53 protein-coding genes, 1 other RNA gene and 1 pseudogene (1 of these 55 cut by a window edge) are annotated in these 56,821 nt (G+C 59.2%); 11 read left to right on the forward strand and 44 right to left on the reverse strand.

All coding sequences use genetic code 11. From position 1 onward, the window contains the following. The 10 genes and pseudogenes from K419_RS0104550 to K419_RS0104595 all read right to left on the reverse strand — a co-directional run. A pseudogene (locus K419_RS0104550) lies at positions 1-328 on the reverse strand (transposase); the annotation flags it as partial. A gap of 269 nt (positions 329-597) precedes the next feature. Further along, complete coding sequence (locus K419_RS0104555) at positions 598-1,032, reverse strand: hypothetical protein (protein ID WP_026840545.1); 435 nt, start codon at positions 1,030-1,032, stop codon at positions 598-600. A gap of 447 nt (positions 1,033-1,479) precedes the next feature. Next, positions 1,480-1,923, reverse strand: a complete 444-nt coding sequence (locus tag K419_RS0104560) for a DUF2442 domain-containing protein (protein WP_026840546.1) — start codon at positions 1,921-1,923, stop codon at positions 1,480-1,482. 675 nt (positions 1,924-2,598) lie between these two features. Continuing rightward, positions 2,599-3,201 (reverse strand): phosphatase PAP2 family protein, encoded by a 603-nt coding sequence (locus K419_RS0104565; RefSeq protein ID WP_026840547.1) that lies wholly within the window; start codon positions 3,199-3,201, stop codon positions 2,599-2,601. Positions 3,202-3,297: 96 nt separating this feature from the next. After that, on the reverse strand, positions 3,298-4,209 hold the full coding sequence (locus K419_RS0104570; RefSeq protein WP_026840548.1) for a polysaccharide deacetylase family protein: 912 nt from the start codon (positions 4,207-4,209) through the stop codon (positions 3,298-3,300). Between the two features lie 24 nt (positions 4,210-4,233). Beyond that, on the reverse strand, positions 4,234-5,145 hold the full coding sequence (locus K419_RS0104575) for a formyltransferase (protein WP_026840549.1): 912 nt from the start codon (positions 5,143-5,145) through the stop codon (positions 4,234-4,236). Then, complete coding sequence (locus tag K419_RS0104580) at positions 5,135-6,073, reverse strand: glycosyltransferase (protein ID WP_026840550.1); 939 nt, start codon at positions 6,071-6,073, stop codon at positions 5,135-5,137. Before K419_RS0104580 ends, K419_RS0104575 begins: the two co-directional genes overlap by 11 nt. Continuing rightward, positions 6,070-7,233 carry a DegT/DnrJ/EryC1/StrS family aminotransferase gene (locus tag K419_RS0104585; protein ID WP_026840551.1) on the reverse strand — a complete coding sequence of 388 codons (1,164 nt, stop codon included), beginning with the start codon at positions 7,231-7,233 and terminating at the stop codon, positions 6,070-6,072. Before K419_RS0104585 ends, K419_RS0104580 begins: the two co-directional genes overlap by 4 nt. Positions 7,234-7,248: 15 nt before the next feature. Further along, positions 7,249-8,289: a bifunctional UDP-4-keto-pentose/UDP-xylose synthase gene (locus tag K419_RS21585; protein ID WP_051292870.1), complete on the reverse strand. Its 1,041-nt coding sequence runs from the start codon at positions 8,287-8,289 to the stop codon at positions 7,249-7,251. 61 nt (positions 8,290-8,350) lie between these two features. Then, positions 8,351-10,012 (reverse strand): phospholipid carrier-dependent glycosyltransferase, encoded by a 1,662-nt coding sequence (locus tag K419_RS0104595; protein ID WP_026840552.1) that lies wholly within the window; start codon positions 10,010-10,012, stop codon positions 8,351-8,353. A 595-nt stretch (positions 10,013-10,607) separates the two neighbouring features. Between K419_RS0104595 and smpB the strand changes: the two genes are divergently transcribed. From smpB to K419_RS0104630, 7 genes are all read left to right on the forward strand, one after another. Further along, on the forward strand, positions 10,608-11,081 hold the full coding sequence (gene smpB, locus K419_RS0104605) for an SsrA-binding protein SmpB (protein ID WP_026840553.1): 474 nt from the start codon (positions 10,608-10,610) through the stop codon (positions 11,079-11,081). 93 nt (positions 11,082-11,174) lie between these two features. Continuing rightward, positions 11,175-11,526, forward strand: a transfer-messenger RNA (tmRNA) gene (ssrA, locus tag K419_RS23015). A gap of 451 nt (positions 11,527-11,977) precedes the next feature. Next, positions 11,978-13,432, forward strand: coding sequence for an efflux transporter outer membrane subunit (locus K419_RS0104610; RefSeq protein ID WP_026840554.1), 1,455 nt, complete (start codon positions 11,978-11,980; stop codon positions 13,430-13,432). A gap of 18 nt (positions 13,433-13,450) precedes the next feature. Beyond that, entirely contained in the window at positions 13,451-14,584 is a 1,134-nt protein-coding gene (locus tag K419_RS0104615; protein WP_026840555.1) for an HlyD family secretion protein, read from the forward strand. A 15-nt stretch (positions 14,585-14,599) separates the two neighbouring features. Next, entirely contained in the window at positions 14,600-16,153 is a 1,554-nt protein-coding gene (locus K419_RS0104620) for a DHA2 family efflux MFS transporter permease subunit (protein ID WP_026840556.1), read from the forward strand. Positions 16,154-16,231: 78 nt separating this feature from the next. Further along, a complete protein-coding gene (locus K419_RS0104625) occupies positions 16,232-16,681 on the forward strand; it encodes a universal stress protein (RefSeq protein WP_026840557.1) in 450 nt (149 codons plus the stop codon). A gap of 486 nt (positions 16,682-17,167) precedes the next feature. Then, positions 17,168-17,782: a TetR/AcrR family transcriptional regulator gene (locus K419_RS0104630; RefSeq protein WP_026840558.1), complete on the forward strand. Its 615-nt coding sequence runs from the start codon at positions 17,168-17,170 to the stop codon at positions 17,780-17,782. 158 nt (positions 17,783-17,940) lie between these two features. On the opposite strand, the gene K419_RS0104635 is transcribed toward K419_RS0104630, so the two are convergent. The 7 genes from K419_RS0104635 to K419_RS21595 form a co-directional block, all read right to left on the reverse strand. After that, a complete protein-coding gene (locus K419_RS0104635) occupies positions 17,941-19,185 on the reverse strand; it encodes an amidohydrolase family protein (RefSeq protein WP_026840559.1) in 1,245 nt (414 codons plus the stop codon). A gap of 433 nt (positions 19,186-19,618) precedes the next feature. Further along, positions 19,619-20,023, reverse strand: coding sequence for an aspartate 1-decarboxylase (gene panD / locus K419_RS0104640; protein WP_012531443.1), 405 nt, complete (start codon positions 20,021-20,023; stop codon positions 19,619-19,621). Between the two features lie 5 nt (positions 20,024-20,028). Further along, a complete protein-coding gene (panC, locus tag K419_RS0104645; protein ID WP_026840560.1) occupies positions 20,029-20,868 on the reverse strand; it encodes a pantoate--beta-alanine ligase in 840 nt (279 codons plus the stop codon). Continuing rightward, positions 20,865-21,668, reverse strand: a complete 804-nt coding sequence (gene panB / locus K419_RS0104650) for a 3-methyl-2-oxobutanoate hydroxymethyltransferase (protein ID WP_026840561.1) — start codon at positions 21,666-21,668, stop codon at positions 20,865-20,867. The genes panC and panB overlap by 4 nt, the downstream gene beginning before the upstream one ends. Before the next feature lie 343 nt (positions 21,669-22,011). Then, the gene (locus K419_RS0104655) at positions 22,012-24,003 is read right to left on the reverse strand and encodes a methyl-accepting chemotaxis protein (protein WP_026840562.1); all 1,992 of its coding nucleotides are present in this window, start codon (positions 24,001-24,003) and stop codon (positions 22,012-22,014) included. 115 nt (positions 24,004-24,118) lie between these two features. Beyond that, on the reverse strand, positions 24,119-25,204 hold the full coding sequence (locus tag K419_RS0104660) for a 6-phosphofructokinase (protein ID WP_026840563.1): 1,086 nt from the start codon (positions 25,202-25,204) through the stop codon (positions 24,119-24,121). 123 nt (positions 25,205-25,327) lie between these two features. Beyond that, on the reverse strand, positions 25,328-25,981 hold the full coding sequence (locus K419_RS21595; RefSeq protein ID WP_084154114.1) for a peroxiredoxin-like family protein: 654 nt from the start codon (positions 25,979-25,981) through the stop codon (positions 25,328-25,330). Positions 25,982-26,165: 184 nt separating this feature from the next. Here K419_RS21595 and K419_RS0104670 point away from each other — a divergent pair, with 184 nt between their 5' ends. From K419_RS0104670 to K419_RS0104680, 3 genes are all read left to right on the forward strand, one after another. Beyond that, positions 26,166-26,390 (forward strand): hypothetical protein, encoded by a 225-nt coding sequence (locus K419_RS0104670; RefSeq protein WP_026840564.1) that lies wholly within the window; start codon positions 26,166-26,168, stop codon positions 26,388-26,390. A gap of 87 nt (positions 26,391-26,477) precedes the next feature. After that, positions 26,478-26,936 carry a hypothetical protein gene (locus K419_RS21600; RefSeq protein ID WP_051292874.1) on the forward strand — a complete coding sequence of 153 codons (459 nt, stop codon included), beginning with the start codon at positions 26,478-26,480 and terminating at the stop codon, positions 26,934-26,936. A 2-nt stretch (positions 26,937-26,938) separates the two neighbouring features. Further along, positions 26,939-27,490 carry a hemerythrin domain-containing protein gene (locus K419_RS0104680; protein WP_026840565.1) on the forward strand — a complete coding sequence of 184 codons (552 nt, stop codon included), beginning with the start codon at positions 26,939-26,941 and terminating at the stop codon, positions 27,488-27,490. Between the two features lie 381 nt (positions 27,491-27,871). On the opposite strand, the gene K419_RS0104685 is transcribed toward K419_RS0104680, so the two are convergent. From K419_RS0104685 to K419_RS0104720, 8 genes are all read right to left on the reverse strand, one after another. Continuing rightward, positions 27,872-29,182, reverse strand: a complete 1,311-nt coding sequence (locus K419_RS0104685) for a homoserine dehydrogenase (protein ID WP_026840566.1) — start codon at positions 29,180-29,182, stop codon at positions 27,872-27,874. Between the two features lie 58 nt (positions 29,183-29,240). Further along, complete coding sequence (gene nusB / locus K419_RS0104690; protein WP_026840567.1) at positions 29,241-29,678, reverse strand: transcription antitermination factor NusB; 438 nt, start codon at positions 29,676-29,678, stop codon at positions 29,241-29,243. Next, complete coding sequence (ribH, locus tag K419_RS0104695; protein WP_026840568.1) at positions 29,679-30,146, reverse strand: 6,7-dimethyl-8-ribityllumazine synthase; 468 nt, start codon at positions 30,144-30,146, stop codon at positions 29,679-29,681. A 147-nt stretch (positions 30,147-30,293) separates the two neighbouring features. Further along, positions 30,294-31,496, reverse strand: coding sequence for a bifunctional 3,4-dihydroxy-2-butanone-4-phosphate synthase/GTP cyclohydrolase II (locus K419_RS0104700; RefSeq protein ID WP_026840569.1), 1,203 nt, complete (start codon positions 31,494-31,496; stop codon positions 30,294-30,296). Between the two features lie 106 nt (positions 31,497-31,602). After that, a complete protein-coding gene (locus K419_RS0104705) occupies positions 31,603-32,247 on the reverse strand; it encodes a riboflavin synthase (protein WP_026840570.1) in 645 nt (214 codons plus the stop codon). Positions 32,248-32,385: 138 nt separating this feature from the next. Further along, on the reverse strand, positions 32,386-33,495 hold the full coding sequence (gene ribD / locus K419_RS0104710; RefSeq protein ID WP_026840571.1) for a bifunctional diaminohydroxyphosphoribosylaminopyrimidine deaminase/5-amino-6-(5-phosphoribosylamino)uracil reductase RibD: 1,110 nt from the start codon (positions 33,493-33,495) through the stop codon (positions 32,386-32,388). A 9-nt stretch (positions 33,496-33,504) separates the two neighbouring features. Further along, positions 33,505-33,957 carry a transcriptional regulator NrdR gene (gene nrdR, locus K419_RS0104715; RefSeq protein ID WP_026840572.1) on the reverse strand — a complete coding sequence of 151 codons (453 nt, stop codon included), beginning with the start codon at positions 33,955-33,957 and terminating at the stop codon, positions 33,505-33,507. Continuing rightward, entirely contained in the window at positions 33,954-34,409 is a 456-nt protein-coding gene (locus K419_RS0104720; RefSeq protein WP_026840573.1) for a deoxycytidylate deaminase, read from the reverse strand. The genes nrdR and K419_RS0104720 overlap by 4 nt, the downstream gene beginning before the upstream one ends. A gap of 305 nt (positions 34,410-34,714) precedes the next feature. On the opposite strand from K419_RS0104720, the gene K419_RS0104725 reads away from it, so the two are divergent. After that, on the forward strand, positions 34,715-36,979 hold the full coding sequence (locus tag K419_RS0104725; protein ID WP_084154130.1) for a Tex family protein: 2,265 nt from the start codon (positions 34,715-34,717) through the stop codon (positions 36,977-36,979). 84 nt (positions 36,980-37,063) lie between these two features. Here K419_RS0104725 and K419_RS0104730 read toward each other — a convergent pair whose 3' ends face one another. The 19 genes from K419_RS0104730 to tssK all read right to left on the reverse strand — a co-directional run. Continuing rightward, positions 37,064-37,510, reverse strand: a complete 447-nt coding sequence (locus tag K419_RS0104730) for a hypothetical protein (protein ID WP_026840575.1) — start codon at positions 37,508-37,510, stop codon at positions 37,064-37,066. A 253-nt stretch (positions 37,511-37,763) separates the two neighbouring features. Next, entirely contained in the window at positions 37,764-38,351 is a 588-nt protein-coding gene (locus tag K419_RS0104735; RefSeq protein ID WP_226377638.1) for a phosphatase PAP2 family protein, read from the reverse strand. Positions 38,352-38,522: 171 nt separating this feature from the next. Further along, positions 38,523-38,813: a DUF2325 domain-containing protein gene (locus tag K419_RS0104740; protein ID WP_026840577.1), complete on the reverse strand. Its 291-nt coding sequence runs from the start codon at positions 38,811-38,813 to the stop codon at positions 38,523-38,525. A 52-nt stretch (positions 38,814-38,865) separates the two neighbouring features. Beyond that, entirely contained in the window at positions 38,866-39,609 is a 744-nt protein-coding gene (locus K419_RS21605) for a DUF3793 family protein (protein ID WP_026840578.1), read from the reverse strand. A gap of 177 nt (positions 39,610-39,786) precedes the next feature. Further along, positions 39,787-40,185 (reverse strand): hypothetical protein, encoded by a 399-nt coding sequence (locus K419_RS0104750; protein WP_026840579.1) that lies wholly within the window; start codon positions 40,183-40,185, stop codon positions 39,787-39,789. Between the two features lie 20 nt (positions 40,186-40,205). Next, entirely contained in the window at positions 40,206-40,739 is a 534-nt protein-coding gene (locus tag K419_RS0104755; protein ID WP_026840580.1) for a DUF4123 domain-containing protein, read from the reverse strand. A gap of 35 nt (positions 40,740-40,774) precedes the next feature. Then, positions 40,775-42,826, reverse strand: coding sequence for a type VI secretion system Vgr family protein (locus tag K419_RS0104760; protein ID WP_026840581.1), 2,052 nt, complete (start codon positions 42,824-42,826; stop codon positions 40,775-40,777). A 36-nt stretch (positions 42,827-42,862) separates the two neighbouring features. Continuing rightward, complete coding sequence (locus K419_RS0104765) at positions 42,863-43,690, reverse strand: ankyrin repeat domain-containing protein (RefSeq protein ID WP_026840582.1); 828 nt, start codon at positions 43,688-43,690, stop codon at positions 42,863-42,865. 1 nt (position 43,691) lies between these two features. Further along, on the reverse strand, positions 43,692-44,798 hold the full coding sequence (locus K419_RS0104770; RefSeq protein ID WP_026840583.1) for a hypothetical protein: 1,107 nt from the start codon (positions 44,796-44,798) through the stop codon (positions 43,692-43,694). A 42-nt stretch (positions 44,799-44,840) separates the two neighbouring features. Beyond that, positions 44,841-45,851, reverse strand: a complete 1,011-nt coding sequence (gene tssG / locus K419_RS0104775) for a type VI secretion system baseplate subunit TssG (RefSeq protein WP_026840584.1) — start codon at positions 45,849-45,851, stop codon at positions 44,841-44,843. A gap of 14 nt (positions 45,852-45,865) precedes the next feature. After that, complete coding sequence (gene tssF / locus K419_RS0104780) at positions 45,866-47,638, reverse strand: type VI secretion system baseplate subunit TssF (RefSeq protein ID WP_026840585.1); 1,773 nt, start codon at positions 47,636-47,638, stop codon at positions 45,866-45,868. A 7-nt stretch (positions 47,639-47,645) separates the two neighbouring features. After that, on the reverse strand, positions 47,646-48,125 hold the full coding sequence (tssE, locus tag K419_RS0104785) for a type VI secretion system baseplate subunit TssE (RefSeq protein ID WP_026840586.1): 480 nt from the start codon (positions 48,123-48,125) through the stop codon (positions 47,646-47,648). Between the two features lie 2 nt (positions 48,126-48,127). Continuing rightward, positions 48,128-48,625 carry an Hcp family type VI secretion system effector gene (locus K419_RS0104790; protein WP_026840587.1) on the reverse strand — a complete coding sequence of 166 codons (498 nt, stop codon included), beginning with the start codon at positions 48,623-48,625 and terminating at the stop codon, positions 48,128-48,130. Between the two features lie 13 nt (positions 48,626-48,638). Further along, complete coding sequence (gene tssC, locus K419_RS0104795) at positions 48,639-50,126, reverse strand: type VI secretion system contractile sheath large subunit (protein WP_026840588.1); 1,488 nt, start codon at positions 50,124-50,126, stop codon at positions 48,639-48,641. An 11-nt stretch (positions 50,127-50,137) separates the two neighbouring features. Beyond that, positions 50,138-50,668 (reverse strand): type VI secretion system contractile sheath small subunit, encoded by a 531-nt coding sequence (gene tssB, locus K419_RS0104800; protein WP_026840589.1) that lies wholly within the window; start codon positions 50,666-50,668, stop codon positions 50,138-50,140. Positions 50,669-50,691: 23 nt separating this feature from the next. After that, complete coding sequence (tssA, locus tag K419_RS0104805; protein WP_026840590.1) at positions 50,692-52,011, reverse strand: type VI secretion system protein TssA; 1,320 nt, start codon at positions 52,009-52,011, stop codon at positions 50,692-50,694. 10 nt (positions 52,012-52,021) lie between these two features. Then, entirely contained in the window at positions 52,022-55,414 is a 3,393-nt protein-coding gene (locus tag K419_RS0104810) for a type VI secretion protein IcmF/TssM N-terminal domain-containing protein (RefSeq protein WP_026840591.1), read from the reverse strand. A 15-nt stretch (positions 55,415-55,429) separates the two neighbouring features. Continuing rightward, positions 55,430-56,089 carry a DotU family type IV/VI secretion system protein gene (locus K419_RS0104815; RefSeq protein ID WP_026840592.1) on the reverse strand — a complete coding sequence of 220 codons (660 nt, stop codon included), beginning with the start codon at positions 56,087-56,089 and terminating at the stop codon, positions 55,430-55,432. A 21-nt stretch (positions 56,090-56,110) separates the two neighbouring features. Then, positions 56,111-56,821: the 3' portion of a type VI secretion system baseplate subunit TssK gene (tssK, locus tag K419_RS0104820; protein ID WP_026840593.1), read on the reverse strand. 684 nt of this gene lie beyond the right edge of the window; the window shows 711 of its 1,395 coding nt (coding positions 685-1,395); its start codon lies off the right edge, out of view; the stop codon is at positions 56,111-56,113.

The following is a 56,821-nucleotide window of genomic DNA, read 5'->3' on the forward strand; positions in this document are numbered from 1 at the left end:
TGCAAGTGACAGATAAAAGCGAAGATCAGCTTTGGTCTTTGGAAAAGATGGCCATTGCTTTTTTTAGGATTTCACGCTCCATCTTCAATCGCTCGTTTTCGCGCTTGAGCTGGCGAATGGTCTCAGCGTCCGATTCGGAGCTGTGTCCTTTGCCGGGGAAGGCTGCCTCCGGCTTTGCAGAGAACTCGTTGATCCAGTTGTACAGCGTGTTGGGATGGATTCCCAGATCACGTGCAATCTCGGGGACCTTCGCGTCCCCCTCGGTCGCTAGCTTGACCGTTTCAATCTTGAACTCTCTGGGGTAGGTCTTCCTCTTCTTCTGTTGCATGACAGTCCTCCTGCTGCGCTGGTTGTAGCAGCTTTTCGGACTGTTCACAAGAACGGGGCAGCATCACAGGCACACATTTGAAGAAGCGAGAACAGCAACAGCAGAAGGCGGCGCATGAGGAGTCTCCTTAGTGCTTATCCAACGAATCTATTGGGTCTGCAGTAATGATCATGTCTCTAATGCTCTCTTCACTACGGTCAGCGTGTGACCCGGTTCTAGCGAGCATCGTGAGCCTTGTGGGTCAACTCTTGCTTCTTGCTCATTTACAACTACGGCACAGCCCATTCGAAACTCTGCATCCAGTTCACGCCTCCGTCACCTCCGTCCGAACCGTTGTACTTGTAGGTGAACTTCAGCACCATGCCTGGTTCCAATGGAATCGGAAGTTTTACGTCGAAGGGAAAGATCCCATCTTGTTTGACTTGGTGCGGGATGACGAAGCATACGTTCCGTGCTCTTGTTTTGCCCGCGGCATCTATTGCTGTGACCCAGATCTCGATCCCTTCCATGTAGGCGTATCGGAGATTTTTTGCCACACCCTCGACAACCGTCTCCATCCCCGCCTGTTTGATCTCCCAGGCCAAGGCCATGTCGAACTGCGAATAACGGTACGGCAGCGACTTCAACCGTTCACTGTTCACGTCACTGTACGTCGCGCAACCGCTGCAAAAGATCGTCAACAGAAACAGCCAAAGCTTTCGCATTTACCAGTACCTCTGAGGCGCATAAGCACAGCCCATGCAGCCCACCTTTTCCGACTCTCTCTGCGCTCTTTTTTGGGTGCCGCTATCTGTCAGAGCAACTTGTCCGGTAGCATCTAACTCATCTTCTTTACCTGCTTTAAACAGAAGGCTTTAACTGAATGGGAAACTATCAGATTTATAATCCACGAGCAACCAATTATGTCTCAGAAAAACTCTTGGTGCTTGACGGGTGCTTGCGATAGGGCGGGATGGCGGGGGGAAAGGTTGAAGGGGTGGGGATCCACCTTCGTTAAACGCTTGCTACCGCAAGCAACTTCGGTGGACTTCGATGCGACAAAGGCTCCGGCCGGTTCCAGTTTTTGCTGATTCGGTGGCGTCCACCTTCCACCTTCGCTAATCGCTTGCTTCACAAGCAGCTTCGGTGGACACGGAAGGCCCACATCGTTTTCAGGCTGCATTCTGCAGTCGGAGGGTTTCCCACCCGATACAGGCCAATTTGATGTAAACCGGAATCGGCTTGTATCCCCCGTGGTAGTACGTGATCGTACGACGGGTGATGCCTAGCGCCTTGGCGGCAGCACTCAGGGAGAGCCCGTTTCGCTCCATCCACAAGTTAAAATCCGTCACGGGATAAGCGAGCCCCGTTTGTTCCTTCCCCAATCGGTACAGGGTGTCCGCGTCGATGCCGATCTCGCCGTCGCCCCACTCGATGCCGTGTCCCCATTCCTCAACTGTGACACTGACAAAAAAGGCCGGTACCCTAAGTTTTTCGTACCCCGGGGAGTCGAAATATTCGGCAAGGTCTACTGCGGTATGCTTGCCGGAGCGCCAAAATATCGTTACTCTCGACGGCGCCTCGGCGGCAACCGATTTGATCATCTGTTGAGTCATAACGTCATCCTCTATTCAACTTTTGCCACTCGCTCCAGATCCGCTCTCTATTCTCCCTAGCCTAAGCCAACGCTTCGGCCAGGATGCCCGCCGGCGGGGCTCCGACCAGAACCGCAAGGGTATCGATGGATATCGATGCCCGTCCTTCCGGCCAGCGCAGATGGAAATGCGGAACGCCATGTTCGCGGCCGAAAACTTCTATCTTCCAGTTTCGGTTGTGATGGAGACGGGTCATGCAGTCGCAGTATAGGGAATATTATTCCCCATGTCAAATCTCCAGCTTCAGTCCCCACTTCTGTCACCAGCACTGCGAAGACAGGCACAGGTGGGCAGTGAACCAGAACCTTCACATAAAGTGTTTGTTCCTGAACGCTAGCCCCGAGCCGGACTTAAGATATTACTCGTGAACCGGCACCGTAGCCTAAGCGGGTTTCCCCCGGCGAGGTCGTTGATGAGATGGAAAAGCGATGGATCGGGGTAGTAGGTGCGATTTGTATCCGAAAAAAACCTCGGGCGGTCTAAAGAGCGGACGCCTGCAGCGCTACCGGCGTGGCCCTGCCGGCGATAGGACCCATCTCTACCGCGCAGGCGAGAGCGTCTGGGTGGCTGCAGATTTAGGCTGAATAGGAAAATAATAGATAGGCTGTTTTCCTGACATCAATACTTGTGTTGAATTTAGTTTCGAATAACCCCTCTCGCGATTGGCAAAGCCATGATTATTCGGTACAGCATTTCTATGAACGTGGTCACGGTATTACCTATACGCCACCATATTACAGACATTAGAGCATAGGAATGGCATGCGACACTGATCGAGCCGAGCATATCGAGGGGCATATGAACTCCCAAAAATATGCGAGACCAAGCTACGGCGAAGCCGGTAGCCAGCATAAACACTCCCCCCATCACCTCGTCGCCAAACAGTAAACTAATGCCGATGCACATAAATACTGTCATGTGATCACTGGGGAATGAAGAATCCGCCACATGCGGTATCCAAGTGTGACCCAGGCCAATCATGAAGGGGCGTGGATGTTGCCATGCTAGGCCGACTAACTGGTTAATTCCCAAACCCAGCAGGGCAGTAAAGCACGCCTGAAGTCCCAATGAACGTTTAGCCTTGCAGCCCCACAGCCAATAGATGGACAGCAAAGCCGGGATGGCGTAGACAAGGTCGTCAGCAATCACTTTTGCCCCACCTATTGCCCAAGCAGCTGTGTCCTGCGTGGCGTTGATCTTAAGGAAAAGCATGCGATTCAACATCTCGAGTTGGTCCATGAATCTACCCCATCAGCTCTTTTGCGTGAAGATTTCCCCTAGAGGAGCCATCTCTAATGATGAATCAGTGCGTACAACCTATCCCTAAAAAAGACCTCACCAAGGAGTGGGCCCTTGCAAGGCGACCGGCATGGCCCTGCCGGCGATAGGACCCATCTCTACCGCGCAGGCAGGGGCGTCGGCGCCATACTCGGTGGCTGCCTGGCTAAGGGTGACAAAGCGCACCCCGCTCGCGGACAACCCAACGAGAAGTTCTCGGAAGGTGGCGAGAAGGGCATTCCCCTCCAGTTCCGCGTGAATGGTGTGCACGTTCAGCCCGGGCTTCAGACGCTTCAGGTAGATATCGTTGACGGTGGCGGCGGTGACGCCGTTTTCACCGATCAACTCGTCCATCGTGGGCCAGGTGGAGGGGACTTGCAGGGTCTTGAAACGCTTGCCGGAAAAGACGGGATAGAACGGGAACTCTCCCCTTGTGTCGCTACAGTAGGTAAAGCCGAGCGCGTCCTGGGCCTCGAAGGATGTCGAGGTTACGGTCCAGCCGGGGGCGGCACTTGTCGCCGCGCGGCAGCCGAAGATCTCCTGGAACGCGGAACTGGCGCGTCCGAGCTCAGCGGCCACCTCCTCGCGGGAAAGCTGCCGCAGGTGGTCGTGCCAATGGACGTGGTCCCAGCAGTGGATCCCCGTCTCGTGCCCCGCATCCTTCACGCTCGCGATAACCCCCACCAGGTTTGCTCCGATGAGCGGCGCTGGAAGCAGGGTGCCGTAGAGCATGGTCTTCAGCCCGTACATAGCGGGAGCCTTGGTCCGCAGCATCTTGGCGAGGAACCCCTTGTGCAGCAGACGGCGCACGGCCTTTCCCGAGTTGTCGGGGCCTAGGGAGAAATAGAAGGTGGCGCGCACCCCGAATTCTTCGAAAATCCGCAGCAGGTTGGGAATGCCGTCACGGGTTCCGCAGAAGGTGTCTACGTCGACCTTGAAGGCGAGGGTCGGACTTTGCTGTTGAGGCATGAGGGCTCCGTTTGGTGGCTGGGATCAGGCGAGGAGTTCGCCGTTGCAGGAGGTCTTTTCCACGAAAGCGGAAGCTGAGAGTTCCGTATCCCCTTCAAGCTGCAGGCTTCGGATCTCCAGAAGCCCCTCCCCTGTGCCGACTAGCAGCGGGCAGGTGGAGACCACGCGTCCCGGCTCTCCCGCTCCCTCGACAGGAAAGGCCTGCCATACTAGCAGCTTTCGTCCGGCAAGGGTTGTGAAGGCGCCCGGGTAGGGGTGGGTGACGCCGCGCACCAAATCGTAGATCCGGCGCGCGCTCAGGCTCCAGTCGATGCGGCCGTCCTCTGGTTTGCGGCCGCCGCAGTAGTTGCCGGCCTTGAGGTCCATCGGGATGCGCGGTGCGGTTCCGGCGACCAGTTGCGGCCAGGCGCGGCGCAGCACGGTCACGGCGGCGTCGGTCACCTTGTTGAAGACGTCGAACGCCGTGTCCTCGAAGGCGATTTCCACCGCTTCCTGGTCGACGATCTCGCCGGCATCCGGTTTCTCCACCATGTAGTGCAGGGTTGCCCCGGTGCTTGTTTCGCCGTTGATCACCGCCCAGTTGACCGGGACGCGTCCGCGGTACCGCGGGAGGTAGGAGCCGTGCAGGTTGAGGGCGCCGCGTCTCGCCAGGGACAGCACCTCGGGCGAAATCATGTTGCGGTAGTAGAAAGACAGGAGGAAATCCGGGGCAAGTTCGGCAATCCTCTCGCGGTTTTCGGCATCGTTCACGTTGCCTGTCACGCAGGGGATGCCGTGGCGGGCGGCCAGCTCGCGTACCGAGCGGAACCAGATCTCCTCGCTCGCCGAGTCCTCGTGACTGAAGACGAGGCGGATGTCGGCCCCCTGGTGGATGAGTTCCTCCAGGCAGCGGTAGCCCACGTTGTGGTAGGCGCAAACTACGACCTTATCCTTCATCGCTTCCTCCGTGTACCCTGCGCACCACGTAGCGCGGCCTGCGCCGCACCTCCTGGTAGATCCTCCCCACGTACTCCCCCACGATCCCGATCCCGAATATGGTGACGCCGATGAAGAAGAACAGGATGGCGAACAGGGTGAAGATCCCTTCCACCTCGGCGCCGACCACAAAGCGTCTCGCCATCAGAAACAGGGCGAAGGCAACGGCACCGAGCGCGGTGACGATGCCGGTAAGGGCGAAGAGTTGCAGCGGCACCACGGAAAAGCCGGTCATCAGGTCGAAGTTCAGGCGGACCAGCTTGTAGAGCGAGTATTTGCTCTCTCCCTCGCTGCGCTCCGCGTGCGCCACCTCGACCTCGCTTGGGCTCGACGCGAAGGTCTGGGCGAGGGCCGGGATGAAGGTGCTTGCCTCGCAGCAGCGGTTGATGTTGTCCACCACGTTGCGGTGGTAGGCGCGCAGCATGCAACCGTAGTCGGTCATTCTCATGCCGGTCATTTTCCGCGTGGTTATGTTGACCAGGCGCGAAGCGCTCTTGCGGAAGAACGAGTCCTGCCGGTTTTGCCGGATGGACCCCACCACGTCGTGTCCAAGCTCCATCTCGGCTACCAGCTTGGGTATCTCCTCGGGCGGGTTCTGCAGGTCCGCGTCCAGGGTGATCACGATCTCGCCTCGGCTGATCTCGAAGGCGGCCATGATGGCCATGTGCTGGCCGAAGTTGCCGTTGAACTCGATCACCCGCACTTCAGGGTATTCTCCGGCCAGGCGTTTCAGGATTTCCAGCGAGCGGTCGCGGCTCCCATCGTCGGTGAAGATGATTTCAAAGGGATGCCCCATCCCGCGCAGCACGGGGTAGAGGCGGCCCATCAGGTTGTCCAGGTTCCCTTCCTCGTTGTAGACGGGAACGACGATGGATAGGTAGGGGGTCATTTGCGGTTCCTTGCGATCACGCTCTTTACAGCTTCGACTACGTCGCGCGCGTCTTCTTGCGTCATTTTCGGGAAAAGCGGCAGCGACAGGATGCGGTCGGAGGCGTAGTCGGCGTTTGGGAGCGAGTTTTCCGGCTGCGGCAGGTTGGCCTGGTACCAGGCGTGCCGGTGCACCGCCTTGTAGTGCAGTCCCGTGCCGATGTTGAGTTCCTTCAACTGCGCCATGAAGCCGTCCCGGTCGATGGAGAGCCGTTCGATTCTAACCAGCGGCGTATAGAGGTGCCAGGCGTGGCGCTGGCTGTAGGGGGCGTAGGCGGGGAGGCTTAGTTCCGCCACGTCCGCCAACTCGCGGTTGTAGAAATGGGCGATCTCGGTGCGCCGGTCGATGAAGCCATCCAGCTTGGGGAGCTGGTGGATCCCCAGGGCCGCCTGGATGTCCATCATGTTGTACTTAAAGCCGGGGAGCACGATGTCGTAGCCCGGCGTCCCGCTCACCGCGAAGCGCTTCCACGCCTCGCGGCTCATGCCGTGGAACTTCAAAAGCGACACCTCTTCGGCAATCGCTTCATCCGCGGTGCAGACCATCCCCCCCTCGCCTGTGGTGATGTTCTTGTTGGGATGGAAGGAGAAGATGGAGATGCTGTCCAGGGAACCGATTTTGCGCCCCCTGTACTCGGTGCCGGCGGCGTGTGCCGCGTCTTCGATGACGGTAAGGTTGAACTCGCGGGCCAGCTCGAAGATCGGGTCCATGTCGCAGGACTGCCCCGCGAAGTGCACCGGGATGATGGCCCTGGTGCGCGGGGTGATCTTCTCTCGGATCTTCCCGGCGTCTATGTTAAGGGTCCCCGGCTCGATATCGACGAGGACCGGCTTAAGGCCACAGAGAACGCAGATGCTCACCGTGGAGGCGAAGGTCATCGGGGTGGTGATCACCTCGTCCCCTTCCCGGAACTTCAAGGCCAAAAGGGTCAGGTGCAGCCCGGCGGTGGCCGAGGAGAGGGACACCGCGAACGGGGCGCCGACGTAGGCGCGGAACTCCTCCTCGAAGCGCTTTACCTTCGGTCCGGTGGTGATCCAGCCCGATTTGAGTGAATCGACCACCTCGTTGATTTCGGCATCCTCGATGGTCGGGGTGGAAAAGGGTAAAAATTCGCTGCGCACGTGGCCTCCGGTAATTTACAAAAGGTGCTGGATGGTTTCCCGCTTCTCGATCAGGTAGAAGTCGAGGGTCTCTTTCAACGCGTCATCCACAGTGGTGCGCGGCTCCCACCCCAGTCGTGCCTTGGCGTTTTTCACGGAAGGGACCCTGTTCAGCATGTCCTGGTACCCCTTTCCGTAGTATTGCGCGGAGCTGACCTCGATGATGGGGCAGGCCTGCGCCTTCTCCCGGTATTCGGGGTACTGCTGTACCATGGCGACAAGCTTATGGGCAAGTTCCTTTACCGACAGGTCGTTGTCGGGGTTGCCGATATTGAAGATCCCGGAATCGGCGCAGCCGTCACGATTCTCTATGATCCGCATCAGGCAGTCAATACCGTCCTCGAGAAAGGTGAAGGAGCGGCGCTGCTCTCCGCCGTCCACGAGCTGGATCGGTTCGCCGGCCAGGATGTTGTAGAGGAACTGGGTCAGGACGCGGGAACTCCCCTCCTTCGCGGTGCTGATCGAGTCCAGCTTCGGGCCGATCCAGTTGAAGGGGCGGAACAGGGTGTAGCGCAGCCCCTCATGGGCGCCGTAGGCATAAATGACCCGGTCCAGCATCTGCTTGGCGCAGGAGTAGATCCAGCGCTCCTTGTTGATCGGGCCCAGCATGAGCGGCGAGTTCTCCTCGTCGAACTCGCGATCGGGGCTCATCCCGTAGACCTCCGAGGTGGAGGGGAAGATGATCCGCTTGTTGTACTTGGCGCAGAGGCGAATGATCTTGAGGTTCTCCTCGAAGTCGAGTTCGAAGACGCGCAGCGGGTCCTTGACGTAGGTGATGGGGGTGGCGATGGCAACCAGCGGCAGCACCACGTCGCATTTCTTGATGTTGTACTCGATCCATTCCTTGTTGATGGTGATGTCGCCTTCCAGGAAGTGAAAGCGGGGATTGCCGATGGAACGCTCCAGCTTATCGCTGGCCATGTCGAGGCCGTAGACCTCCCAGTCAGTGGTGGTCAGGATGCGGTGGGTGAGGGCGTTGCCGATGAAGCCGTTAACTCCGAGAATTAATACTTTCACTTGTTTCTCCTTTGCTGCTGATAACGCTTCGGCTGCGGAAAGCGAGCCGGAGCAAGAATGTTTATCTGTTGGTGACAAGGTAGTGTTTGGAACTCTGCCACAGGACGCGCGGCGGAATGGCGGAGCCGACTTTAAGTTCCCCCAGGGTTTCCCGCAGAATCATGGCGTACACCGGCTTGGGCCCGTTCCAGAGCGCGAGGAACCCTGGGCGCTCCAAAAACCAGGCGGACTGGTCGCCTATCTTGCTGCCGAATTCGATCTCGCCGGCACCGTCGAAGATCGCTACGCGCCGCCCCGCGTAGAAGGAGAGCCCCTGACGCAGCCCCTGGCTCACGAGCACCGCGTCCGGGCCGGCGAGCCGTTTGACTATTTCGCCCGGCTCACGGTACGACTTGCGCTCCGAGAAGAGCGGGAAGACGAATTGGGGCACGGCCAGGAAGAGGAGGATCGAGCCAAGAACCAGGCCGCCGAAGAGCAGGCGCGGGTCCCGGCGCCTGGCCGCTGCGAGGGCGACGATCCCCTGCGCGAGGAATATGGCACCGATGACGCCCCCCCCGACGGGAGTCACGAGTGGCCTGTGCGCCGCCAAAGGGTACAAGACGGCGCCGCAGCCCAAAAGGATGAGGACGCAACCGAAGGCGAGCGCGGGGCGGCGCAGCGGACGGAACTCCCCGTTCAAGGCCTTGTCGAACAGCGCGCCGATGAGTATGGCGAGGGCCGGGTAGACCGGCAGGATGTAGGCCGGCAGCTTCGAGTTCGACTTCGAAAAAAACACAAAGATGATGATCGCCCACAGCGCGAGGTATAGGCGCGCCTCTCCGCCGGGGAGGGTGCGCTCGCGCCAGAAGCCGCGCAACGCCGCCGGGATGAAGAAGGACCAAGGGATCATGAAGCCGAAGAGGATGGGTATGAAGTACCAAAACGGCTGGTAACGGTGGTGCACCGTGGTCAGGAAGCGCTCGAAATGCTCGTGAATGAAGAAGAACTGGAAGAACTCCGGGTTGTCCCGGCACACCAGCACGAACCAGGGGGCCGCGACCGCGAAAAACAGGATCAGCCCGGTGACCAGGCGCATCTCTTTCAGGATCCGCCAGCGGCGTGTGAGCACGATATGCCAGAAGATCACCGCGCCGGGAAGGACCATGCCGATGAGCCCTTTGGCGAGGACCGCCAGGGCGGCGAAGAGGTAAAAAAGGTAATAGTAGCCGGCTCTGGGCTGCTCGGCGTCCCGGGCGGCCAGTATGTAGCTCCCAAGCGCCGCCGTCATGGTGAAGGTGAGCGGGATGTCGGTGATGTTCATCCGGCTCTGGATGAGGAAGCCAGTGCAGCATCCGAGGACCATGGCGCTCAGCAGGCCGATGCGGCGCCCGAAGAGTTCGCGCCCCAGGTGGTAGCTGAACAGCACCGTGCCGAGGCCGCTCAACGCGCAGGCGAGTCGGGCAGAAAATTCGCCGATGCCGAACATGGAGAAGGATAGAGCGTTCAACCAGTATAGAAGCACCGGCTTTTCGAAATATTTGACGTAGTTGAGCAGCGGAGTGATCAGGTCGCCGCGTTCCAGCATCTCGCGGGGGATCTCTGCGTAGCGGGTTTCGTCGGGGTCGATGAGCGGGAAGTGGCCCAGAAACTGAAGAAAGAGCAGCCCAAATACGAGGGTCAGTATCAGGAGATCGCGTCGGCGCGATTCATCTGGCCGGATGCGGTCGTACAGCGGAATCTGCATTGGTGTGACTCCAGAGATCGAGTAGTTCGCAGTGCCGGCATACGACAGCCCCGGGTGCAGCGGCCAATATAGGGGATGCTGCATTGCATGGAAATGACACACACATTACATTGCTGTCATTTAACTACATTTTATTTCCCATCGTCTGTCAGAGGAGGCCTTCGTCACCAGGCATAGAGAACGATCATCTGGATTTCAGGTTCTCCATCGTCATCAACCATAGTCTTTGCGGCAGCACTCAGAGAGAGCCCGTTTCGCTCCATCCACGAATTGAACTCGGTTACGGGATAAGCGAGCCCCGTTTGTTCCTTCCCTATTCGGTAGAGGGTGTCCGTGTCAATACCGATCTCGCGGTCGCCCCACTCGATCCTGTGTCCCCATTCCTCAACTGTGACACCGACCAAAAAGGCAGGACCCCAATTTCGTACCCCGGAGACTCCAAATATTCGGCCAGTTCAACTGCGCTATGCTTGCCGGCGCGCCAAAATATGGTTACTCTCGCCGGCGCCTCGGCGGCAATTACAGGCAGCAACGCTGCAGAGAGGAATACTTTACCGCTGTCTTTTTGCCGGGGGATCTGGTAGTATCACTTCGCATGGGCGAGAAGCTGATCTGCAACAACAAGAAGGCCTTCCACGATTACTTCATCGAGGAGCGTTACGAGGCAGGGATGGTGCTGCAGGGGACAGAGGTAAAGTCCCTGCGTAACGGCAAGGCCAATCTGAACGACTCCTTCGCCATGGTGAAGAACGGCGAAGCCTTCCTGCACAACTTCCACATCAACCCCTACGACTTTGGGAACCGGGAGAATCACGATCCGGACAGGATGAGGAAGCTTTTGTTGCACAAGAAAGAGATCGTCAAGCTTTTTGCCAAGATACGCGAGCAGGGGTACACCCTGATACCCTTGAGGGTTTACTTCAAAGACGGCAAAGTAAAAGCCGAGTTGGGGTTAGCCAAAGGCAAGAAGAACTACGACAAGCGTGAAGTCATGAAAGAAAAAGACATGAAGCGTGACATAGCCCAGGGGCTGAAAGACAGAAACAGAGGTGCTAGAGACAGGGATTGACGGCCGGAGAGCAGACTGGAGCCGTAGCGAGATGTGGAACGCAAGGCGACAAAAGCAGACGAACGTAGAACGCTGAACGTTTTTAGATTTTAAGGGGGTGTAAAGGTTTCGACGGGGGTAATAAGCAAAGGTTGCATGCCGAGGTCCGGGTGGCTCGTTAAACAATCCGGGACGCATTTAAGCGCCGACAATTACGATTACGCTTTAGCAGCTTAATAACCTGCTAACGTTCTACCTGCCTTCTCCCACGGGGGAGGATAGAACGTCATTCAGTGGGATAGTTTCAGGGAGAGTCCGTGGCCCTGCGGCGAAATCAAGCGGAATCGCCGATCAGTAATCCCGGCCTGTGGAGTTCTGAGAGGTTAAATTAAAAACAGGTATAAGCATGTAGACGCCTTTTGTGTACGACTTTCGGACGCGGGTTCGATTCCCGCCACCTCCACCAACCTTCGCCAAGGCTTCGGTTGGCTCCGCCAGGAGTCGATCGAAGCCTTTGTTTTTTGGCGAAGGTTGTCCACCGAAGCAGTTCACCGAAGTGTAACGAAGGTGGACGTTTTGCGAAGGCGGACACTTCCCTTTCAGGAAAAAAATAGCTTCGTCAAGGCTCCGGCCTGGCCTTCAGGAACAAACGCTTTATGTGAAAATACCCGCCCTTCGACCCTCGGCAATACCCACTTGATAACACTTCCGGCGGCAGCTATCCAGCGCCCTTTCCATTGCCCCCCCCTTCAGAAAATAGATTCGTCCCGTTGCTGAATAACCTGCGATGCCCACTGGGACCTAATTCCCAGCCGCAAGATCACTTATCCCCTGGGGAATTTCGAAGCTTGACATCGCTTTTTTAAATGTGTACCGTACAGTACAGTTTGCAATCATGAAAGTGGGAGAGCTTATAGATGAACCTTCAATTCCTGCCGTCCTCTTCACCTCCAAAGCTGTTCCTTGTCACACTCGCTTCGCTCTTGTTGGCCGGTCTTGGTGGTTGCGCCATCCTTCCTGAAACCGGCCCTCTCAGCCGGATGAAAACCGCGACTGATTATCATACTGCAGCCTCTTTTACCGCGCCTCTCACTAACTGGCCTAAGGAGCGTTGGTGGGAGTCATATGGCGACGCGCAGCTTGTCGCGCTGGTGGACGAGGCCCTGCGCGATGCGCCTGATTTGGCTGCGGCGGCAGCACGTTTGCGCCGAGCCGAAGCCTATCTCAAGGTGTCCAGATCCGCACTTATGCCGCAAGTAAATGCGACCGCTGCGGTTACGGAGCAGAAGTTGAGCTACAACTACCTGACACCGCGTTCAGCGACACCCGACGGTTGGCAGGATTACGGAGTAGCCAGCATCAACCTGAATTGGGAGCTCGATTTTTGGGGCAAAAACCGCGCTGGGCTGGCGGCGGCTACCTCCCAGTTGGAGGCGAGTCGAGCCGAGGCAGCGCTGGTACGGTTGAACATCGCGGCAGCCATTGCCATGAACTATTCGGAACTAGCGAGGCTTTATGCTTTGCGCGACACTGCCGTCCGCACGGTGGATATCCGCAGCAAGACGGTCCAGCTTTTCGCGGAGCGCTTTGCCAACGGCATGGAAACCCTGGGTAGCGTCAGTGAGGCGAAAGCCAGACTGGCCGGAGCCCAGAGCGAACTACTCTCCATTGACGAGCAGATCGGCCTGACCTGCAACCGCTTGGCCTCGCTGGCAGGGGCGGGGCCGGACCGTGCGCTTACCATAAAGCGCCCGACGGTCAATCTGAGCGGGAGTTTCGGGTTGCCTGCGGAACTTGCGGTGAAACTGCTGGGGCGGCGCCCCGAAGTGATCATGGCGCGACTCATGGTCGAAGCGCAGAGGCACCGTATCGACCAGAAGAAGGCGGAGTTCTATCCCGACGTGAACCTCGTCGCCTTCATTGGGGTACAGTCGCTGGGGCTCGACATGCTGACCAGGGGGGGATCGGATATCGGGGGGATCGGGCCGGCCGTTTCGCTCCCCATCTTCACCGCCGGCCGCCTGCAAGGCGAGCTTCGCGAAAGATCGGCGGCCTACGACGAGATGGTCGCCAATTACAACGCTGCGGTGACTCACGCCCTGGAAGACGTCGCCAACACCGCGCTCAGTATAAAGGCACTGGCAGGACAACTGGGGAAAGGTAAGGAGGCTGTCACGGAAGCGTCCGAGGCGCACCGGGTCGCGCGCAATCGCTACGAGGGAGGGCTCGCCAACTTCATCGAAGTCTTGTACGCGGAGGACATCCTGCTGAACACCCAGCGTGCCCTCACCAGTCTCGAATCGAGGGCACTGATACTGGACGTCACGCTGCAGCGCGCCCTCGGCGGCGGCTACCACTACAACCATATCTAGAAAGAAAAGGATGCGAAGATGCCTGAGACTACCAAAACGATTCCTACCGACGTAAGCAAAACCAATCGCCGCAAGAAATTGCTCATCACCCTCGCGGCAGTCGTTGCCATCTCAGCCGTAAGCGCGTCGGCCTACGGGCTTTTGTACGGCTCCCACTTTGTCGCTACCGACAATGCCTATGCCGCAGTCGAGGTTGCCCAGGTGACACCATCGGTCGGCGGAACCATCAGCGAGGTGCTGGTCACCGACACCCAGGCGGTAAAGAAAGGGGACGTTCTCGTCAGGATAGACCAGACCGACGCGAGGCTTGCTCTCGCACAGGCTGAAGCAGACCTCGGCCGGGCGACCAGGCGTGTTAAGGGATTCCTCGCCAACGACAGCAGCCTCAACGCCCAGATTGCGGCCAGGGACGCCGATCTGAAACGTGCAGACGCCCAGTTGCGATCGGCTGAAGCGGATTTCGAGCGGGCGCAGATCGACCTCAAACGCCGCGAAAAGTTGTCGGCATCCGGCTCGGTATCGGGTGATGAACTTACCCGCGCCCAGAATGCCTATGCCGCCGCCAAAGCCAACATGGACGCGACTCATGCAGCCATTGCCCAAGCCAAGGCGAACAGCAACACCGCGATCAGTTCCCGCGAGGCAAACGCCGTGCTCATTGCCGGCACGACCGTGGATACCAACCCTGAAGTCGCGCTGGCTCGCGCCCGGCGTGACCAAGCGGCAGTCGATCTGGAACGGACCGTGATGCGGGCGCCGGTCGATGGCATCGTCGCCAAACGCCAGGTACAGGTAGGCCAGCGCGTACCGGCCGGCATGCCGTTGTTGGCTATCGTTCCCGTCCAGCAAATGCATGTCGATGCGAACTTCAAGGAAGTGCAGCTCAAGAAGGTCCGTGTCGGCCAGCCGGTAACGCTCCGCGCGGACATCTATGGGAAGTCGGTGGTCTATCACGGCACCGTCGAGGGCTTTTCGGGCGGGTCGGGATCGGCTTTCTCAGCCATACCGGCACAAAACGCCACAGGCAACTGGATCAAGGTCGTGCAGCGCCTGCCGGTACGCGTCAAGCTAGACCCGGCTGAACTGCAGAAGAACCCGCTCAAGGTCGGTCTCTCCATGAGTGCGGAAATAGATACTCGCGGCAAGAACTAAGCGGAGACAGCCAATATGACTGAAGCCTCACTATCCGGAACTGGCGCTCACAGCGATGCTCCGCTTTCCGGCGGCATGCTCTGGCTGGCAGCGATCATCCTTGCTGCGGCCAACTTCATCGCAGTTCTCAACATGACCATTGCCAACGTCGCGGTGCCGAACATCGCCGGAAGCCTGGGGGCGACGGTGAGCCAGGGAACCTGGGTCATTACCTCCTACGCCGTCGGCGAAGCTATCACCGTACCGTTAACTGGATGGCTGTCTGCCCGTTATGGAGCCGTGCGGGTTTTCGTCTGGGCGATGGTTTTTTTTGGCGTATTTTCCGCGGTATCGGGGCTGGCCAACTCGCTTGGGTTGCTGGTTGTCGCCCGCATCTTCCAGGGCTTCTCCGGCGGACCGTTGATGCCGTTGTCGCAAACCTTGCTGATGCGTATCTTCCCCAAGGAAAAAACAGCTGCCGCGATCGGGTTGTGGTCGATGACGACACTCATAGCGCCCGTGCTGGGCCCCATTCTCGGCGGTTATTTCTGCGACGAGTTCAGCTGGTCGTGGATTTTCTTCATCAACCTCCCCATTGCCTTCGCGGGAGGTTTCTTCGCCTGGCAATTGTTGAAACGATACAGTGAGCCCTTGCTGCGCAACCCCATCGACCGCGTCGGGCTGACCCTGCTCATCGTCTGGGTCGCGTCGCTGCAGCTCATGCTGGATGAAGGAAAAGACCTCGACTGGTTTGCCTCCGACAAGATCGTCACCCTGGCCATCATAGCGGCCATCGCCTTTGCTGCCTTCATCATCTGGGAACTCCACGAGGAGCATCCGGTGGTCGACCTCAAGGTCTTCCGCCATCGTGGATTTACCGCCTGCGTGCTGACCATAAGCCTCGCCTTCGCGGCCTTCTTCGCGGTTAGCGTGTTGACGCCGCTCTGGCTGCAGAATTTCATGGGGTACACCGCCACGCAAGCGGGCCTCGCTACCGCAGGTACCGGGCTTGCCGCCTTCTTCGTCGCCCCGCTGGTCGCACAGTTGACCACCAAGGTCGACGCCAGGAAACTCGTTTTTGGCGGCGTCATCTGGCTGGGGGTCGATACCCTCTGGCGCACCGTGGCCAATACCGACATGACCTTCTGGAACATAGCAGTGCCGCTGGTTTTTTTGGGGTTCGGCCTCCCCTTCTTCTTCATTCCCACCACAGGATTGGCGCTCGCCAGCGTTGAAGAGCATGAAATGGACTCCGCTGCCGGCCTGATGAACTTCCTGCGCACACTCTCCGGCGCCTTTGCCACATCGTGCGTGACTACCGCGTGGGCCAACCAGATCACTCGCAACCATGCCGAACTGGTGGGGCTTACCGACGCTGACCAAAGCGTGAGAGCGATGTTGGAAAACTCGGCTGCACCACCTGATGCGGTGAATCAGGTCATCGACTACATGGTCACGGGCCAAAGTGTCATGCTGGCAACGAACCAGCTGATGTGGGCTATCGGCATAGCTTTCTTAGTAGCAGCCTCTGTCATCTGGCTCGCGCCAAGGCCCACCCGCGTCGTGGACCCCTCGGCTGGCGGGCACTGACCATTGAAGCTTGAAGCTTGATGTTTTTTTCCATGACGCCTTGGCTCTTGCCGGGCGATCACCGACAGGAGGATTTCGATGTTCAGACACCTGCTTGTTCCCACCGACGGTTCTCCCCTGTCTCAGGAGGCCGTCAGCCGCGCCATATCTTTCGCCAAGGAGGCCGGCGCCCGCATAACCTTTTTCTGCGCGGTGCAGCCTGCTCCCAAGATGTACTACGGCATCGGCGCCATCTTCGACGCCCATACCTTTGCCACCTATCGGGCGAACATGGTGGGCGCCGCCAATGAAATTCTCGATGCAGCTGAGAAGTTTGCCGAGGAAGCCGGCGTCCAATGCGGCAAGACGCTACTTGTAAGCGAAGAGCCGTATGAAGCAATCATCGAAGCCGCGATTCATAACCAGTGCGATTTGATTTTCATGGCATCCCATGGGCGACGCGGAGTCAGTGGCTTGCTGCTAGGCAGCGAAACCCAGAAGGTACTCACGCACACCTCAATTCCGGTGCTGGTGCACCGCTCCAATTGATCGCTATCGTTTTGCACTGCTGGGGCTGAGGCATGTCGCGGGGCATGAACCCCGGCGGAACCACCGGTTTGAGGTGCGGATATGGAAACGTCTAGATTATTTTTATACAGCGCGATTGCAGTTATCGTCTTATTCGTCTTTTACGTCATCCTGGTAGGTGAACCGTCACAAGATGATCCTGTAAATTTCATCCATCTTATATTCCGGCATTGACCATCCATATGTTTTCAAAAATCATCGTATTTGGAGTAATCGTTTGTTGGGCCATGATAGCGGCGATCTGTTTTCTGCCACGCAACAAATGATATGGTGCAAAGAGGCAACCGCCCCGGCGTGGTACCTGCCTGACAAGTGCTCGACTCACTCCGGGAAAAATTTAGCCAGCCCATTAACGACTGTGTTACAATCCCGGCGACTCGGGCCCCTGCCTTTTACCCATCGAGCCGACTGCTCTCATCCGGAGAGTTAAGGAGAACCTACAAGAACATGGCAAGAAAATCGGACACGAAACGGCAGCATATCCTCTCCGTCGCGGCGCAGGCATTCCAGGAACTGGGGCTCGAGCGGACCACGATGTCGGAGATATGTGCCCGGGTGGGAGGCTCGAAGGCAACCCTTTACAACTATTTCTCTTCCAAAGAAGAGTTGTTTTTTGAGGTAATGAACCGGTCTACCGAAGCCGAATTCGAGGCCGTTTATTCCGCCGTAGATCCATCTACCGAAGACATCGCCAGTTCGTTGCGCAACTTCGGGGAACGCCTGCTGGGCATTCTTTACTCGCCGCGCGTCCGTGCCAACAGGCACTTGGCGATCTCTGCCTCGGGCCACACCCAACTGGGCCGGGTGGTATATGAGCGCGGGGTCCAGCGCGGCCAGAAATTAGTTTCGGATTTCCTAAGGGAGGCGATGGGGCTTGGCAAACTCCGGCAGGCCGACCCGGTCGTGGCGACAAAGCATCTCTACAGCCTTTTGGAAGCCGAACTGATCGACCGATTTCTTTTTCAACTGTTGGGAGAAGTCAGCGAAGAAGAAATAAAGCTGATCGCTGATCGCGCCATAGATGTTTTCATGGCAGCCTATGGCTTCGGGGGGGGAAAGTGATCCACATCGGGATCTAGATCAGGGCGCCTTAAAGGCGATCCGCGCGACTTGCGCACCGGATTCGGTTTCATGCTGCCGTATTGCCATACTAAACGCAAAAGCCTCCGAGAGATCGGGGGCTTTTTTTTCGTGATGAGCAGTACTTTGTGCAGATACGGCTAAGGCTTTGGGTACTTTTCCCCTGCCACGTAGACCTGCTCCAGGCGCCCCTTGGACAAAAGGGCGGCGTGGACGGTAGTTTCGCTGACACTGCCGCAGGAAAGAACCTGGAAATCGGCGCGCTTGCCTGGCTCCAAGGAACCGGCGCTCGCCTCTATCTGCAAGGCCCGGGCTCCCCCGATGGTCGCCATGGCGATGAGTTCTTCGGCGCTGAAGACGCCTTGTGCCTGCTGCTGCAGGTAGCGCACCTCGTCCCAAAGAGAAAGGGAGTCGTTGCTCGCCAGGGAGTCGGTCCCAAGGGCGAGCGGAACTCCGGAGCTCTTCAAGAGCTTGTGCGGGGCGCAGCCGACGAAGAGCCGGTCGTTGCTGCGAGGGCAAAGGACCACGCTGCAACCCTTTTCCTTCAACAGTCTCACGTCGTCCACGATGACGTGCACGGCATGGACGGCAAGGGTGGAGCGGTCGAGTACGCCAAGCTCGCAAAGAAAACGGGTGGAAGTGGTGTACATCGGGTGCGGCAGGTACTCTTCCCAGTGCGCCATGGGATAGATGAGCTCGGCGATCTCCCCGGTGGTGTCATGCATGAAGGAGGCTTCGTCCGCGGTTTCCGAAAGGTGGATTGCCTTCGGTATGGCACGGTTCACGGCCAGAGCGTGCAAGGCCCGCAAAAGCTGCGGCGACACGGTGTGGGGGGTGTGCGGAGAGATGGCAGGCAAAAGGCTCCCCGCGAAGGTGTCGAGCGTGGTCTCGATCCGCCGCAGCAGGTTTTCGCCCATTACGGGGTCGTGCCCTATCGCCTCGAGGAACACCCTTCCGGCAAGCTGCGCGTCGCGGTAGAGGGGGGCCAAGGAAAAGTCGGAGAGGATGTCGCCGACGGAGGTGGTGCCGGATTCGAGGCAAAGGCGCATCCCCTCCCGCACCGAGTGCTCGGTCTCGCCGGGCAAAAGGGCGCGCTTGATCTTCACCACCTGCTGGATCCATTCCACGTAACGCTTGGGGAGATAGTCGAGGTCCTTGCGCAGCTTCCAGGCGGGGAAATGGGTCAGTTCCAGGTGCGTGTGGGCGTTGACCATCCCGGGCATGATGACGCAACCCGGCAGGTCGGTGACCGGCGCGCCGCAGGCGGCGGAGACCTCGGGCAGCGTTCCGACGGCGGCTATCACCCCGTTCTCCACCGCGACGGCACCGCCGGCGATGGGGGGAGAGGAGATGGGAAGCAGATATGACGCGGCGTATATTTTCATCTTCGAACCCAAGGAACTACCCCCAAAAACTTTGACAGCGGAACCTGTAAATCCCCCGCCCCCTTTCTCTTCTTTCCCCTACCCTTGCGGGAGGGGGGGACTAGTGATCCCGGAATTTTCGAGGAGCGTTTTCATCTCGTCCCCAAGGTCCACCTTGGGAACGCTAGGCCTGCCGAAGCTCCAACTTCTTCCACATGCAAAGCTGGAGCTTTGCACCGCATTGGGTTCCCAAGCTGGAGCCCCTCACCCCTTGCCACTCTCCCAGAGGGCGAGGGGATGGACGGCTTCTTCTCCTCTCAGCAGAAAGGCTCCTGCAACAAGTCCCCCTTTGAAAAAAAATTGGGACGCCGACGGAACCGGGAGAGTCTCCGCTAAAGAGACAGACAGATTCTATCAGCGTCCCTGTCTTTTGCTGCGGGAGACCGGGAAATGCCTAGTTCTTCCAGTGCACGCTCTTCAGGGTGGCCTGGCCGGCTACTTCCTTGCGGCTTTCGAGCATGCGGTTTTTGTCGTCCACGAAGACCAGCTTCGGCTCGTGCGCTATGGCCTCGGCGTTCTCCATGTTGACGAAGCTGGCGATGATCACCAGGTCCTGCGGGGCCACGAGCCTTGCTGCGGCGCCGTTGATGCAGATGACGCCGGAACCGCGCTCGCCCTCGATGGCGTAGGTCTCGAAACGGCTTCCGTTGGTGACGTCCCAGATGCAGACCGCCTCGTACGGGATGATGTCGGCTGCTTCCATGAGGTCGAGGTCGATGGTGATGCTCCCCTCGTAATGAAGATCCGCCCCGGTGACGGTTGCCCTGTGGATCTTGCTCTTCAGCATCTTCCTGTCCATATCTTCTAATCCTCCCCTAGTATGCTGTTATCAATCAATCGAACCGAGCCCACCCGCACGGCAAGCGCGAGGAGCGTCCTCTCATCCGCTTTTTCCAACGGGAGCAGGCTGTCCTGATCCCGGAACTCCAGGTAATCGATCTGCGGCGACTTCTCACCCTCTATCATGGCTGCGGCTACCTTTTGCAGCGCCGCCACGCTCCGTTCCCCTCCTTTGAAAGCCGCCTTGGCCGCGGCTATGGAACGGGAGAGGCAGAGGGCCTGTTCCCTTTCCACTGGGGAGAGCTTGGTGTTCCTGGAGCTCATGGCGAGACCGTCCGCCTCCCGTACGATCGGCATCCCCACGATCTCGATGTCGAAGTTGAAGTCGCGCACCATGCGCCTGATGACGGCGAGCTGCTGGAAGTCCTTTTTGCCGAAAAGGGCCACCTTGGGGGCGACGATGTTGAACAGCTTGGCGACCACCGTGGTGACGCCGCGGAAATGGCCAGGCCTGCTTGCGCCGCAAAGGTGCGCGGTAATTTCCTCGACGTTCAGGTAGCTCTGGTACCCCTCGGGGTACATGTCGGCGGCGGTCGGGGCGAAGATGACGTCGACGCCGGCCTTCTCGGCTATTTCCTTGTCGTGTTCGAGATCGCGCGGGTAGCTGTCCAGGTCCTCGTTGACGCCGAACTGGGTGGGGTTGACGAAGATGCTCGCCACCACGTACTTCGCGCGCTTGCGCGCTTCCACCATGAGGGAGGCATGCCCCTCGTGCAGGTAACCCATGGTGGGAACCAGGGCGATCTCGCCCCGCTTATCCCGTGCGTACTGCTGCATCTGCGCGACCGAATGGATGACTATCATTTGAAACCGTGCCTCTCTTCCGGGAAGATGCCGCCTTTTACCTCGGCTATGTAGTTGGAGCACGCCTCGCCGATCAATGGGGCGAGTTCGGCGTAGCGCTTGACGAATTTCGGGGAGTACTTGCTGCAAAGGCCCAGGATGTCATGGATCACCAGCACCTGTCCGTCGCAGTGGGGGCCCGCGCCGATCCCGATGGTCGGGATGGAGAGCTCCGCGGTAATTCTAGCTGCCAGCGACATGGGGATACCTTCCAGCACCACGGCGAAGGCTCCGGCACGCTCGACGGCGAGGGCGTCCGCCATCAGTTTCTCGGCCTGCTCCTCCCCCTTTCCCTGCACCTTGAAGCCGCCCATGCGGTGCAGCGACTGCGGGGTAAGGCCGATGTGCCCCACAACCGGGATGTCCATGTCGGTTATGGCGGTTATGGTTTCCTCCACGTTGACGCCCCCTTCGATCTTGACTGCGGCAGCGCCGCCATCTTTCACCAGGAGGCCGGCGTTCAGCCTCGCGCTTTTCAGGTCGGTCTGGTAGGAGAGGAAGGGGAGGTCCGCCACCACGAACGCCTTGGGGCGCGCCCGCATCACCGCGCGGGTGTGGTAGATCATGTCCTCCATGGTGACGGGAAGCGTGTTGTCGTACCCTGCCACCACGACCCCCACCGAATCCCCCACGAGGATCATGTCGATGCCGCAGGCGTCCATGATTCCGGTCATGGGGAAGTCATAGGAGGTCAGGACCGCTATCTTCTCACCTTCGGCTTTCATCCTTTGAAAATCGAGGATGGTTCTCGGCTTCTGCATCTAGACGCTGCTCCCGCGGGTCTCCCCGCCCCCGTTTCGGCTACGGGTAAGAAAATGGTATACACGGCTTCAAAACAAGGTATCACCACAATACGGGCACCCGATTTACGGGCAAAAAAAAACGCCTTCGGGTAGGAAGACGCTGTCAAATAGCGGGATGCACGCAAAACTCGCGCAAGACGCTTTCCAAGCTATCGCTTCCCGTACCGGTTCCTTGCGAAATCCAGGCGGTATGTATCTTTTTCCGGTGTCCGTTGCGGCTCCACTTGACTATAGCGGGCCAAACACCGTTAGTGAATTAACACAGGGATATATAAATGTCCAGTTTTTTCTGCCCCGGATACTACTCCGCGCTCGCCCGGATCTGTTCGAGCTCATTCACCACGCCGCCGCTTTCATCCTGGCGCTGCTCGATCCCGTCGAAGATGGCATCGGCCATTCGGGTGACTGAATCAACGGCGCCCTTGATCTCGTTGCTGTCGGCGGTCTGCCTGCCGACGGACGACACGACGCTGTGGCTCATCTCTTTCACGTCCTCAAGTGCCCGCGCCACTGTCTTGGTCGCCTGCGCCTGTTCCTTGGAAGCCTTGAAGATCTGCATGGTCATAGAGCTCACGTCCTCGATGGAACGGCTCACCAGTTGCACCGAGGTCGCCTGCTCCTCGGTGGCGAGCTTGATCTCCTGGGTCATATCGAGCGCCTTCTGGGAACTGTCCAGGATGCTGGCCAGGGAGACGCCTGTCTGCTGGCCGAGTTTCACCCCTTTCTTCACCAGTTCCTTGGTGGCGGTGACGTTGTCAGCGGCGACCCTGGACTCGGTCATGATCTCCTCGATGATGCCGGTGATCTCGCCGGTGGAGAGCCCCGTCTGCAGGGAGAGGTTCCTGATCTCGTCGGCGACGACGCCGAAGCTCTTGCCGTATTCGCCCGCCTGCGCCGCGATGATGGAGGCGTTGAGCGCCAGGAGGTTGGTACGCTTGGTGATGTCGTTGATGACGCTGACAAACCCTTCGATCCTGCCGCTGTTGGCGCTGAGCCTCTTGATCCCCTGGTAGGAAAGATCCACGGAGCTCTGGATTTCCGCCAGCGCATCCACCGTCTCCCGCACGATTTGCGTCCCCTGCTCGGCATGCTCCTTGACGCGACTGGAGAGATTATGCGAATGCCCGGTGCTTTTTTCCACCTGCCTCAGCGTGGTGGTGATCTGCTCCATCGCGGAAACCGACTTGTACACCGAATCGGAGAGGGCGTCCATGTTGTGGGTGATCTGGTCGGTGGCGACGGAGATCTCGGCGGCGGAGACGCTGGCGCTGTCGACCGACTCCATCATGCCGTGCGCGGCGGCGTCGATCTTCAGGGCGCCGTTGGCCAGGGAGTCGGCGGCGTTTTTCAGGCGGTACAGGGTGGAGGAATAACTGTCCCTCTTCATCAGGGTCTCGGAGAAGGTTTTGCCGAGTTCGAGGGTAAGGCGGTCTATGGACTGCAGCAGGCTGATCCGCATCAGCGCGGCAGCCGCCTGATCCGCGAAGAGCCGGATGGTGTCGACGTCGGTGTCGTTCAGTGCCCGGTGGCTCTTCTTGTTGTCGAGGCCGAAGACGCCGATGGTCTCGCCTTTCAGGATGATGGGGCAGAGGATGAAGGTGGTGGAGCGCAGCGGCTCGATGCCGTTGAAAGGCGGCTGCAGCATGAAATCAGCCGGATAATCGGTGATGTTCTCGATGAAGTAGACCTGCTGGTCCTGGAAGCTCTTGTAGATGACGCCGGAGCGTCCATCCAGAGGGATAGTCACCTCGGCGCCGACCGGCGCTTCGTTCCCCGCGGTAACGGCGAAATAGAGATGCTTTCGCTCCGGGTCCGCCATGAGGACGTTGACCCGCTCGTACCCCAGCACCTCGTGCAGCCCCTCCACGCAGAGCGCGAGCACGTCGTCCTTGCGCACCGCCTTCTGAATCCGGCTGCCGATCTTGTGGAAGTTCTTTATGTTGTTGTCCAGCACCTTGTACCGGTTCTCGAAGAGTTTCTTCTGGGCGTCGACTTCCTGCACCAGGATGTCGAGCCTCTCCCCCTTTTGGTGCAGCTCGTCAATGGCGCGGCCGATGAAATAGCCGAACACGGCGAGAACACAGGCGGTGCCCCCTCCCATGTAGATATAGAGCGCCATTCCTTGCGCGCTTTGCCTCATCTCGGCGAGTGCCTGGGAGGCCATGGGGACGTTTGGGTCGGCGAAAAGCAGCAAGCGCAGCACTATCCAGCCAAGCGGTGCCGATATGCCAAGGAAAAAGCCGATGAGCGCATAGATCACACTTCTGTTGGCTCCGGCGATAGGATTCTTCATGTTCAGGGCACCTCTTTGCTCCCGTTAGACGCCCGAAAGGCCCCCGGCGGGATTTTTCACGGTCTGCTCCAGGTTCCGCAGTCTAGTGCAGACATTAGTCAAAGTCAACAGTAACTTACCTCCCCAGCATGATGCCGAGCGCCTCCGCGTGACGCACCATCTCGCCGGCGGGATCTATGAGGTTCAGGCTGCGCACCGCGTCCTCTATCGGCACCGAGGTGATATGACGACCCTTGAGGCAGACCATGTGACCGAAGGCGCCGCTCTCTATCAGCTCCACCGCCTTCACCCCGAAGCGGCTTCCTATGCAGCGGTCGAAGGTCGAGGGGGAACCGCCGCGCTGCAGATGCCCGAGCACGGTTACCCTGATGTCCATCTCCAGCACCCCGCCCAACTCGCGGGAGAAGGCCTCGCCCACCCCGCCCAGACGTTCCACGACCGACTTGCCGCCCGCGGCCTCCTTGACCACGCGCCCGCCTCCCTTGGGGAAAGCGCCTTCGGCAACCACGACGACGCTGAAGCGGCGGCCGCGGCGACCGCGCGCGAGTATCGCCTCGCTGACTTTGTCGATGTCGTAGGGGATCTCGGGGATGAGGATGACGTCGGCGCCGCCGGCTATCCCGGACTCAAGCGCGATCCATCCGGCATAGCGTCCCATGACTTCGAGCACCATGACCCGGTGGTGGCTCTCGGCGGTGGAATGCAGCTTGTCGAGGGCTTCGGTGGCGGTCTCGAGGGCGGTGTTGTAGCCGAAGGTGACGTCGGTTTCCAGCAGGTCGTTGTCGATGGTCTTGGGAACACCGACGATGGGGACGCCCCGGCGCATCATCTCCTGGGCGATTTTGAGTGAGCCGTCCCCCCCTACCACGATCAAGGCGGAAAGGCCAAGGTGCTCGATGCGGGAACAGACTTCGTCGGAGACGTCGACCAGCTCCACCTTCCCCTCGCGCACCATGGGGAAGGAGAACGGGTTTCCCCTGTTGCTGGTGCCGAGTATGGTGCCTCCTAGCGGCAGGATGCCGCGCACCTCTTCGAGCCCGAGATTGCGGCACTTTTCCGGGTGCAGGAATCCGTCGAAACCGTCTTCGATCCCGACGACCTCCCACCCGCGGCCGGTGGCCGATTTGACGACCCCCCTGATGACAGCGTTCAACCCGGGGCAATCCCCTCCCCCGGTCAGTATTCCAATCTTCATGCTCATTCTTCCTCCGGTTTCAATGCATTAAGACATTTTCCGTCTGGTTCTTGCTCAGCTTCGAGGCACCGCCCTCACCCGGCCTGCGGCCACCCTCTCCCAGAGGGAGAGGGTCGGGGTGAGGGAAGGCTAAGCCGGTTTCCCCCCCAGCGCGTCGAGGATCGCCTGGGGCTCCAGACGCTTCCTGGGATCGCTGTCCACGTAGCTCAGGATGACGCGCCGGTCCCGACCGATGACGAAGGTGCCGGCCAAAGGCAGTTCCCACGACTGGTCCGCATTGAAGTCGGGAAGGTTCACCCCCAGCGAGATGTAGAGCTGACGCACCCAGTCCGGGAGCCGGTACACCAGCCCGTATCTGCGGCCCACCTCATTTCCCAGGTCGCTCAGCACCTCGTACTGCAGGAAGTTCTTCAAGAGCGTGGCCTGGGTCTTGTCCGGGCTCTGCGGGGAAACCGCGATGAGCGACGCACCCAAGTGCAGGACCTGGGGGAGGATTTTCTGGTATGCCCTCAACTGAAGGCTGCAGTACGGTCACCAGATCCCCCGATAAAAAGTGAGGACCACCGGCCCGTTGGCAAGCGCATCGCTCAGCTGGACCGGAATGCCCACGGCATTGGGCAAGGTGAAATCGGGCGCCTCTGCACCGGCCTTGGGAGCGCCGGCCGTGCTGGCGCAGGCGGCGATGTCCCGGTATGCCTTGTCGAGAAGCTCTGCCTTCTCCGGCGAGTTGGCACGATACGAATGCTCCAGCGCATCTATTTGCGACCTCAGATCATGTTCCATAGCCCCCTCCGGTTATTGTTTTAGCCACCAATTCTACGCAGATCCATGAAGAGGTCAATGATTCCCGACAGTAGCGCCTTTTTTCAAGGCATGCAGACAATCGCATATTTTTGACCCATGTCATAAACAATTTTCCTTGGCGGCGTTATCTTCAGTTCAACGAAACGCACAAGGGAGGGAGCAGATGGAATTCAAAAACGGCTTGGGAGACGCGGCCATACAGAACGTGATAGCGAGCCACCCGGAGATCGGCGACATCCTGAACCGCTACGAGATCGGTTGCGTCACCTGCAAGGTCGGCATCTGCCTCCTGAAGGACGTCGTTTCCATTCACGGGCTGACCAAGGAACAGGAAGCCTCGGTAGAAAAAGAAATAAATGACTATTTGGATCGTAAAGCCGAAAATTAACAAGTGCCCGGTTAGTTCGGGACACCAACACATACACATACACCGACAGCGTTAACAACTAATTTTTTAAGAACAGGAGACAACATCATGGCACATGCAGGATGCGGCTGCCCGGGCAGCATGGCGAGGGTTATCGAGAAGAGCGAGGCAACTGAGCAGCAGAACACGGTAAAGGCGGCTTCGGAGTTGCGGCAGTGGCCGGTGCAACTGCACCTGGTTCCCCCTACCGCCCCCTGGTTCCAGGACAGCGACATATTGATCGCGGCCGACTGCGTCGCTTTCGCGCTGGGAAGCTTCCACAGCGACCTCTTGAAGGGAAAGGCTCTGGCGATCGCCTGCCCCAAACTTGACGACAGCGCCGCGTACGTGGAGAAGCTAGCCACGATCTTCAGGGAAAACGAGGTGAAGAGCATCACCGTCGCCATCATGGAAGTCCCCTGCTGCCGCGGCCTGGACATGATGGTGAGACAGGCGCTCACCCAGTCAGGGAAAGAGATACCGCTGGAGACCGCAGTGATCGGCATCAACGGGGAGAGGAGGAACTAGGGATGAAACAGGACATCACCCAGAGGCTCAAGGACGAACACCAGCTGATCCTGCGCATGCTCGCCCTTTTGGAGCAGAACGCGAAACGCACCGAAGAGGGCACCTTCAAGAATTACCAGTTCTACCTGGACGGGGTCGACTTCATCAGGAATTACGCCGACCGTTTCCACCATGCCAAGGAGGAGGATGTCCTGTTCGAAGCCCTGGTGGCAAACGGCATGCCCAGGGCCAACAGTCCGGTAGCGGCGATGCTGATGGAGCATGACCTGGGCAGGGCCTTCGTTAAAGCGATGGAGGAGGCCGCCACCCGCGCTCTCAATGGCGAGGCGGGACAGCAAGAAGCCATAGTCGCCAACGCGAGGGGTTACCTGGAGCTTTTACGCGATCATATCGCCAAGGAGGATGACATCCTCTACCCCCTGGCGGAGCGGGTGCTACCGGAAGAGATGCGCGAGAATATCGTGGCTGGTTACCGCACGGCCGAGGAGAAGTCGGAAGCAGGTTTTGAGACACATTACCGTAGCGTCGTGGAAAAGTACGAGGCGGAAGGATAAAAGCTTAAAGCCAAAAGGCGGAACACAGAGGTCACGGAGGTTCGCGGAGGTCACAGAGGTGCTTTTCCGGTAAGGCGAAAGGCACTCACCACAGAGGAAAAGCTTCTTGAGGTTAACCCAAAAGCTTTTGCTTTCCTCCGGGACCTCCGTGGTACCCAGTGTCCTCTGTGTTCCGGGGTTAAGAGGCGGATCACAGAGGTCACCGAGGATAAGCCAGGGCGGACACGGAGGAAAAACGTTTTGGGTTAACCAAAAAGCTTTTGCTTTCCTCCGGGACCTCCGTGGTACCCAGTGTCCTCTGTGTTCCGGGTTTGAATCAAAAAAAGGGCGGGGTCAAATTGACTCCCGCCCTTTCTATTTTATTTACTCGCCTTCCCGGCTCTATTCGAGGTTGTCCTCGATCCTGATGAAGGTGCTCTTGCCGCGGATGACTTCGTAGGTGTCGATTTCGGCAAGCGCCCGGCGCATGTCTGACTCACGGGCCTCGTGGGTCATGATGACGATGGGAACTACTTCGCTCGCGCTTCTCGCGCTCTGCAGCATGGAGGCGATGCTGATGCCGCTGGCTCCCAGGGCCCCCGCGATGCGGGCCAGCACGCCGGGACGGTCCAGAGCCTGAAAACGGATGTAGTACTTGCTCACGATCTCGCCCATGGGCTTGATCGTCAGGGTGCTGACTTTCTCGTCGAGGTACCCAAGCGGCGCGCAGCGGCGGGAGATGCCGGCCCCCATGCTCCGGGAAAGGTCGATGACGTCGCCAACGACGGCGCTGGCGGTTGCGTCCATCCCCGCGCCCCTGCCATAGAACATCACCGGACCGATGAAGTCGCCGGTGAGCCTGATGGCGTTGAACACGCCGTGCACGTCGGCCAGCGGGTAGTCGATCGGGATCATGGTCGGATGCACGCGCGCCTCGATCTGCCCGTCGTCCATCTTCCCTATGGCCAGAAGCTTGATGCGGTAGCCGAGGGACTTGGCGAAGTCGACGTCCTCGGAAGAAATCGAGGTGATCCCTTCGGAGTAGATGTCCTTCAGGTCGATCTTGGTTCCGAAACAAAGGGAGAGCAGCAGGCAGAGCTTGTGCGCCGTGTCGACGCCTTCGATATCGAAGGTGGGGTCGGCTTCGGCATAGCCTAATTCCTGGGCGCTCTTCAGCACCTCGGAGAAGTCCGCTCCATCGTGGGTCATCCGGGTCAGGATGTAGTTGCAGGTACCGTTCACGATGCCGAGCACGGTCGAGAAACGGTTCCCCGCCAGGTTCCCCTTGATGGCGGAAAGGACCGGGATGCCCCCGCCCACGGCAGCCTCGAAAAGGACTTCGACGCCGTTTGCCTTGGCGGCAGCGTATATTTCCTCGCCATGAACTGCCAGGAGTGCCTTGTTGGCGGTTACCACGTGCTTGCCGTGAGAGATGGCCTTAAGGACGAAGCTGCGGGCGGGCTCGTAGCCGCCGATCAGTTCGATGATTATGGAGATTTCCGGATCGGTCAGCACTTCTTCGGCGGTGCGGGTGAGGATGATCCCTTCGGTGTTGACGCCGCGGTCAGTGGTGATGTCGAGGTCGACGATGCTCTTCAGGGAAATCCGGGTGCCGGTCTTCTCCGTCAAAAGCGCGCTGTTCGCGGCAAGAAGCTTTACCACACCGGCGCCGATGGTGCCGAAACCGAGAAGGCCAATCTTTATCTCTTTCATAATCCCTCGTTGGTCAATACATGATAATTTTGGGTTTTCGCTGCAGGACCCGGTACGGCTACTCCTTGTCGGTCACGGTGGAGGCGATCTCGTCGAGAATGCCGTTGACGAAGGAGGCGGAATCGTCGGCGCCGAATTTCTTGGCAACCTCGATGGCCTCGTTCATGGTGACGTTCTTCGGAATGTCCGGGCGGAACAAAAGCTCGAACACGGCCAGACGCAGGATGTTGAGGTCCACGCGCGCCATGCGGGCCATGCTCCAGTGCTTGGACTTTTCGGCGATGCGGCTGTCGATTTCCTGCAGGTTGCTGACCACGCCGTTCACCAGTTCGGAAGCAAAGGCGTAGGCCTTTGAGTTGACCGACAGGGTCGGCTCCTCACCTTCGCTGAAGCTTTCAGTGATCCTTTTTAGCGTGGTGTTGGCGTCCTGCAGCACCAGGTCCTTGGAGTAAAGCGCCTGTAGCGCAAGTTCTCTCCCTTCTCTGCGTGTCGTCAATTATTTCATCTCCTTGAAGACGTTGGCGATCTCGATGACGGTCATGGCGGCGTCGAAACCCTTGTTGCCTGCCTTGGTGCCGGCGCGTTCGATGGCCTGTTCGATGGTATCGGTGGTCAGCACTCCGAAGGCCACGGGCACGCCGGTGGCGAGCGAAGCGTGGGCGATCCCCTTGGAGACCTCGGAGGAAACGTAGTCGAAGTGGGGGGTGGAACCGCGGATTACGGCGCCCAGGCAGATGATGGCGTCGTAGTTGCCGCTGCCGGCCATCTTCTGCGCGGTAAGCGGGATTTCGAAGGCCCCGGGAACGCGGACCACGGTGATCTGCGCGTCATCGGCGCCGTGGCGCAGCAGCGCGTCAAGAGCCCCTTCAAGCAGGCGCTCGCCGATGAAGCTGTTGAAACGGCCGACGACGATACCGAACCTAAGTCCCTCGGCGTTGAGTTTTCCCTCTACGTATTTTGGCATGATGCCTCCCAAATTCAGATAAAGATAGAGATAAAGATTGAGATTAAGAAGATTCAGATTGAGGAAAAACTAAGAGCTTTGGGTTTTCCTATATCTTTGCTTTACAGGTTTTCCTTAATCTTTATCTGCTTTATCTCTTTATCTGTTTTATATGTTTTCCAGCAGGTGTCCCATCTTCTCGCGCTTGGTCTTCAGGTATTTCTCGTTGCTTTTGGAAGCCGCGATCTCAATGGGAACGCGCTCGACGATGTTGATGCCGTACCCCTGGAGGCCGATGAGTTTCTTCGGGTTGTTGGTCATGAGGCGAATCTTCTTCACGCCCAGGTTCACCAGGATCTGCGCGCCGATGCCGTAGTCCCTGAGGTCAGCCTTGAAGCCGAGGGCGAGGTTGGCCTCCACCGTGTCGTGCCCCTGGTCCTGCAGTGCGTACGCTTTGAGCTTGTTGGTGAGCCCGATGCCGCGCCCTTCCTGGCGCATGTAAAGGATTACTCCCGTTCCTTCCTTCTCGATCCGCTCCATGGCGCTGTGCAGCTGATCGGCGCAGTCGCACCTGACGCTGCCGAAGACGTCCCCGGTGAGGCATTCGGAATGGACCCGCACCAGTACCGGCTCGTCGCCTTTGATGTCCCCTTTGACCAGGGCCAGGTGCTCCAACTTGTCGATGTCGTTTTCGAAGGCCACGGCGCGGAAGCTGCCGTATGTGCTCGGAAGCGCTACGTCGACCGAGCGGCGCACCAGCGATTCGTGCTTGAGGCGGTAGGCGACGAGATCGGCTACGGTGCAGACCTTGATGCCGTGCTCCTTGGCGAACTTCTTCAACTCGGGCATGCGCGACATAGTGCCGTCGTCGTTCATGATCTCGCAGATGACGCCGGCAGGCTCCAACCCGGCGAGACGCGCCAGGTCGACCGAGCCTTCGGTCTGCCCGGAGCGCACCAGGACGCCGCCGTTGCGGGCCCTGAGCGGGAAGATGTGGCCCGGCCGCGCCAGGTCCGCCGCCGTGGCATCGGGTGCCACGGCGGTCAGTATGGTATGCGCGCGGTCCGCCGCAGAGATGCCGGTGGTAACGCCCTTTTTCGCTTCGATGGAAACGGTGAAGGCGGTGCCGAAGGATGAGGTGTTGGTCTGCACCATCGGCTGCAGGTCGAGGCGGTCGCAGCGCTCCGAGGTCATGGTGAGGCAGATCAAGCCGCGGCCGTACTTCGCCATGAAGTTGATGGCCTCAGGCGTCACGCACTGAGCCGCCATGGTGAGGTCGCCTTCGTTTTCGCGATCCTCGTCGTCCGCGAGGATGACCATCCTGCCGGCCCTGATCTCCTCAATCGCTTCCTCTATGCTTGCAACAGACATGGTTTAACCTCTCTTCCTCTGGGTCGGGATGGATGCACCCGCTCCCGTAACTGAATCTAGATCGTCGACCATAACAAAAAAAGGGGCAAAGTGAAAGAGAAAGCCGTTACATGAAGCCGCTTTTTGCCAGCAGGTCCAGCGTCACTCCTTCGCCGCCTGTTTCCCTGCCCGCCAGCAAGCGTTCGAGGTACCGGCACAAAAGGTCCGTCTCGATGTTCACCTCGTCCCCCACGCGCTTCCCGATGAGCGTAGTCTTTGCCGCGGTGTGAGGTATCACGTTGATGCTGAAGCTGTCGGGGCCGGCCGTGTTGACGGTGAGACTGATGCCGTCGATGGCAACCGAGCCTTTGGCAGCGATGTACTTGCCGTACTGGGGCGGGAACCGGAAGGAGAAGACGATGTTGCCGGCGACCTCCCGCCGCTCGATGATGGTGGCGACGCAGTCGACGTGCCCGGAAACCAGGTGCCCGTCCAGGCGGTCGGAGAGCTTCATGGCGCGCTCCATGTTGACAGGGGAGCCGCTTTTGAGGTTCTTGAAGCCGGTGCGGTCGATGGTTTCGGGCGAGATGTCGAAGGTCACCGCCCCGCCCCCCTTGCGGACCACGGTGAGGCAGGCGCCGTTGATGGCGATCGAGGCGCCGATGGCGACTTCGTCCAGCGGCAGCGACGTCTTCACCGTGAGGCTACCCGAGGCTCCGCGCTTCTCGATGGAGACGAGCTCGCCTACTGTTTCTATCAGACCTGTGAACATGAAAAACCTCTTAAACCGTTAACACGGAGAAAATCTGAGGACATCTGAGAAACCAAGAACCGGAGAGAAACAAGACCTTGAGACTTTGGCTCTCTCGGGCTGTTGCCTGTGCTCAGATTTTCTCAGATGTTCTCCTTGTTAGGGGTTCTGACTTTTTGTTTTTGTGGGGACGCCTTCCACCAGGAGATCGACTCCCACTCGCTTCACCCTCATCTGCTCCAACCGGATGGCATCTGCCATAAGCGTCGCGCCCTCCCCTGCGAAGAGCCCCATGCCGGCTCCTCCCACGAGCTTCGGCGCCAGAAAGATCATGCACTTGTCGATGAGCCCGGCACGAAGAGCTGCCCCGGCCAAGTGACTCCCCCCTTCGAGGAGCACGGACTGCACGCCGCGCGCACCCAACTGAACGAAGAGGTCGCAAAGATCGACTCGCCCATCTGTCTCGCAGCAGGTGAGGATCTCCACCCCGTGGGCCTTGAGTGCTTCCATTTTCGCCTGGTCGCCGCTGCAGGTGGCTATGACGGTTTTGGCTTTCGACTCCACGCCCAGTATCGCGGCATGGAGCGGTATCCTGAGGGTCGAGTCGACGATCACCCGCAGCGGGTCTTTGCCGCCGGGGACCCTGCAGGTTAGAAGCGGGTCGTCCTTCACCACGGTGCCGACGCCGACCATGATGGCGTCGAGACGCCCACGCAACCGGTGCACTTCGCGCCGGGCACGGTCGCTGGTCACCCACTTTGAGTCGCCGCTTGCCGTGGCGCTCTTGCCGTCGAGGGTAAGGGCGCTCTTCAGCAGCACGTAAGGTAGCTTCGTCTGTATCCACTTGATGAAGGGGAGGTTCAGCTCGCGGCTCTCCTCTTCCAAGAGCCCCACTTCGACTGCTATCCCCGCGTCCTTGAGCATCTGGATCCCCCGCCCGGAGACAAGCGGGTTGGGATCGACCATGGCGACGAAGACGCGCGCCACGTTCGCCTCGATGAGGGCCTTGGCGCAGGGGGGGGTCTTGCCGAAGTGGGAGCAGGGCTCAAGGGTCACGTAGGCGTCGGCGCCGGCCGCCTTAGCGCCGGCCGCCTTCAAGGCATGCACCTCGGCGTGCGGAGTCCCCGCCTTTTTGTGCCAGCCGGCCCCGACGACTTCGCCGTTACGGACGATGACGCAGCCGACGGCGGGGTTGGGAGCCGTCTTGCCGACTCCCTTTCTGGCCTCGGAAAGCGCCAGGCGCATCATTTTAAGGTGTAGGTCGGACATGTCCCCCCGCTACTTTTTCAGCAGGTCCTGCAGTTCTTCCATGAATTCGTTGATGTCCTTGAAGGAGCGGTAGACCGAGGCGAAGCGGACATAGGCCACCTGGTCGACGCCGTGCAATTCCGACATGATCCATTCGCCGAGGGTGGTGGTGGGAATCTCCCTCTCGCCGCTTTCCTGCAGGCGCGTCTCCAGGCGATCGACCATCTTCTCGATGGTCTCCACCGAGACCGGCCGCTTCTCGCAGGCCTTCTGGATCCCGTTGACGAGCTTCATGCGCTCGAAGGGTTCGCGCCTGCCGTCCCTCTTGGTGACCAGGGGAAGGACCTCCTCCACGCGCTCGTGGGTGGTGAAGCGCTTGCCGCACGACTCGCACTCGCGCCGGCGCCTGATGGCGGCCCCACCCTTGTCCGGGCGGGAGTCGACTACCTTGCTGTCGGCAAAATTGCAGAAAGGACATTTCATGGGTTTGGCTCCTCGTATTTTTCCACCAGGATGCCGGATTCCCGAATCATCTCCTCGGCCAACTGGTCCGGATATCCCGAGAGGTACACCACGCGCTTGATGCCGGAGTTGATCACCATCTTAGAGCAGATGATGCAGGGCATGGTGTTGCAGTAAAGGGTCGCGCCCTCGATGGATGTGCCGTGCTTCGCCGCCTGTATGATGGCGTTTTGCTCGGCGTGAAGACCGCGGCAAAGCTCGTGGCGCTCGCCGGACGGGATCCCCATCTTCTCCCTGAGGCAGCCTATGTCGAGGCAATGGGCGGTCCCGGAGGGTGCGCCGTTGTAGCCGGTGGCAAGGATGTTCTTGTCCTTGACCAGCACCGCCCCCACCTGCCGCCTGAGACAGGTGGAGCGTTTGGCTACCAGGCGTGTGATTTCGATGAAATATTCATCCCAACTCGGACGGCCCATAGATAGTCCTCTCATTTGAAATTGGGCCACAATAGCGGTTTTCACGAATCCGGTCAAGAAGCGTGAGAGAGGCGCCGGGCGGTTGCAGCTGTGAAAGGTGTTGCAAAGAGCCGGTGCGGGCGCAGATGAGGCTGCAGCGAATGGAGTGGATCGAGACTGCGCCGGGACATTTAGCAGGTCTTTCGCGGCGGCCGGGCAGGATGAGCGAGCCGTCGCCCGAGTCGGTCCCTATTGGGAAAGTTCTTGCCCGAAAGGCCCAAAGAGTGTAAGAGTACCCTCTTTTTTCGGGAGGATAACCAGTGACCATGCACGCAACAGACACACCTCAATTGCTTGAAATCATAGTCGAAGAAAGCGGGCTGCCGCGCGGCGGCGTGCTCCAGACGGTGGCGCTTTTGAACGAGGGGGGGACGGTTCCCTTCATCGCGCGATACCGGAAGGAGCAGACCGGGGAACTGGACGAGGTCCAGATCCGCCAGATCGAGGACCTGCTGATCTACCACCGCGAACTGTCCGAGCGCAAGGTGACGGTGCTGAAAAGTATCGAGGAGCAGGGAAAGCTCACCCCGGAACTTTCGGCTCGCATCGCGAGCTGCCGCAAGAAGACCGACCTGGAGGACCTGTACCTCCCCTACAAGCCGAAGCGCCGCACCAAGGCCACCATCGCGCGGGAGAAGGGGCTGGAGCCCCTGGCCGAGCTGATCGCGGCGCAGGAGTTGACCAGCGGAAGCCCGGCCGAGGCGGCGGCCCCCTTCGTCAACGCCGAGCCGGGCGTAGCCGACGCAGAGGCCGCCCTTGAAGGGGCGGCGCACATCATCGCCGAGCAGCTGAGCGAGAACGCGGACCTGCGCGGCATGGTGCGCGACCTTACCAGGGAGCAGGGGATATTCGGTTCGCAGTTGATCGGCGAAGGGGCCGACAAAGACGGCAAGTTCCGGATGTACTACGACTACCAGGAGCCGCTGAAGTCGATACCGTCCCATCGCATGCTCGCCATGCGGCGCGGGGAAAAGGAGGACGTCTTAAGGCTCACCCTGCTGGCGCCGGAAGAGGAGATCGTCGGGAGGCTGAAGGGGGCGTTGATCAAACGGGAGAGCATCTTCAAGGGGGTCCTGGAAGCGGCGGCCGCCGACGCCTACAAGCGGCTCATCGCCCCCTCGATCGAGGTGGAACTGCGGCTTGAGGCAAAGACCCGCGCCGACGAGGCGGCCATCGCCGTCTTCGCGCAGAACCTGAAGAACCTTTTGCTCCTGCCGCCGGCCGGAGGGAGGCGGGTGCTGGGGATCGACCCAGGGCTTAGGACCGGCTGCAAGCTCGCCGCGATCAGCGAGACCGGGCGCTTCCTGGAGCATGTCACCATCTACCCGCACACAGGCGGAGCCAAGGCGGAGGCGGCCGGCGCCGAACTGGCGGGGATGGTGCAGCGCAACGACTGCCTTCTCATTGCCATAGGCAACGGCACAGGGGGGCGCGAGACCGAGATCTTCGTGCGCGACGCATTGAGGAAAGCGGGGATAAAGGCGGAGACGGTGATGGTGAACGAGGCGGGCGCCAGCATCTATTCAGCATCGGAGATCGCCAGGGAGGAGTTCCCCGAACTCGACCTGACCGTCCGCGGCGCCATATCCATCGGACGCAGGCTCCAGGACCCGCTCGCCGAACTGGTGAAGATCGATCCCAAGAGCATCGGGGTCGGCCAGTACCAGCACGACGTGAACCAGACCCTGCTGAAAAAGGCGCTGGACGCGGTGGTGGAATCCTGCGTCAACTTCGTCGGCGTCGACTTGAACAGCGCGTCGTGGGCGCTGCTCTCCTACGTTGCCGGCCTCTCGGAAAGCCAGGGGCGGGCCATCGTCAGGCACCGGGACGAGCAGGGAGCCTTCGCGTCGCGGCAGTCGCTTTTGAAGGTCGCGCGCTTCGGACCCAAGGCGTTCGAGCAGGCGGCGGGCTTTTTGAGGATCAGGGGCGGGGAGAACCCGCTGGACAATACGGCGGTGCACCCGGAAAACTACGCGGTGGTCGAGAAGATGGCGGCTGACCTCGGGGTGAGCCTGTCGCAACTGGTCGCGGACCCGGGTCTTTCGGCGGGGATCAGGATAGAGCGCTACGTGACCGACACCATCGGCATCCCGACGCTGCGGGATATCCTGGCGGAGCTGAAGAAACCGGGGCGCGACCCGCGCGAGCAGTTCCAGAGCGCGAGCTTCAGAGAGGACGTGGTGACCATCGCCGACCTGAAGGAGGGGATGATCCTGCAGGGGGTGGTGACCAACGTCGCCGCCTTCGGCGCTTTCGTGGACATCGGGGTGCACCAGGACGGGCTGGTACACGTAAGCCAGCTCTCGCACCGCTTTACCAAGGACCCCAACGATGCAGTCAAGGTCGGGGAGATCGTGAAGGTAAAGGTGCTTTCGGCAGATACGGAAAGAAAGAGAATCTCACTCTCGATCAAGCAGGCGGGGCCCGAGAAGGCGCCGAAGAGCGCCGAAGTCAGGAAGCCGCAGCCCAAAGAAAAGCCGGTGAACGAGCAGTCGGCGTGGGAAAAGGCGGGTTTCAGGGTGAAGAAATAAGGGCACGGAAATTTTCTGCCGGGAAAAAAGAAAGGGGATGGAGCTTCGAGGGCTCCATCCCCTTTTTGTGTATTGCCGGTTACTCTAGCAGGCGCTTCTCAAGAGCTTGCGGCCACCCTTGAAGACAACCTCGATTTTCCCTGCCTGTGAGGAGGCTATGACGCCTATGCCGAAGGTCGGATGCGTGAGAAGGGTGTTGGCCCGGAATTTCCCCTCCATGCTATAGGGGACGGCGAGATCCGGGTCGAGCGGACGGATCATTTCTTCCCAGACAGCCTCGTCGGAGATGGCCGGTGCCTTGACCGACCGGGCGCGAGGCGTTTTTGCCTCTTTAGCCGCTTTGGGCGCCTTAGCCGCCGCAACCTTCGGCTCTTTGGCAGGGCGATGGTTGTGTTCGCTGCCGCAGGTATTGCATTTCACCCTGACCACCTGTCCGTCCACCATGGCGATGATGGTGTGGTTGAGAAGTGCCTTGCACCGCGTGCACTGCGAATCGACCATGTCTCCTGCCGCTAATACTCTTTTTTGCATTGGGCCTCCCTGACCTGTGTTGCTCAAAGAAAAAGGGCTTAACCGTCGGCGGCTAAACCCTTTCCATTGCGTTATAGGAACGCGGGCCCCGACTGCGGTCCCACATCTGTACGAATCGTTGGTTTAAGCGTTTTATGTCATTGATGTGCTGTTGAAATATAAGGGAATTCCGCAGCAGATGCAAGGGAAAAAGCGGCCGGGGCTGTCCTGAAAGGTGCGCTGGACGGGCCTGCAGAGGCCGCGGTTACCAGGATCAGCAGCGGTCCGCGGGGAGTTGCAGCGGCTCGCGTATCAGCAGGCGGCAGCATATCGCCTCCAGAGCGATCCCCAGGGAAGCACCGGCAATAACGTCGCTCAGGAAGTGATAGTTGGTCGCGATCAGAGCGCAGCCAAGGAGGGTGCCAGTTAACAGGCAAAGGGGGCGGGTCTTGGGGTAGAAACGCCAGACGGCGGCAATGATGGCGACTATGACAAGCATGTGGCCGGAGGGGAAGCCGTCGCACCTCTCCCGCATCTGGAAGAAGTAGAAGCCGTAGAGATCCGGATGCTGCAGCCAATACCTGGTGTTGATGCGACCGAAGGCGATCTTCAGCACCATCTTGGCCAGGTAGGACAGTGGGGCGACCCACAGCACCAGTTGGCAGAAGAAGGTGGTAGCGTCGTAAAGGCCTCGCCTCGATCTCACCAGGTATGCCGACAGTGAAGCCAGCATGGAAAAGAGCACCACCAGCAGCAGCAAGTCCGGCATGTCGGAAGTAAGCTTCGACCACGAGGTATTGGCGTAGAGATGGTTCTTTACGAATGTCGCCAGCGGTAAATCGAGGTAGAAGATAGCAAGCACAGTGATCAACGCAGCCGCAAGAGTACTGCCGATCATTTTCTGAAATGTGCCGAACCGGCTCGTGTGCATATCACCCCGGGTGGGAGAGGATTTTAGAACCCGATACTCCTACCACATTCCGCTGCCAATATGAAGACATAACTGGACCGGAATGGATCCCGGGAGGCGTAATCACTGTTGCCGGTCTGCGATGCACTTCAGGCAATTTCTGAAGGTGCAGACTCCGCAGGCATGGTGCATGAAGACCGGGATGTCCATCGCCTTCGCCACCTGCATCGCCTCAATCTTCACCCGGTGCGACACCTTGTTGGTGAAGATGACCATGGCGTCGGCTTTCCTGAGCTTGGCTGCGATGTTGGTCTGGGAGCTGCTGAATACCTGCAGCGAGATGCCCGCCCGCTCCGCCTCTTCCTGATAATGTTTGCCTAAGCGGTCCATGCCGCCAATAAGAGCTATGCACATATCGTCCTCCTTTCAAAAACAGCCACGAGCCATCCCGGTAACGATTCCACTTTCAAGCTGCTGACAAGAACAGCTGCCGGTCCGGCGTCCCCCCCGCGCCGCGCGCGGTCCGTTTCAAGCAGTCGAGCGGATTGCAACCGGAAGCGAGCTGCAGCGACATCTCGCAGCGGCATTTGCGATGATTTTCCGCCAGTTCCAGGCTGGGCACAGGGTTCCCGAAGATCTTCCAGGGGCCCTGGCAAGTGAAAGAGAGCGGCGCCCATCCCATGAACCCCACCACGTCCTTCAGCGGGTAACCAAGGAACACGCCGATCTCGTGGGGGAACCCCTCTCCCTCGACCCGGTGCTCCAGTTCCGACAGCACCGCTTCGAACCGGTCCGGCTCGGGGTATCCCGCCTTTTGCAAAATCACACGTACGCTTTTTTGATCCAGCAAAGCCCCCAACGCGGACTGTGAGTAAAGCAGCAGAAGCACTGAGCTACCACGGTCGGCCAACACCCGCACCTTCAGCCCGCTTGCCTCGATGAGCGCCTGGCCGTGCTCCTTCCAGAGCAGGTAAAGGTTGCGGCCGCAAGAACGGCGCTTGTTGGCGAGGCAGACGAGGTTCGCGGGCTTGGCTTCCTGCAGCACTTCGGCCAGTTCCAACGCCAGGAAAGAGGCGAGACAGTCGCGGTCTTCGGTATAAAGCGGGGAGAAATCCTGCCAACCCGGTCTTGCCGAGCGTGCAGCAACCGCTGCCACAGCAGGTTCCGTCTGCACCCAACGACGATCTTCCCTCTTCCCGATTGCAGCCATAACCCCTCCACTGAGTCTGCTCAAGTCATAGCGACTTGCCGCATGACTCAGAGATGCTCCCGCCAAGGCAATCACCTAGGCTGGAAAGCAAATTTCACGATAATGAAAACTGTTATCACTTATAGAGGGAATGTTTCTCTGTGTCAACATGTAATTGTGAGGGAGGGAGAAAAAAATCTATCTACCCCAGGGCTCGCTGAGCTTGAGGGCCATGAATAGTGCCTGGTCGGCTGTCGCTATGTTTTCGGGGTCACCTATCACGGTTTCCACCCATTTGTTCATAGCGTGAATTTTGCGTACCTCTGGCAATGGACCGGCAAGCAATGCCTTTAGCTCGACGCTTTTGTCTTCGAAATCGACTCCCAGATACCACAGAGCCAGAGCGTAGGAAGCTATCCCCTGCTCGGAAACCAGTCCCCTCGCCCCTGCCATTGCCATGGCAAGTGTCAGAAACCGGTGACGCTCGGCCTGATCCATCAGCACGTAGTCTTGCAGGTCCCGTGTGAACGCGGCATCCAATTTGGCCAAAAAAGCGGCACGCACCAATTCTTCTATTTTTTCGGATCTGATGTCCATATCGTCTTCTCCTATTCTGGCTATCCGAAGGATAAAGAGTCCTGTCGCAGCTCGTTATCGACCAGGTGCATCCTCGTCAGCCGGGTCGGCTCGTCATCCTCGACGAGGTACTGCTGCACCGGACCGAAGCATTCGTGCAATTCAGGAGGGCTGCACCCTAGCAAGTAGAGTTTCAGCACCTTCGGGTCGTAAAATCGAAAGTAAAGCGCCCTGCCTGTCGTCCGATCCGCCACCTTCGCCAGGCGCCTGAAGTGGCTGCGCAGTTCACTGAACCGGCTGGCGGTTTTTCCGTAGATCCCCCATCCCCTTCCCCACCCGTAGCGCAAAAACCAGTCGGTAAACGCGGCATCGGGCTCCAATAACGCAAGATAGGGAGCTACCTCCGCCATATCAGGGTCCAATTCACCGGGGTATAGGCAGACGTGCCGAGGACTGAAGGTTGACAGATACTGCGTCAGGCCAGGAACCGTCGCCCCATCCAGGATGGCAAAGACGGTGGCGGGCTCGTCGGAGAAGAGCTCTGTTTTCAAGGCATTCAGCGTGATGTTTTTCATGATCTCCAGTCTCACGGACCGGCAGCTTCCGGCTCTCAGACATTGCAAAACATCTTGTGATCTCCTGCTGCCGATCTAAGTGATGCAGCCTGGGCGCCACCTTCTGGCGGTTTGCCGCGCACTGTCCCGTCGGCTTTTGCGGCAACGGGTCTGTCCGCCTCTTTCGGCGGTCGCGGCAGGTCGGGACTTGCTCCGGAACCGAACCCGGCTGTCCCCCCTTGGTTGATGAGGACGGAAGGCCCGACTATGCTCACACCGGCCGGGCCGATATCGATGAAACTGCCGCCGACCTTGAGAGAGATCCTGGCTCCTGACTCAACGATAAGTCTCGTCCCGGCTTTGAGATGGATCTCCTCTCCTGCGGCCAGCGCATGTTTTCCGCCGATCTTTTGCTGCAGGTCTGCGCCGACGGTGATTGATACTGTTCCCGTCACTTTCTCGTTGCGGTCTCCTGCCACAGTGAAATGCTGGTCTCCCGAAACCTGCCGGTACTGATCCCTCACGACGATCAGATGCCGATCCTCCCCCACCCATTCCAGGGAGTCACCCTTTACCCGGTTGTCCTGCTGCTTTTCCGCGTGAATGAAGAGCTGCTCCTCACCTTTTTTGTCCTCGAACCGGATTTCGTTGAAGCCCTCACCCTTGGGGGAGGAGTGCGACTTGGTGCAGCTTTTTGTTTTGTGCACAGGCAGGGAGTACGGCGGCAGGTTCACCCCGTTGTAGAGCTGCCCGACTACGATGGGCCGATCGGGATCCCCTTCCAGAAAATCCACCACAACCTCTTGACCTACGCGAGGTACCTGGAGCGCTCCCCAACCGTTCCCTGCCCAGGACTGGCTCACCCTGATCCAGCAGGAACTTTTATCGTCGTTTTTTCCAGCCCGGTCCCAGTGGAACTGCACCTTGACTCTGCCGTATTCGTCGGTGTAGATCTCTTCTCCTGGCGGCCCGACAACGATCGCGGTCTGGGTGCCATGTATGACAGGCTTCGGTGTATGGCGGCGCGGGCGGTAGGGGACAGTGTAAGGCAGGCAATTGAAGCTGTTCTCGTAGGAAGCCCCGCCATCATCTCCGTACCCTTCGGTTGCCTGATGATGCAAGGACACCAGCAGATAATCTTGTGCGTTCAGATCTTTGTGAGGATGCTCTTTGAGGGTGAACCGGAAACCGGAGGTAAAACTGCGGCAGTCACTAGTACCGGCGATCTCTATAGAATGCGCTTCATCTTCTTCCATACGCACTTTCGCCAATGAATCACCGGCCGCTTTGTTGTCATAGCCTCCCGGCTGTTCATAGATCTCGCGATTCCCGACCTGTCGTTTGTCTGTCCCCTTCACTTCGACAGCGAGACCTGCTTTCGGTACTTTGAAGTTGAAGTCGTTGATGATGTACTTGGAGGCGCCGAGTTGCCTGGTGATTTCAAACGAGGTGATCACATCCTTATCCCTGACGGCGCTGGCGCTTAATTGGCAGGACGCGGTACTTTGCCCGGGGCATGGTTTATGTGCTCCGGGAGTGTCGGCAAGTACCAGCGTGTGCTTGCCGGCCTCGTGTACGAAGAAGTAAAAGATGCCTTCCTCCTCAAGCAGGCGCGAGACGAAATTGTAGTCGGTCTCACGGTATTGGACGCAGAATTCACGGGGGGTGTAACTGGAACGAAGCTCAAGGCGGAAGTTGCTGAAACCGTGGCCTTTGAATACTTCCTGCACGATCTCAACCGCCGACTGGTTCTGAAAAATCCTGCAGTCGGACCTTTTGGTCAGCACCCAAAACCAGGGAACCATGGTGGCGCGGTAGTAGCTGAACCTCGCGTCGGTCCCCTCTTCTCCTCCGCCTCTGCCTTGCGAGAAGCTGGAGATGATTCCGTTGAGGTAACGCTTGCCGTCGTCTGCCAACTGGATGGTGACGGTCACGCCTTTGCCGATGATCCCATCGAAAGAAACTCCATGGTTTTCAGAGACCATCGAGAGCTCGAAGTTGAACATCTTCGAGATGCTTTCTGCTCCGCTAAATGCCGTCAGTAGCAACACGTCAGGGCCAAGCGGAGTCACTATGGAGATAAGTTTATTTTCCTGCGTATAGGCCATGGAGGTCCCTGTTTGCGCGGAAATACGCTGCGAGAGCTAATGCTGATACAATCTTGGATCTTCTTTTATTCCCCGCTTTGCCCTTACTTCTGCAGGTGTAAGTGGAGGGAAAACAGCGCCTCGCTCTTGCATCATTTCCTTTAAACGAAGTACCTTCTTATAGGTGGGGCTGCCAACCTTGTACTTATTCAGGTGAAACTGTACGGAATAAGCCGGGGTCACGCCGTTATAAGCCTCTACCTGTACGGAGGCACCGCGCGACACAAGCCATTGAGCCATGTCGTAGTCCTGACAATCCATTGCCCGCATCATCACCGTGTATTCGGCATCGTCAGGATAATCGATTGGTACACCACGGTTCAGAAGTAGATCGAGACAAGCAGTACAAGGCTGTGTAACTAGCTCGAACAGCATGTTTTTAATGGTGATCCTGGACAATGTATCAATGGGACGAAGCTCGAGAAGGCATGTCATCATATTGATGTACTGAAGAGTTATAGCGAACTCAAAAGCATTTCCGAAACCCATCCCATTTAATTCCGGATCAGCTCCCACACCTAACAAAACACGAGCAGTACCAGGGCTTTTGGCAGCTACAGCGTAGTGGAGCAATCGCAGACGATAGTTCTGACTCCTCATAGGACCTTCATCATTTGGGTTGGCTCCTTTTACAACACACTCTTTGGCATTAGCGGTATCACCGGCCATAGCTGCAGCCAGCAGGTCCAGAGTTTGAGGATTGTCGAAGTAGTACTGAGGAGGCCTCAAATTGAAGGTTGGTGCAGCACTTGCAATATTAGTCATCATAATAATCACTCCTATAACCTTAGTAGCAGTAACTATTCCGGGAAAGATAGTTCTCATATTATTGTTTCCTTTTATCCCTGCAGTTTTTCAAAGCTGTTTCGTCTGCTGTTTTGCCTTTTTCTGTTGCTGCTATTACTTCATCCATTCCATGTAGGTACGAATTGTACTCTTCGGTACTAGGTATATAACCAATCGATTTGAGGTTCTGATAAGAGGCTTCATCGTGATATGGCGCCACATCCCGCTTGGTGCCTACGGCTTTGTTGGCAAAAAGCGATAAGCCTTTTGATCCAAAAAAATCTTCCTGTGTCTTAGTCAGCACTTCGCCTTTTACTCTAATAGCCGTTATTTTCTCTGACTCGACAGCGGCTCGTTCTGTATCATGTGAGTACCGTGCAACCGTCCGAGGATGCAGACCCGCTGAGTTGTAAGTAGATGCTGTAAGGCCGCTCGCTCCCTGGGCTGCACTGGTTAATCCACCGCCCAAAGAATGTCCGACCATATGAATGCTAACTCCCATCATGGCCATAAGACGACCTATCCCAACAGCGGCTTTATAGTAGGATGCCTCTCTGTTGGCATCTTGATTGAAGTTATTTATCCAATCCTCTTCTGCCGACGTAGAACCTCTCAGAGCAAGTACGCTCCTCGGCTGGAGATCGCTTCCCCAAACCACAGGATCTTTTAGGTATATGGCCGCTCTAAAGTTACTATTTTTCGGCGTTAGCATATCCTGGTCCAATCCCATTAATTTAAGTTGCTCCGACGTTGGCTTCAAAAATCCGGGCGGCGGGTTGTCGCGCAGTTCGGGGGGCGCTTTCGGATCGTTGGCCAGGTAAATGTGCTTCGCACAGCGCATATATTCAACCTCATTCATGTCCTTGCGCAGCCGGACCGCTTCCGTTGCATGCTTCGGGCAAGCGACTAATTCTCTGCTCACCAGGTCAAGTCGCTCCTTGCGCCGCGCCGCTTTCGTGTTTCTTATGCACTCCTGCGTGGTGGAAACAGGCATCGATGATAGATCTCCCAGAATGGATTCTCGCGCCACCATGTATTCGTGCTGACGCATGGCATCCGTTTTGGCCTGCTCGACTTTCTGGAGTTCACCCGACATCATCCTCGCAAGGCGTGGTGCCAGAACAGCCTTAATCGGATCTGCAAGCATGACCGCTCCTTTTACACAATTTCAGTGGCTGGTTGCATAGACTTACTGCAGTGTCACGTAAGGATCGTCAGACAGCATCGTCCCCGGCGTGTTCATCCACATGGACCAGCCAAGCCTTGGTGCATCAGGTCCTGCTTCTCCCAGCATCAACGTTGGGACTTCTTCCTTCTTTAAAACCAGCCGCACCTCGAACTCGTACTCCACGCCTACCAGATACCTGACCAACGCGACTAACGAGGTTAGCCTTTCCCCCCCGGGGAGCATGTTGTTGAACTCTCGAAACGACATGGGGCCGAGACAGAGGCGGAAGGTTGTCTGGCTCTCCCATACTTCGCCGCCGCAGCTCGCATTTTTACCAAGCTCGCAGTTGCCTTCTCCAATGATCGTCCTGTCCTCCGGCTCCAAAGTGATCAGCCTGGGCACGAACTGCTCCACTTCCGCAGCCAAGCCTAGCTGGTACTGCACCACCGCGGCTACCATTCCAGCGGTGGGGATGTTTCGGGAGATCTGTCCACAGAAGAAAAGCGGTACCCGTCCAGGGGAGCAGACCCCGGAGAGTCCCGGTGTTCCCAGCCCGATGAGATTCAGGAGATAGTTGGAAAAGCGGTCCGAATGGTCGCTCTTCTTGCCAGGCATGACGCGGCTTCGCTTCCAGACAAGGTAAAACAACGAAATGAGCCGGTGATGGAAGAGATCGTAAAAGGCCATCATCGCCGGATCCTTTGCCCGCCCCCGCTCCAGCGCCAGTTCGTGGTACCAGTCAGGGAGCGTTCCCGACGGCCCGACCGCTCCCATAAACGCCACCTCCATCTGCGGGGGAGCTCCGTCCTTTCCTTCCTCCAGGTTCGCTATGTCACTGGCAGGAAACGAAAAGCCGGTGCGGGCGCGGAAGCGGACCGGCTCCTCTTTCGGACTCAAGGCCTGCCCGAGATCGCGCCCCTCCAACCGGCTTCGTTCCAGATAGTTCACCGCCTGGAAAAAGGAGTGGCGGTGAAACTCCCGCAACAGGCGCTTTCTTGCTTTTGGACACTCTTCGGTCCCGGCTGAATGCATCACCTCACCTCCTGTCACAGCAGCACCCGGTCCCCGTTCCTGGGCGGCCATTTCTTCATGACCTCCTTACGTTGGCGACTTTTGGCGACCAGTTGCACGAAGGAATTCAGCGAGACGTACTCTCCCAGGAACCTCTCCAGGACAGAGGCGAAAAGGTAAACACCGTTCCCGACAAACTGCCGCTCGTCGAACTCGATGGTGACTTCGACGCCACGACAAAAAAGAGCGCCTATCCTCCTGGTGACGTGACGGGATGAGACCGACACGATTCCATTTATCTGCTGTCGTGTCGCGGGGGAATCCTCGAAGTTGTACAGCCTCAGCATGTCCTTGAGCGCTGCCCCCTCAGATTCCAGAAGCGAAAGATGGTTGAGGGAAAGATGCGAGATGAGCCGCCATTGCGAAGCGCCGGACAAGGCGGGACGACGCACTGCCGTCGGCCTGACCATGGCATTGATCGCTTCGACCGGCGCAGCAGCCTCGATACCGAAATCGCCAGCCGGATCCCCCCACGGAAGCGTGCCGGGAAGATCGCGGTTGCTGCAGATCAGCCGCAGGGTCACGGTTTCATCTGGCGGATCGGCGGGATCTGAAGCGAGATCGCAAAAGGAGAGAAAGACCTCGGTGCCGCTATCCCCAGCTATTCCTGAAGCCTTGCGCTGCATTAGCCACCATACCCCTTCGATGTTGTCGGTGCTTCCGCCGTCGGGGCGGGTAATTTCATAGAGCGGCCGGTAGACCCTGGTGACCGGGGTGGGCGTATCCGATATGCCGCTTACTCGGTCGATGCTGAAGATCTCCATCGCTTCGGGGGACCGTAAATCGGGGACGACCCGGTACTCTGTCTGCCGGTGTTCGATCCGGATCGGCTCAGCTATTTTGCTGAAGAGGTTTACGGCGGGGGTGGCATTTAGACAGAAGGTTTCGGCGCTAACAGGTAAGGAAGGTTCAGCTGCATGGTCGAGATGTATGGTCAGATCCAGCGTGTCTCCAAAATCCCTGAGGGGCGCAGAGGAGAGTCCTGCCACTTCCAGGAAGAGGTACTTTTCCGGGAAGGCGAAGTATTCCAACAGCAGGCGGTACCCCTTGAACGACTGCCTTGGGAAGGGGAGCAGCATCTCATCTTCATCGAATCCCACCGGGCGGATGCAGTTTTTAGGCAGGGCTACAGGGGGGATCTTTTTCCCGACCGCCACGCATTCGATGCGGGAGACGTTATTGAGCAACTGCTCGTAGAGCTGAAAGGTGTGCTGGCGCTGCCCATTGAGGTAAAAACGGATGCTGTCGGGGGGGAAGCGCGCGAAGGTTACCTTGTTGTGGAGCTTCAACCTGATTGTGATGACCTGATCCGCTAGCGCAGCATGCGCCACTTCCATAGGCCAAAGCGTCACCGGGTAGGCGGTGGCGAACCGGCAGCGAACGCCGTCGAGCGCCCGGTAAAACATGGTCGTCCCTTTCGGGATCAGGTAGCCGGTGTCAGGAACGTTCTTCGTCAGGGGAGAGAATCTGACCACCGACAGAGAAGGTATGGGGTTCGTGCAGTGCGGGTAAAGAACGTTCAGAAGGGACTGCGTGATTTCCGGGAAGTCGTCGTCGAGCTTTTTGTGCATCCTCGCGCAGATAAGGGCAAAGGCTTCGATGAGCCTCTCGACATGCGGATCCTCGCACCTGTCCGGCTCAAGCAGAAGCCTTCCCGCAATGCTTGGATATTTCCTGGCGAACTCGCTCCCCATCTCGCGAATGAAGCTGAGTTCCTTTTCGTAATAGTCTAGGAAATCATCACCCATTTAATTCTCACTTGAACACGGAGTAGGCGCCGCTGTTGCTGTCGAAGCTGGTGGCAAAGCTAACCGGAGCCGGCTGCGGCTCGACCATCAAGACCCCCTCGATCCTGAACTGCAGGGTCCGGCCCGATTCTGGTAGGACATCGAGCCGAACCACTGCCTCTTTAAGACGAGGTTCGAACGACAGCAGCAACCTTTGTATCTCCAGCCGGATCTGCTCTCTGGCCAAGGCAGTGCGTGGGTTGTGCGTGCTGAAATCCCTTGCGCCGTAGCTGAGAACGGACTTCTGCGACTCTTGCCTGCAGTCCGGCGCGAGCGGGACACTTCTCCTCGTGTTGAGAAGGTTTTCCAGGTCGCGAAGCAGGGAGTCCAGGATGTCACCCAAGACTCCCTCCCCGGCCTGGGCAGGCCCACTGCGTGCCGGAGCAGCAATGAGCCTGTCCAGCAACGATCTCTTCAGGTAGGGGGTTTTTCCCCTGCGGGGTGTCACCTTCAAACCTTCTTGTTGCTTTCGAGGTTCCAACCGGCGGCAATCTGGCCGCCGCCCGAGCCGTCCGCGCGGTTTTGATGTGTGTAGGCCAGCTCGATCTTGCCGTAGTTGAAGGAGATCTTTTCAAGAGGGAGGGTTTCGTCGGCGTGCGAGGTGCCGCCGGGACGGTTCATGCTGATGATGACGTTGCTGAGCTTATACTCCATGTACTTCATCTTGTCTCCGCCTGCCCGGCACAGTTCCAGCGTCACGGTGGGGATGTGTCGGCCGGTGGCGCAGGCTTCGAAAAGCTTCGGAGACGCCTTGTCCAGCGCCTTCACGATGTTGAAATCCGAGAAGTTCGCCCTTTCGGAGGAGGCGCCGCCGGAGGTGCTCGCCGAACCGGAGGGGCGTTGCATTACGGAGAAGTTGTAAGAAAGGATCTCGATCCATTCCTTGTGCTTGTCGTCGGTACTCTCCCCCGGTATCCCTTCTATTTTCAGGAACGCGTCAAATGCCATGGATTCATCCTCCTTATTCTCTTGCCGGTGCCGGCAGGCTGGCCACAAGCCTCAGCGAGACGGTAAGTTCGTCAAGCTGGAAGTGCGGCTTCAAAAAAGCGACGGCGCGGTAGGCACCGGGCTTGGCGGGATCTTCGAAGACCTCCACCCGGGCCTCCCGCAGTGGGTAACGCGATTTCATCTCCTGGCCGGCGTCGTCGTCCAGAAGCACGTAGTTGCTGATCCAGCGGTTGAGGTAGTCCTCCACGTTTTTCCTGGTGTCAAAGCTGCCGACCTTGTCGCGCATCAGCGCCTTCAGGTAATGGGCGAATCGTGAGACGGCGAGTATGTACTGCAACTGCGCGGAGAGGCGTGCGTTGGCGTTGGCCGCATCGGAGTCGTAGCTCTTGGGACGGTGTGCGCTTTGGGCGCTGAAGAACGCGGCGTTGTCGGTCCCTTTGCAATGGACCAGCGGGATGAAGCCCAGGTCCGCCAGCTCCTTTTCGCGCCGGTCGGTGATGGCAATCTCAGCCGGGCACTTGTGGGCCAGTTCCCCTTCCCCCGTTTTGAAGCAGTGCACCGGCAGGTCGCTCACAAGACCGCCACCCTCCACTCCCCTGATCGCCGCGATCCAGCCGTATTTCGCGAAAGCTTCGGTCACCCGTTCGGCCAGGCAGTAGGCGGCGTTGCCCCAGAGATAATTGCCGTGTTCGGTGCCGTCCACATCCTCATGAAACTGGAATAGTTCAGCCGGATCGGCGTCGGGTCCGTAGGGGAGCCGCATCAGCACCCGGGGGAGGCAAAGGGCCACGTAGCGGGCATCTTCAGAGATGCGGAAGGATTTCCACTTGGCGTAATCCGGCCCCTGGAATATCTTGGCCAAGTCCCTGGGCCTGTCGAGTTCGCCGAAGGTCTCCATATTGAACAGGGAAGGAGACGCAGCGGTCAATAACGGTGCGTGCGCGGCAGCCGCAACCTCGGATATCCGTGTCAAAAGCGAAAGATCCTGCGGCGTGTTGCCGAATTCGAAGTCACCCACCAGACAGCCGTAGGAAGCCCCCCCGTAGCTGCCGAACTCCTCCTCGTACACCTTCTTGAACAGAGCGGACTGATCGAACTCTGCCGCCTTCTCCATGTCCTGCACGAGGTCCCGGCGCGAAACGTTCAGGACCCTGATCTTCAGGTTGGCTCCGGTTTCGCTTTGGTGCACCAGATGGTCAAGGCCGCGCCAGGAGGCTTCCAACCTCTGGAATTCGGGATGGTGGATGATCTCGTTCACCTGCGCGGAGATGAGCGCGTCCAGTTGGGCGATCCTTTGGTTGATCATCTGTTCCGTGTCGCGGCTCACCGTCATCCCCCCCTCAAGGACCTGCTGCGCCAGTTCGCCCACAAGGTCCACTGCATGCTCACGGCGGCAGACGCCGCGGGCAAGTCGCCCTTCCTGGATGATCAGCTCCAGCAGGCCTCCCGCGGGTAGCGGCTCCGCGTACAGTACTTCCGGTTCCCTATCTTGCTCTCCCATGATCCCCCCCTTTATCCGGCGCTCTCAGTGTCGGGTTCCTTGGCGCTCTTCGCCTCCTCACAGATGAGTTTCAGCGCATCCGGGCTGGATAACGCTTCCTGCAGTAACTGTTCGAGCCGGTCGTTGCCGTCGAGCCTCGCAAGCAGATCAGAGAGCCTCTTCCGCGCCTCGACCAGTCTCCGGAGCGGCTCCACCTGCAGTGCCACCTTCTCCGGATGAAAGTCATCGAGAGTTGTGAAACGGAGGTCGACGGCGAGTTGGGAGCCGTCTTCCGCGAGCCGGTTCGGAACCCGCAATGCCGCTCTCGGCCGCATCCCCTCCAGGACCGAATCGATGTTGTCGCGGTCGACTTCCACGAAGCTCCTCTCCTTCAGCCTCGGCAGGGGTTGATCCCGCTTCCCCGACAGGTCGGCGAGCACCCCCACCACGAAAGGAATCTCCTTCATCTCGATGCCGCCCCCAGTCTCCACGTCGTAGGTGATCCGGACACGGGGCGCCCGCACGCGTTCCAGCTTGTGTTGCAGGCTCTCGGACTTTGCCATGGTCTCTCCTTTTGCTTATGGAATTAGATCCGGTAAGGGATCCCCTTGGTGACGTCGAGGGAACAGATCCGTTTGAACAAGACCCGCGACAAGGTCAGGTCTTCATCCGGAAGCTCGCCCGCCTGCAGGCACTGGTAGTAGGCGTGCAGCACCTCCGCGATCCACACCGGCGACTCCCAGCGCTCCAGCTTCAACTCCTCGATCATGTCGTGCAACTCCTCCACTATCGGCCTGGCCAGATCCCCCCGTCCCGCTTTCAGGCAGAGCTTCACCATCAGGAGGCGGATCCGGTTGCGGTCTCTGGTGGATTCGCAGCTGTTGCTGGTGTAAAGCAGCATGGTCAGCGCCTGTTCGAGATGTCCCGCCTCCAGCAGGGCGAGCCCTTCACCCCAAAGCGAGCTCTCCTGTTGCTGCGCAGCGCCGGGACGGGATACGCCGGCGATGCCGTCTGGCTGCCTGAGCGCCGGCGGCGCCACCTCTGCTGTTTCCTTCTCTTCCGTCCCCTGCACTTCGCCCACTTTTTCTTGAGGCTCATTTGCCTGGGCGGGAGATTCGACGCCGTAGCACTTCCTTGCCAGCATCTGGCAACTGTTCATGGCCGCCCCCAAAGCGGCCAGGCTCGGTGCCGGCGCGGGGAACCACTTCGCCTCGACCCCCCATTCCAGCCCCTGCAGGCTCTCTTCGCAGCGTTTGAGGCTTTCCAGAAGCTGCTCTGAAAAGGTGCCGCGAGATTTTTTCACTGCGGCATCGAATTCCTCGGCGGTGAGCCCTCCCTCCGAAATGCGCGCATCCCGGCGCTGCTTCCATTCCTCCTCCACCTCGCCGTAACTGTTCCTGGTCTCTGCCTCATAGCCGACACGGCGAGACTCCTCCCATTTGAGCCAGGAGTAACCCGGCGTCACCAAAGGGTCAGTGAGAGGGATCCTTTTTAGCTGCGTGGCCACCTTCTCGTTCAGAAAGTCGAACGGAGCTGCCCGGTATTCCAGGTCCTCGTCCCCGCTTACCGGGTAAAAGCAATCCCAGTATCTTCCCATCAGTTCCTTGAGCAGGCGCAACCCCGCATCCAAACCGGGAAAACCGTCCACCACGATAAGCGACTCGCAAAGCCAGACCGCTATCTGCAGGTCTTTGCTCTTGGTGGAAAGGGCGGCGACGCAGAGCTTGATCACCTTGTTCCAGTCGGCTGCCTTTACATCATGGCGCCAGTCCCCGAGCGCTACGGCATCATCGCTTCTGCGGGCCTCCATTATCTCCTCGTAGAAGGTGGTGTAGCGCAGATCGCTTCCCGCCGGTGTTTCCGTGCTGATGGGGGCCAGCAGTTCCTCCACTGTTACGTCTTGCATGACAGTCTCCTCAATCCCAACACTCCGCTACCTTCTGGGGTACCCGTCCGGGGAGCGTCTCCCCTTGCCCTTCAAAGATGTCGCCGGCGCCGAAGATCTGGTAGTTCACCCTGATGAAGCTGACCCCCATCTTCTCCAAAGCCTCGCGTTCGGCGGGAAAGTGGCTGGGGTAAAAGGTGTGCCTGCCGCCTGGGAAATCTTTAAGGAATGCGGCAAACCCGCGGGTCCCGGGATAACGCCTGGTGAGGACCGTGTCGCCGATATCGATGTGGAACAGCACGTCGCCGCAACTGTCGGGCGACCAGACGAAGGGCCTGCTCACGGGGTAGTTCATGTTGGAGATCACCTGCGAACCGGCCGCGCATTGCAGTTCGAGCCGGGTCCCCTGCGGCTTCACGCGCGCCTCAGCGTTGGCGTCGGTGGGAAGCCCCTTGATGGTGACCTGGTAGCTCCCCCTTGAGGGGGCGGAGGCAGCGATCTTCGTTTTCGCTCCTTTGGCCAGGAAGGCATAGAACTCGGTGCTGAAGGGAACCGCGCCCCCCAGTGCGGACCGGGCATAGTAACCGCGTCCGGGGCTCCACCCGAGAAACGGATCAACGAACTGGCCGACATAACGCCAGACAGGGCCGTCCTTGCCCAAGAGGTATTGCAGCGTCTGGGCATCGTTTGCCCCCTGCACTTCCTTCAGCACTTTCTCTTCCCACTGGGCCTGCAGCTCGCAAGCGGTCTCCATCCTGACGAAGGTCCCGTAAAAGGCGATGGGCCCGGAAACCAGTCGCAAGAAAGTGTCGTCGCCATCGGGGGCGTTTAGCCTCTGAGCGGCATCGGCGGCAAGGAAAAGAGGCGACTTGCCTTGTTCCGGGGAGTTGGCGAACGCCTCCCGCGCCATCTGGAGCGCGAGCGATCTTGATTTTGCGACAGGGGCAACGCGAGCCAACGCATCGAGATATTCCCTGGTCACACCGGCGCCCGGAACCCCGTCCGGACCGCTACCCTTCCTGGTTGCCAACTTCTGCAGGCGACCGGCTACGCCGTCGGCTGCGGGTGCCGCTGAAGCTGCGACGCCGGCAGCAGGTCCCGCTGCCCTTAACAGCTGGAAACGGTACATCTGCATCACCCAGGGGGGAAGATGGCCGGCGCCAGCCAGAGGCTGAAGTTCCGCCAGAGCCCTCCTCATGAAACTGAGGTACGGACCTTTGTCACTCGCCATGTTGGCAGCGACATAACGCCACTCCTTGGGCGCCACCAGGCGCTGGTCCCCTTTCGAGAATTCCCAGGCGAACCGCTGCCATGCGGTGAAACAGGCGGCGCGGTACCTGGCCTCGAATTCCCCCTTCTCCCTGGCCAGTAACCCCGGCTCGGGATGAGCGGCAGCTATCTGAGCAAGCATCGAGCGGATCCGCTCGCTTCCTTTGGCCGTCAGCGACGGGGGGATCGCCGGCTCTTGCGGCAGCGGCCGCGACCCGCCCCAAAACTGCTGCAGCGTTATCGCCGCCTCGGGGTGCAGACGGTCCACGAACTCCAAAAGCCAGGAAAGGTCGCTTCCCTTCACGAGGTAGGCCTGTTTCAGCAGCAATTGCAGCCACTCCAGCTCCTTGTTCATCCCTTCGCGATCGGCGCGCCAATTGAGGTAGTCGAGGTAGAGGTTTCCAAAGGCGGGGCCGCCGGCTTGCTGGGGCAGCAATATCAACGAGTAGTCGGGGAGCGGCCGTGAGGCCAGCAGCTGCGAGTTCTCCCCCTCGAGCCGAGCCTTCAGCAAATTGCAGCGTCGGCTGAGGTGCATCACGCAGGTTCCAAAGAGCTGGTCCGGGGTACTGGGGGAAAAACTGGAAACGGTATCGGCAAGGCTGCGGTCGAAAAAAACCAGGAAGCGGTCGCGCAAGCCGCTGCAAAAGCGGGCTTTAAGCTCCAACTCGATCTCTTTGCTGCGGTTTAGGCCAAACCGCGGGACCCACCACTCCCGGTTCTGCTGCTCGACCTCGGAAATCATGCCGCTCAAACGTCCCATTGCCGCCAAGTCAATCGGGACCGTCCCCTGCAGTTCCTGCGTGCGCGACACCAGCTGTGACGCGTCCCGGATCACCCTTATGTTCTTCGCAAAGGAATAGCTCAGCATCAGGCACAATGCGAGTCCGGCCAGGCCCCACCCAGTGAGTGCCCAATTAAGCACCACCCGCTGTCGTTTTAAGGCCTGCGCTCCCGGAGCCCACAGCCCCCGATCGCCAGGGAGGACCTTCTCGAAGAATTCATGCAGGAAAAGCGGATGTGCGGATGGGGAAGGCTCCCCGGGCGCCAGCGGGGCTTTCGCAGGGTTGGCGCTGCAAAAGTAAATGCCGCGCAGCAGGGGGGTCTCCTGGTAGTGGTTTGCCCCGAATGCGGCCTGAACGAAGGCGCTCAGCGGGGCGTACAGGCTCCGGATCAGGTCGGGGAGCAGCAGTACTCTCGCGGCGCCGGCTCCCGCTTCACTGTGCTGCAAAAGGATCAGGCGCAGGCGCCTCAACGCTTCGTCGAGCCCCAGGGAGAAGCGTTCCATGAACAGGGAAAGATCCGTCGACAGTTCCTCCTTCGCCAGCCCCATGGGCTGAATGAGCCTCGAGGCGGGAAGTGCCACGCAAAACGGCTCCATTCCCTCGATCAAGTCGGATTTGGTGATGAGGAGGTAGACCGGGAAGTTGATGCCGAGCAGACGGATCATTTCATCGATCCGGGCCCGCAGCGCACGCGCATAGTTCTCCAGTTCCTCTTGCGCCCCCCTTGCCAGTTTGTCCGCGGGGAGGGTCAGGATCACGCCGTTGAGAGGATCTTCGTGCCGGTATTTCTTCAACAGCCACAGGAGCCGGCGCCACTCTGCATCGTCTCGCTCCGCTGCCGCCGGGACGGCGTATCTCCCGGCTGTGTCGAGCAGCACCCCCTGGTCGTAGAACACCCAGCGGCAACTGCTGGTCGGCGCAATACCCTGCTCCGTCCCGGGGAATGGTGAGCAAAGTCGGGCTTCCTTGAGGGCGGCACTCTTTCCGGATCCCGCCTCGCCAAGGACCAGGAACCAGGGGAGCACGTAGAGCGGGTTTCCCTCCCGGCTCAGGTGCGACCGCCGCAAGGTCTCCAGCCCGCCCGCCCAGTGCTGCTGCAGGTCGGCGAGCAGACCCTGCGCCTCCCCTTCCTCGCCTGGTTGCGGAGGGTTCACCGCTGCAGGCGCCTGCCGCCTGCCCCTCGCCAGGAGCACCCCTTTTTTGATCAGCACCAAAGTCCCCCACAGGGCAAGGGCAAAAAACGGTAAAAAGGCGCCGATACGCCAGGACCAGGTGAGGAGCGGAAACATCACGAACGCGATCACCAGGAACGGGCAAAAGGCGGAGGCGAAAAGGACGTACTTGCAGCAGATGAGGATGGTCTCTTTCTTCAAGATGCACCTCCTCTCCTAGAGGACCGGAAGTACCAGGCCGTTTAACAGGTAGCGGTAAATGAGAAACAGCACCACGAACAGGATGATGGGTGCTGCGATCAGCATCGCAGTCAGCGGGGAAATTCGAGAGGAAGCCTTTAGGGCCGCACTCTCACGGCCGGGCGCACGGGCACCCGGGAAAAGCTCCTCCTGCTCCAGCGACGGGATGCCGGCCGGGGTCCCGAGCAGCAACTTCAGGTTCTCTTGTTTCAGATGTTCCAGCTTGGCCTCGTCTCCTGGCCCGATATAGCGCCCCTTGAAACCAAGGGCGAGACAGAGGTAGTAGACTTCCCGCACCTCGCCCCGCGCCCCCAGCGCCTGCAGCCGGTCGAAGAGCTCCACCCCCGCCTCGGTGGTGCGGTAATAAAGCCGCTGCAGTTGCTCCCGCTGCCAGAGCTGCTTGTCCCTCCAGTCGGAACCTAAGAGCGTCTCGTCGACCCAGGAGCAGACCGCAAAGCGGGCCAGGTCGAACTCGTCGCTCGGGACCGGTTCCTTGCCGCAGGCCTGCTCAGCCTGCAGCAGCAACTGCGCAATATCCCCCTTCACCTCCTGATAGCTGCGGGACGTGTCGCGGCAATCGGCACGGAAGTCGACCACGAAAGCTATGAGCGGCATGAAAGAGTCGATCAATCGCATGGCGCACCCTCCGGGGGTCCCCTAGGACCTGGCAACGATCATGACCTGCACTTCTAGGTCAGCGGGAGCCTGGTCCCAGCTGAGCGCGATGTTATTCCACTTCTGCACCAGCTCCCACTGATCGCAGCGGCTATCTATGCTGAAAAAGAGGGAGGTGGAGCGGTGCGGCAGTTCGCGGGGGGGATCGGGAATATGCTCCAGGGCGATCCCCGGGAGCGCCTGGGAGATCAGCAGCGGCAGCCGTTCGCGTGCGGTCAGCTTCGCTGCGGTCGCGACCGAAGCCAGGACCAGTTTCGGATCCTCGTTCGTATTCAGCACCAGGTAAAACCTGCTGTGACCCTGGAAGTGCGCTGGCTTGAGATCGGAGGCGAACCAGGTCCCGTCGAAGGCGAGGGTCAGGGCGTATTCCGGCCCCGCAGTCACCTCGTTTAGCAGCTGGACGATGAGATCACGGGCCAGCCGAAAGCTCCACGCCAGCTCTTGGTGCCGGTACTGCGGCATGAGCCTTCCCCCGTCGGCTAGGGACTCACCGAAGGCACCGATGCTCTCCGAGAAGCAGGTGAGTTCCGCGGCGAGCTCCCCCAAAAGCCCGTAAACCTGCCAAGGGTGAACCTCAACCGCCTCGATCCAGTGGCTAAGGCTCGCGAGGTGCCGGCTCACGGTCCTGAGGGCTAGGAGGAAGACCAGATCCTTGGAACCGAACTCAGCCGCCTGAATGCCGCGTTCCTTCTT

Source organism: Citrifermentans bremense R1, assembly GCF_000426865.1.
In the GTDB taxonomy this organism is placed as follows: Bacteria; Desulfobacterota; Desulfuromonadia; order Geobacterales; family Geobacteraceae; genus Geomonas; species Geomonas bremensis.

Excerpts from the sequence above, each read along its gene's own strand:
- K419_RS0104790 (WP_026840587.1), bottom strand. The coding sequence starts at position 48,625 with ATGGCATTTGACGCGTTCCTGAAAATAGAAGGGATACCGGGGGAGAGT.
- K419_RS0104655 (WP_026840562.1), bottom strand. The coding sequence starts at position 24,003 with ATGAAGAATCCTATCGCCGGAGCCAACAGAAGTGTGATCTATGCGCTC.
- panC (WP_026840560.1), bottom strand. The coding sequence starts at position 20,868 with ATGATAGTCATCCATTCGGTCGCGCAGATGCAGCAGTACGCACGGGAT.
- K419_RS0104730 (WP_026840575.1), bottom strand. The coding sequence starts at position 37,510 with ATGCAAAAAAGAGTATTAGCGGCAGGAGACATGGTCGATTCGCAGTGC.
- K419_RS0104720 (WP_026840573.1), bottom strand. The coding sequence starts at position 34,409 with ATGGGCCGTCCGAGTTGGGATGAATATTTCATCGAAATCACACGCCTG.
- K419_RS0104570 (WP_026840548.1), bottom strand. The coding sequence starts at position 4,209 with ATGCCTCAACAGCAAAGTCCGACCCTCGCCTTCAAGGTCGACGTAGAC.
- tssB (WP_026840589.1), bottom strand. The coding sequence starts at position 50,668 with ATGGCAAAGTCCGAGAGCCTGCAACACAAGCTGGAACGCGTGCGGGCG.
- K419_RS0104725 (WP_084154130.1), top strand. The coding sequence starts at position 34,715 with ATGCACGCAACAGACACACCTCAATTGCTTGAAATCATAGTCGAAGAA.
- K419_RS0104575 (WP_026840549.1), bottom strand. The coding sequence starts at position 5,145 with ATGAAGGATAAGGTCGTAGTTTGCGCCTACCACAACGTGGGCTACCGC.
- smpB (WP_026840553.1), top strand. The coding sequence starts at position 10,608 with ATGGGCGAGAAGCTGATCTGCAACAACAAGAAGGCCTTCCACGATTAC.
- ribH (WP_026840568.1), bottom strand. The coding sequence starts at position 30,146 with ATGCCAAAATACGTAGAGGGAAAACTCAACGCCGAGGGACTTAGGTTC.
- nrdR (WP_026840572.1), bottom strand. The coding sequence starts at position 33,957 with ATGAAATGTCCTTTCTGCAATTTTGCCGACAGCAAGGTAGTCGACTCC.
- K419_RS21600 (WP_051292874.1), top strand. The coding sequence starts at position 26,478 with ATGGCACATGCAGGATGCGGCTGCCCGGGCAGCATGGCGAGGGTTATC.
- K419_RS0104770 (WP_026840583.1), bottom strand. The coding sequence starts at position 44,798 with ATGCTTGCAGATCCGATTAAGGCTGTTCTGGCACCACGCCTTGCGAGG.
- tssF (WP_026840585.1), bottom strand. The coding sequence starts at position 47,638 with ATGGGTGATGATTTCCTAGACTATTACGAAAAGGAACTCAGCTTCATT.
- K419_RS0104615 (WP_026840555.1), top strand. The coding sequence starts at position 13,451 with ATGCCTGAGACTACCAAAACGATTCCTACCGACGTAAGCAAAACCAAT.
- K419_RS0104625 (WP_026840557.1), top strand. The coding sequence starts at position 16,232 with ATGTTCAGACACCTGCTTGTTCCCACCGACGGTTCTCCCCTGTCTCAG.
- K419_RS0104660 (WP_026840563.1), bottom strand. The coding sequence starts at position 25,204 with ATGAGCATGAAGATTGGAATACTGACCGGGGGAGGGGATTGCCCCGGG.
- K419_RS0104560 (WP_026840546.1), bottom strand. The coding sequence starts at position 1,923 with ATGACTCAACAGATGATCAAATCGGTTGCCGCCGAGGCGCCGTCGAGA.
- K419_RS0104680 (WP_026840565.1), top strand. The coding sequence starts at position 26,939 with ATGAAACAGGACATCACCCAGAGGCTCAAGGACGAACACCAGCTGATC.
- K419_RS0104740 (WP_026840577.1), bottom strand. The coding sequence starts at position 38,813 with ATGTGCATAGCTCTTATTGGCGGCATGGACCGCTTAGGCAAACATTAT.
- K419_RS0104635 (WP_026840559.1), bottom strand. The coding sequence starts at position 19,185 with ATGAAAATATACGCCGCGTCATATCTGCTTCCCATCTCCTCTCCCCCC.
- panD (WP_012531443.1), bottom strand. The coding sequence starts at position 20,023 with ATGGACAGGAAGATGCTGAAGAGCAAGATCCACAGGGCAACCGTCACC.
- K419_RS0104700 (WP_026840569.1), bottom strand. The coding sequence starts at position 31,496 with ATGTCTGTTGCAAGCATAGAGGAAGCGATTGAGGAGATCAGGGCCGGC.
- K419_RS0104705 (WP_026840570.1), bottom strand. The coding sequence starts at position 32,247 with ATGTTCACAGGTCTGATAGAAACAGTAGGCGAGCTCGTCTCCATCGAG.
- K419_RS0104750 (WP_026840579.1), bottom strand. The coding sequence starts at position 40,185 with ATGGACATCAGATCCGAAAAAATAGAAGAATTGGTGCGTGCCGCTTTT.
- K419_RS0104555 (WP_026840545.1), bottom strand. The coding sequence starts at position 1,032 with ATGCGAAAGCTTTGGCTGTTTCTGTTGACGATCTTTTGCAGCGGTTGC.
- K419_RS0104765 (WP_026840582.1), bottom strand. The coding sequence starts at position 43,690 with ATGAGAACTATCTTTCCCGGAATAGTTACTGCTACTAAGGTTATAGGA.
- K419_RS0104815 (WP_026840592.1), bottom strand. The coding sequence starts at position 56,089 with ATGCGATTGATCGACTCTTTCATGCCGCTCATAGCTTTCGTGGTCGAC.
- tssC (WP_026840588.1), bottom strand. The coding sequence starts at position 50,126 with ATGGGAGAGCAAGATAGGGAACCGGAAGTACTGTACGCGGAGCCGCTA.
- K419_RS0104565 (WP_026840547.1), bottom strand. The coding sequence starts at position 3,201 with ATGGACCAACTCGAGATGTTGAATCGCATGCTTTTCCTTAAGATCAAC.
- K419_RS0104610 (WP_026840554.1), top strand. The coding sequence starts at position 11,978 with ATGAACCTTCAATTCCTGCCGTCCTCTTCACCTCCAAAGCTGTTCCTT.
- ribD (WP_026840571.1), bottom strand. The coding sequence starts at position 33,495 with ATGTCCGACCTACACCTTAAAATGATGCGCCTGGCGCTTTCCGAGGCC.
- K419_RS21605 (WP_026840578.1), bottom strand. The coding sequence starts at position 39,609 with ATGGCTGCAATCGGGAAGAGGGAAGATCGTCGTTGGGTGCAGACGGAA.
- panB (WP_026840561.1), bottom strand. The coding sequence starts at position 21,668 with ATGCAGAAGCCGAGAACCATCCTCGATTTTCAAAGGATGAAAGCCGAA.
- K419_RS0104685 (WP_026840566.1), bottom strand. The coding sequence starts at position 29,182 with ATGAAAGAGATAAAGATTGGCCTTCTCGGTTTCGGCACCATCGGCGCC.
- K419_RS0104630 (WP_026840558.1), top strand. The coding sequence starts at position 17,168 with ATGGCAAGAAAATCGGACACGAAACGGCAGCATATCCTCTCCGTCGCG.
- K419_RS0104595 (WP_026840552.1), bottom strand. The coding sequence starts at position 10,012 with ATGCAGATTCCGCTGTACGACCGCATCCGGCCAGATGAATCGCGCCGA.
- K419_RS0104580 (WP_026840550.1), bottom strand. The coding sequence starts at position 6,073 with ATGACCCCCTACCTATCCATCGTCGTTCCCGTCTACAACGAGGAAGGG.
- K419_RS0104760 (WP_026840581.1), bottom strand. The coding sequence starts at position 42,826 with ATGGCCTATACGCAGGAAAATAAACTTATCTCCATAGTGACTCCGCTT.
- K419_RS0104670 (WP_026840564.1), top strand. The coding sequence starts at position 26,166 with ATGGAATTCAAAAACGGCTTGGGAGACGCGGCCATACAGAACGTGATA.
- K419_RS0104755 (WP_026840580.1), bottom strand. The coding sequence starts at position 40,739 with ATGAAAAACATCACGCTGAATGCCTTGAAAACAGAGCTCTTCTCCGAC.
- tssA (WP_026840590.1), bottom strand. The coding sequence starts at position 52,011 with ATGCAAGACGTAACAGTGGAGGAACTGCTGGCCCCCATCAGCACGGAA.
- tssG (WP_026840584.1), bottom strand. The coding sequence starts at position 45,851 with ATGCATTCAGCCGGGACCGAAGAGTGTCCAAAAGCAAGAAAGCGCCTG.
- K419_RS0104620 (WP_026840556.1), top strand. The coding sequence starts at position 14,600 with ATGACTGAAGCCTCACTATCCGGAACTGGCGCTCACAGCGATGCTCCG.